A 55,752-nucleotide genomic window follows, 5' to 3' on the forward strand; every position below is an offset into this window, starting at 1 on the left:
TGACACAACTGAAGAATCAAAAGACAAGTGAGTTCTGTGCATCAAGTTTTTCTTGCTGTCATACGACGTTTTTTTAAAGCAAATTTCGAAAAAATCTATAGTGTTGAGTTATGACAAAAACCGTCTCAAGCAATATGCTTGAGACGGTTTTTATATGCAGAAAGTTAGGGGAATTGAAACCTGATTTGACCACTATTGCGCGTTTTGCGATCCAACTGAGCTATTACGCTATGTCAAATCTCCAGCATCCCTTGCAGTCCCGCGCTGGCGGCCTTTTTGTTCTTGTCAAACGCATGGGTGTAGATGTCCAGCGTGGTGGAGGGCTGGCTGTGGCCGAGGATGCCCGCCACCGTTGCGACATCCGTGCCGCCCGCGATCATCAGACTGGCGGCGGTGTGTCGGAGGGAATGGACGTTCAGCTCCTGCGGCAGGCCGTTCTTCTTGAGGATCAGCTTGAAGCGGTAGGTGAAGGTGGTGGGCGTCATGGGGAGCTGCGCTCCCTGACGGCGGAACAGGAAGTCGTCGGCGGTCAGCTCACGGCGGTCATAGGTTTCGGTGATGTATGCACATTCCTGTCGGTACTCCCGCAGAAGACTTTCCATCTCGGCGGAGAAGTACACATAGCGGTCACCTGCGCGGGTCTTGGGTTCCTTAACGAAGATTTCCTCGTCTGTCACCTTGACCGCGTTGCGGCAGATGTGGATGGAACGCTGCTCCCAATCAATGTCGCACCACTTCAGTCCGCAGCACTCACCCCGCCGCATTCCCGTGGCGATGATGAGCTTGAAGTAGGTTTCATACTTGATGCTCTCGCCCTCCAGCGCGGCGATGATCTTCTGCGCTGTTTCCTCGTCCGCGATCTTTTTTTCGCACTTGCGCCCGGCGTAGCGGTAGGTGCGCCAAGCCGGATTATGCGAAAGAAAGCCACCCTCCACGGCATCAGAGAGGATGCTGCACAGCGTAGCGTGCACGCCCTCAATGGTGTACTCGGAGAGTGGCTTTTTCGTTTCAATGCTGGTGACTTTTCGCAGTTCTGCGTAGAAATTCCGGAAGTGCTCCGGCCGCAGCTCGGTGAGCTTGTAGTGACCCAGCGCCGGGAGGATGCGCTCGATGTCCTGCCGGTCACGGCGGATGGTGGACTTCGCCAGCTTGTCGGGAGCGATGTCCGTCAACCACAGGTCGATGTATTTTGCCAGCGTGAGCTGCTGGATGGGCTGCGGCGTGTGGCGGCATTCCCGCTCAAAGAGGACTGCCTGCTCGTTGAGCCACTTTTCCACCTGCCTGGGCGTCAGCTCCTCCGGCGGATGGACGGTTTTCTGCTGGGGCTTGATGCGCTTGCCGTTGTAGTCATAGCCCATGGACACCACGATGAGATAGCTGCTGCCGCGCTTGCGGATGCTTGCCATAAAAATGACCTCGCTTTCATTTGATCTTGGTACAGTTGAGATTTGCTTGGCAAGCACAACATACCGCAAGCGCAGCGGTAAAGCTATCACAATTTTCTTGGAAAAATGAATTTCTACGAAAGCAACAATCATGCGCTGCGCCGCTTCGAGGAACGGGCGGCAAGATTGAAAATCTGTCCGCCGTCTGGACGGAGCATGGTGCGCATGGAGTCAGCCGCCTGCTCCTTCTGCGCCTGCTGCGGGTGGCAGTAGGTGCGCTCTAAGAAACCGGTGTCCACGTGCCCCACGAGGTCTGCCACCGTCTGCTTGTCCACGCCGCAGTGCAGCAGCGAGGTCACGAAGTAGTGCCGCAGGGTGTGGAGGTGGTACTCCCGTGGAAAGCCGATGGCGTCATAGATCTTCCGCAGCCGCTTGGTGAAGGTGTCCGGGTGGATGAGCTGCCCCTGCTCGTCGGTGAAGAGGTAGGGACTGAGCCTGCGGCGCTGCTTGTCCGCCTCCATCTGCTTGCGGCGCTTGTAGGCCAAGAGGATGCCCCGCAGGTCGGAGGATAGATAGACTTCACGGCTCTTGCCGTTTTTGGTGGAGCCCTCCACGATGCCCTTGCCGGGAACGCTGCTGCGGGAGCGGCTGACGGTGAGTAGCAGACCGTTTTGCGTGCCGGTGAAGTCCGACCATTGCAGAGCGCACAGCTCGCCCCGGCGGCAGCCGGTGTACATGGAGAGCAGATAAAACAGACGGTAGTGCCGCGGCTCCTTTGCCAGCGCGTCCAGCAGCTTTTCCACCTCGCCTCGCGTGGGGATGCGCTGCACCGTGCGCTGCGGTGTGGGCAGGTCTAACATCCGCGCGGGATTCTTTTCGATGATCTCATTGCGCTTGGCGTCGCTGAGTACGGCGGAGACCACGGAGAGGTACCGCTGCGCGGTGGATTCGTTGATGCGCTTTCCGTGGTGCTTGCGCTTGCGCAGCTCGGAGAGCATATTTTCCAGTGCCATCGGTCGGAGCTTATTGAGGCGGATGCCGCCGATCATGGGATACACCACCTCCAGCATCCGCCGGTATGCAGCGATGGTGCTGGGGGCATATTTCGTCTGCCGCTTCAGCCAGCGGGAGGCGAATTCCTCAAAGGTCATCTCGCCATCCTCGGCGTAGCCGGTCTTGAAGCTGCGCTCCAGCTCCTCGGCGGCGTGGGCGACATACTGCCCGATGCCGCGCTTGGGGACACCGGGCGGGACTTGGATGGTGGTCTTTGCCTTGCTGATTTTTTTGCCGTTGGGCCGGTAGCCGTTGCTGACGGTGATCTTATATCGCCGCTCATCTAATTTTTTGATGCTTGCCATTTTTAGAGTCCTCCCATCGTTTGCTCATGCTGCTGTTCTTCCCGCGCGGCGTGTTCATCCAATTTTTCTTTCACCGCCAGAGCCGCGCCTGCGGCGAAGCCGACCGCCGCGCCGAAGTTTTCGGCGGCGATTTTCTCCTCCATGCGCCGCCGCTTTTCCTCGGCGTCCTCATCTTCATCCAGTAGTGTCCCTGCGGCAGCCAGCCCAGCCGCAGCGGGGATCAGAGGAACAGGCCGCGGATCGCCGCCGCGCCATACCAACCCGCCAGTGCCGCCGTGCCAAGGATCAGCACCAGCATGATCCACTTGAGGGCCACCAGCAGGCTGAAGTCCGGGAGCCAGTCGATCCACTTGGAGGAATATTTCTCGCTCAGATTCCCAACCCGTTCCAGCAGTTTGTTCATCTCCGTCAGTGATTTCTGGATCTCTGTCAGAGACTTCTGCACCGGCGTCAGGTCGATGCGCGTTTTCAACTCCGGCAGCACATTCCGAATTTCCTCCAGCTCCCAGTTTATTCCGTCTGCCTGCTCTGTCAGCTTGTTCATCGCCTGCGGTAGCAGACATTGGATCACGATGGGGTGCATCGGCTGTGTCGGTGTACTCGGCGGTGCGCTGCTCAGCAGATTTTTCGGCTTCTCCGCATCGGCGCGGTTGCGGGCCTTCAGCTCGTCCGTGGATAATCTCCGCTCGGATTCTGAATTCATGCTCCATGGCCTCCTTGCAATACTTTTCCTCGTGTAGTTTGTTGTCGCGGCATCTCATGCCGTCCGGCGTGGTGTAGGTGATGTACTTGCGGCTGCTCTCCCAGCGGACTGTGTAGCCCTCGGACTCCATCAATGATACGAAAGCGTCCTTGTCGGCGGCGTACTTCATGCACGCATCAATTCCTCTCAAGGCGAAGCTTCCGATTTTTTTCAAATTGTCAAGTGTTTTTTTGATTTTTTTGCAAAAATAATCCAGACCGCCCTATCGGCGGTCTGGATTATTGCTTATCTTAATGAGATTACGGATAAGCCAGAGGTTTTGATTTTAAGCCTTGCCGCCGTTATGCAGTCTTCATATCTTGACTATTACCATTTAACGGCTGGTAAAAAAAGGCTGTGGGCCACCCAGATGGGCTCCGCTTTCTGGATCAGCTCCGTGGTCGGAGGCCACCACAATCTCATGCTCAGACGCCAACAGCCGGGAGAGCACCCGATCATCGACCCGGCGCAGGAAAGTCTCCTTTTCCGCCGAATCGTGGCGATGGGCCGCTTCATCCGCCCCGTTGATATGCAGCAGCACAAAGGGGCAGCGTTCCGCCGCTCGCAGAGCTGCCTCTGTCTTGGCGTCCAGATCCGTATCCACATCGCCAGTAGCCCCCTTTACCGGGAAAAGCTCCATGTGCAGCAGCCGGGCAATCCCCTTTACCAACTCCTTGCCGCAGATCACGGCGCTCTTCTGGGGAAATGGCGGCAGTGCTACCGGAACAGACTGTCCCCACAGAAGCATACATCGTTCTTTCGTCAGCAGTCTTTCAAAGGCATGGCGCAGTACCAGGCTTCCCTGCGGGCACAGTGCCCGCTGCCCGCCGGAAGGAATCTGCGTTACAATGTTATTCACAGTATGCGCCATGTGGGGAAATACCAGCAGTGCCTGATAGCCGCCCAGCCGGTAATAGGTAAATGCAGGATCCTCTACCTTTGCCGGGGCACAGCAAGGCATGGTGCAGCAGCCCTCTCCATCCAGCGTGTAGCAGCTGCCCCGCAGCAGCAGGTCATCGGGCCGGACGGGGATTCCGGCCCCCAGCGCCTCTACATAGCCTCGGAGATGTACCGGCAGATCCGTTACCCCCAACAGGCGCAGTACGCAGTGCAGTGTTTCCGGTGGGAAGCCGCCGCAGGTATCCACATACCGCACAGAACCCATGGACGCCAGATGGCCATATCGCTCCACCTGAAAGTGGGGATCCGTCATGCCGTCAATCACGCATAATATCCTGCTCAACTCTCTCCCTCTTTTTCCATTGGAACTTGTTTCGTTATACTTCCCGGCGCAGCACCCGGTAGACAAAGGACATATCCAGTCCGCCGCGTACCACGTCCGCCAGCAGGTCGTACTGCCGTTCCTTGTAGCCGCAGGCGTCAAAGGTTGCCAGCGCGTCAAAGGACACACCCTTTCTGGCGCACAGTGCTTTCAGGATCGTATCCGTGATGCCCGGCGCGTCAAAAATGCCGTGGACATAGCTGCCGTATACGTTTCTGCTGCCGGTGAGGGCGGGCATCTGCTGCTGACTGCGGCCCATGTGGATCTCGTACCCCTCGTAGGCGAGTCCGTTCAGGCCGGAGAGCATTCCCTCCACACCGTAAAAGACGCCTCGCGTCTGGGTCTGCACCTTTTCACCCCGAAATTCGGTGTCCATCTCCAGCAGACCCAAACCGTTGATCTCCGTGACACCGGCGGCCTCCACATGCTCCGGGTCGGACACGGTGCGCCCCAGCATCTGATAGCCGCCGCAGATGCCGAAAACCAGCGTGCCGGCGTCAGCCGCCTTCAAAATGGCCGCCTCCAGACCGGACTGCCGCAGCCACCGCAGGTCGGCAATGGTGCTCTTGGTACCCGGCAGCAGGATCATGTCCGGCTGGTGCAGGTCACTCACCTGATCCACATAGCGCAGCGACACGTTTCCGTAATGTTCGAAGGGGCTGAAATCCGTGAAATTGGAGATGCGCGGCACACGGATTACCGCGATATCCAAGAGCTTTCGCTCTTTGGAGCGGTCAAACCGCTCGGTCAGGCTGTCTTCATCGTCGATGTCTACGTGGGCGTAGGGGATGACCCCCGCCACCGGGATGCCGCACAGCTGCTCCAGCGTCTTCAGTCCCGGCTCCAGAATGGCCCGGTCACCCCGGAATTTGTTGACCACCACGCCCTTGATGCGGCGGCGCTCGTCCTCCTCCAACAGTGCCACCGTACCGTAGAGCTGGGCGAACACGCCGCCCCGGTCGATGTCGCCTACCAGCAGCACCGGCGCGTCCACCAGCTTGGCAAGGCCCATATTGACGATATCATCCTGCTTGAGGTTGATCTCCGCAGGGCTGCCTGCCCCCTCAATGACGATCACGTCATACTCTGAGTTCAGACTGTTGTAGGCCTCCAGCACAGCGGGGATGTAGTCCCGCTTGCGGTGGAAGTACTCCATGGCCTGCATATTGCCCCGCACCTGTCCGTTGACGATGACCTGACTGCCCACGTCGGTGGTGGGCTTGAGCAGGATGGGATTCATGCGGGTGTCCGGCTCGATCCCGGCGGCTTCTGCCTGCACTACCTGCGCCCGGCCCATCTCGCCGCCGTCCTTGGTGATGAAGGAGTTCAGCGCCATGTTCTGGCTCTTGAACGGTGCCACGCGGTAGCCGTCCTGCTTCAAAACGCGGCAGAGTCCCGCCGCCAGCAGGCTCTTTCCCGCATTGGACATGGTCCCCTGAATCATAATATTCATTGCCATAGTGATTTCTCCTTGCAGAATTGCCGGATGGCCGTTATCAATGCTTCATTTTCCCCGTGAGGCCTCACCGCAATGCGATACCACCCGTCACCCAGCCCGTTGTAATTCCCACAGCCACGGATGGCGATACCCTGCTGCAGCAGGCCCTCCCGCAGCCCCAGCGGCCCACGGAACAGCAGGTAATTGGCATGGGACGGGCATACCCAGAAGCCCAGCGCCGTCAGGTTATCCGTGAGCCACCGCCGCTCCGTGTGGACGAGGGACAGCGTCCTTTGCAGGAAGTCCCGCTCCGCCAGCGCCGCCACACCGGCACTCTGGGCCGGCGAGGACACGTTCCACGGCGGGGACGCGGCCGCCATGCGGCGCAGTAACGCATTGTCGGCGCACAGGCAGTACCCCAGCCGGATGCCCGCCATGCCGTAGCTCTTGGTGAATGCCTTCAGGATCAGCAGCTCCGGGTGCGCTGCCAGAAGGGACTTGGCGCTGACGCCGTCCTCCGTGAGATCGAGAAAGCACTCATCCAGAAACAGCCGCGCCCCTTGTGCCGCGCAGTTTTGCAGGATCTGCTCCAGCAGAGGGAGCGGGATCAGCCGCCCGGTGGGGTTGTTGGGGTTACAGAGGAATACCACCTCCGGTTTTTTTTCCTCTAAGAAGGACAGAAACCTCTCGTCCAAATCGAAATTCTGCGCCTGATGCAGGAAATACCGCTCTACGCGGCAACCCACCTGCGCCAGTCCCGCCCCATATTCCACAAAGGTGGGGGCCAGTTCCACCGCCGTCCGGGGCCGCAGGGCGGCGCAGTATGTGTAGATCAGGTCTGCCGCGCCGTTTCCGCAGAGAATATAGGACGCCGGCACCTGCTCATGGCCCGCGATAGCCTGCACCAGCCGGCGGCAGTAGGGGTCGGGGTAGCGGTGCAGCCGGGGCAGAGCCCGGCACACCGCCTCCAGTACGCCGGGAGGCGTACCCAGGGGGTTGGTGTTGGCGGAAAAATCCAGCGTGATACCGCCGCCGTATACATCGCCGCCGTGTTGATTTTTTGTTTGATACAGCATCTATGTCTCCTTCACAGTGCAAAGGGCAGCTTGACCCCGCAGCTCAAAAGCAGGGTGAGGATCGCTGTGACGGTCATCAGGCGGCACACACGGAGGATGTCCTCGTGGGTGATCTCCCGCGATGCGTCGCCGATATACTCCTTTTTGTGCAGCACGCCGTGGTACCACGCATCCCCGGCCAGACGCAGGCCCAGAAGCCCCGCGCAGACGGATTCCGTCTGCGCCGAGTTGGGACTGGCGTGCTTCCGGCGGTCGCGGCGGAAGATCCGCCAGCCTGCCGCCGTATCCAGCCCCATCAGGCCGCCCGCCGTCAGCATCAGCAGGGCGGACAGCCGCGCCGGGATATAATTCACCACATCGTCCGCCTTGGCGGGTACAAGACCGATGTTCTTATAGGGCGGCTCCACATACCCCAGCATGGAGTCCATGGTGTTCACTGCCTTGTAGAAAAATCCCAGCGGCGCGCCGCCGATGGCCAGAAACAGCAGCGGCGCCACCACGCCGTCGGAGGTGTTCTCCGCCACCGTTTCCACGGCGGCACGGGTCACGGCGGCATCGTCCAGCCGGTCGGTATCCCGCCCCACGATCATGGAAACAGCATGGCGGGAGGCGGCCAAATCCCCGCTTTCCAGCGCGTCATAGACCTTCATGCTCTCGTCCCGCAGGGACTTGACGGCCAAGATCTGCCAGCACATCACGCTTTCCAGCGCCAGACGCAGCCACGGGCTGACCAGACCGCTCAGCCACAGCAGCAGAGCCGGGACGGCGGTGGATACGATGACCACCGCTCCCCACAGGATGGCGCCCGCCGCCCGCTCACCGGAGGGCGTTTTGGGGCATATGCACCGCAGCCCCCGCTCCAACACACTGATACATTTTCCAATCAGAACTACCGGATGGGGAAAGCCGTGGGGGTCGCCCACCAGAAGGTCTATGCAAAAGCCGATAACAAGTGCCGCAAGCGACCACATCATGCCGTTTCTCCTCCGCCCTGCATCGTAAAAATATAAATGGGATTTTGTCCGCTCATCAGGTGGTAGCTTCCGGCTTTTCTGTCCCGCGCTGCTTGCAGGGACACCACCTCCGTCTCCGCAAAGGGGAACGCCGGCAGGCAGTCCGTCAGTTCAGCCACGGACTCCAGCGAAACGGCCGTGGCCACGATGCGGACATGAGGATTTTTTGCCAGCAGCAGCGCCACGATCTCGTGCATATTGCCGGCACTGCCGCCGATGAATGCGTGAGTGGGGGCTGGCAGACCGACGCAGGCCTCCGGCGCGCTGCCGCAGACCACCTGTAAGTTATCCAATGCAAACCGATTACGGTTTTGCCCCAGCAGCGCTGCGGCATCCTCTCGCCGCTCTACGGCGCAGACAAGCCCTTGCTTTGCCTGTAAGGCCATTTCCACCGACACTGAGCCGGTACCGGCGCCGATGTCCCAGCAGACGCTCCGCTCCGTCAGCCGCAGCTTGGAAAGGCACACCGCCCGCACCTCACTTTTGGTCATGGGAACCACGGGCATTCCCTCCGCACTGCGGAGAAAGGCGTCATCCGGCAGACCCGGTGTGACCACCGCGTCGGGATGGGGGTTTTCGATAAGCGCCACGCTCAGAGGGGCATAGACACCATCCGTCAGTTCCGCCGCCGTGCCGCGCACGATGCGCTCATCTGGGTAGCCCAGCCGCTGGCCCACATACACAGAGACATGGCCCAGATCACCCTCTGTCAGCGTACGGCACAGATCGTTGATGCCGCGCTCGCCGCCTACCAGCGCAAAGAGGCGGCTGGTTGCCCGCACCTCCGGCAGAATGTTGTGCTGCCGCCCGTGGAGACTCACCACCCGGACATCCTCATAGGAGGTCCGGAGCCGGGCGCACAGATAGGACAACGAGCTCAAACCCGGCAGCACCGCCGTGTCGCAGCCCTCCAGCAGGGGCAGCAGCTTTTTCGTGCCGCTGAAGAAGCCGGTATCGCCGGACATGACCACCGCGAAGCGGCGGTACTCCCAGTGGGTGCGGATAAAGTCCGCAATATCCTGCGGCGCAATGGCGTCGCAGGTGTGCTGTCCCGGCCGCGCCACAGCCTCCAGCATCCGTTTTGCGCCGATGAGACAGTCCGCCGCCTCAATGGTTTCACTGACCTCACGGGTCATAGCCTCCCGGCTGCCGGGGCCGATGCCGACGATCCGCACCTGCGGCCGGACGGTGCAGCCAAACCGCTTACGCAGCACATCCAGCACCGCCGCAAAGGGAAGCCCCTCCCGCTGAGGCGGGCGGCCAATGACCACCAGACCTGCGCCCGCCTTCCGGGCGGCGGATGCCTTAGCGGGAAAGCCGCCGGCTTCGCCGCCGTCCTTGGTCACCATCCATGCGGCGTCGGCAAACCGCAGTGTGGCCAGATCCATCTCCTCGGAGAAAGGGCCCTGCATGGCGATGATATGGGCGGCCTTCAGCCCTGCTGCGCGGCAGGCCTCCAGCGAGGCATCCATGGGCAGCACCCGGGCGTATACCCGCTGGGTAAAATCGGGGATGCCGCTATACGCCGCCAGCTCCTTACTGCCGGTGGTCAGCAGGATATTGCCTCGCGTACTCTCCAGAAATGCGGCGGCCGCCGCCGCATTCTCCACGCAGACCACATCCTCCGTCTGTTCGGAGGATTGCCGCAGCAGACGCAGATACTCCGTCTCCGTTTCCCGACAGGCTGTGCAGATGCTCTCGGTGATGGAGGTGGCATAGGGGTGGGTAGCGTCGATGACCAGATCGAACCGCATCCTTTGCAGCATCCGGATGATGTCCTCTACCGGGATGCATCCCGCCAGAATCGTAATGTTTTCCGCCTCCGGCAGCAGCGTTTCACCGTACTCCGTGGCCACGCATACCGTAGCCTGCACCGGCTGTCCGGCCAGGAATTCCACCAGCTCCCGGCCCTCCGTGGTGCCGGCAAACACGCAGATATTACACATTGCGGTATCCTCTGGGTGTGACCAGTTGACCGGCCACTGTTTTGACGACGGCGCTGCCGATCAGCACGGTGCAGAACATATCCACCTCCGCCTCCCGCAGCTCTGCCAGCGTCAGGATGCGGCTGCTCTGCCCCTCACGGCCAATATTGCGCACGATGCCGCACAGCCGCTCTCCCGGCAGACGGCGCAACAGGATATCGCAGGCCCGCTTCAGGTGGTCGGGTCTGCCGTGGCTGGCGGGGTTGTACAGGGCGATGGTCAGATCCGCCGCCGCCGCGCAGTCCAGCCGCTTTTCGATGGTTTCCCACGGCGTCAGCCGATCGCTGAGGCTGATGACCGCAAAGTCGTGGGTCAGCGGCGCACCCAGCACCGCTGCGGCGCTGCAAGCCGCCGTCAGACCAGGCACCACCTGAATTTCAGGCTCCTGCGCCTCGCCCCGCAGCTCATAGACCAGCGCCGCCATGCCGTAGATGCCGCTGTCACCGGAGCAGACCATGGCAACGGTCTTACCGCTGCGCGCCAGCTCCAGCGCCAGCTGGCAGCGCTCGGCCTCCCGTGTCATGGGGGTGGAGTGAAGCTCCTTGCCGGGGTAGCGATCCCGCACCAGATCCACATACACCGGATAGCCTACGATGGCGTCACACGCCCGCAGGGCGGTATCCGCCCGAATGGTCATATCCTCATAGCTGCCCGGCCCGATACCTACTACAGTTACCTTACCCAAAGCGCACCTCCCAATGCTCCGCCGCAACGGCGACGGTCACGCCGTCCCGCGCTGTTTTTTGTACGATCAGTTTTTCGGCATCCAGCAGCGCCGCCCGCTCACAGACATTGTCCACGCCGGTAACGGAGCGGACGAAGTCGGAGGGAGTGAAGTCACCCGCCACATCCCGCAGCTGCTGCGCCGTGTAAAAATGCACCGGCCAGTTGTTTTTCTCACAGGCGGCCAGCAGGCCTGCCTCGTCCTGCTTCAGGTCGATGGAACAGACGCCGCAGATGGCCGCCGTGTCCAGCCCATTTTCCGCGAACACTGTCTGCACCGCACGCACCACCGCCTCGGCGGAGATGCCCCGCCGGCAGCCTACACCTACCCGCAGTACGCGAGGGATAAGCCGCAGGGTGCGGGCGAAGTGTGCCTTTGTGCGCCAGCCAATGAAAACGCCCAGCGGGCCACTCTCCCCGGCAAACGTACCCTCCGGCAGGGGGGCGGGCAGAGAAAACTGGCTGCAAAGGGGGATATCCTTCTCTAAGATCGCCGCCGAAACCGCCTTGGCAAGCCCCATGTCGGAGATGGCGCAGCCGTGCCGGGCAGCCCATGCGTCCACGGAAAATTTGCCGCGGACATCGGTGGCGGTGGTGACTACCGCCGTGGCCCCCAGCTTTTCCGCCAGCTCCACCGCCAGCGCGTTGGCGCCGCCGATATGGCCGGAGAGCAGGGGGATCACAAACCGTCCCGCCTCGTCGATGCAAACCACCGCCGGGTCGGTTTTTTTGCTTTTGACATAGGGGGCAATCTCCCGCACGGCGATGCCGCAGGCCCCCACAATGATCAGTGCGTCCATGGCGGAAAAGCTCGCGCCATATACCGCCTTGTCCAGCGGCAGAAAGCCCGGCTCTTCAAAACGCGGCATGGTATAGCACTTCCATGCCTCCTCCGGCAGCGCCGCCAGTATCCGCCGCGCCGTGACGCAGCCGCCCCGGCTGAAGGCGAACAGGGCGGCTCTCATTGCGCCCCCTTGCGGAACTCCGTTGTAAAGTTGGGGTGATACAGCAGCGAGCGCAGATAGGTGTCACCCAGACAGTTGCCCACCACGATCAGCGAGGTCTTGGTCAGACCGTTGCCTGTCACCGTCTCGTGGAGCGTCCCCACCGTGCAGCGGAAGATATGCTCCTCCGGCCAAGTGGCCTTGTAGACCACCGCCGCCGGGGTGTCAGCGGTATAGCCTCCCGCCAGCAGCTGGGCTTGCAGCAGTTCGGTCAGTGAGGTGCTGAGAAACAGCACCATGGTGGCCTGATGGGCCGCCAGCGAGCGGATGGACTCCCGCTCCGGCACCGGGGTGCGGCCCGGGGCGCGGGTGATGATGACGGTCTGGCTCACATCGGGCAGGGTGTACTCCGCCCGCAGCGCGGACGCTGCGCCGCAGAAGGCGCTTACGCCGGGGCAGACATCGTAGACAATGTCCCGCTTTTCCAGCTCGTCGAACTGCTCCCGCACCGCACCATAGATGCTGGAATCCCCCGTGTGCAGACGCACCGTGGTCTTTCCCTCCGCCTCCGCTTTCTCGATGAGGGCGATAACCTCCTCCAGCGTCAGCTTGGCGCTGTCGTGGATCTCGCAGCCCTCCCTGGTGTAGTTCAGCAGCGCCGGATTCACCAATGAGCCGGCGTAGATCACCACGTCGGCCTCGCCCAGCAGCTTGGCGCCTCGGACGGTGATGAGGTCGGCAGCGCCGCTGCCCGCTCCCACAAAATGTACCATTGTCAGTCCTCCTTTATCCGGCGCAGCAGCTTGGATGCGCCCTTCGTCTCACAAAGATAGCCATATTCCTTGGAAAAGAGGATGGCTCCCGTCTCTATATCACTGCATTTATAGTGCATCATGTCGTCAATGCGCCCGGCCAGCCGGTGCAGCACTGCGTCATAAAGTCCCTGCTCCTTCAACAGCCGCAGGGCGTCATCACAGGTGGCGCAGCAGAGCATCTCCTCCGCCGCACCGCCTTGCAGCCCCTCTGCGGCGGCACAGGCCGTCAGGATGTCCATGCGGCAGTCGCCGTAGCGGGAGTGGGTGTTCCACATACCGCCCGCCAGCTTTACCAGCTTGCCGATATGACCGATGAGCAGCGCCCCTCTGAAGCCCAGCTCCCGGCATATCTCCAGCGCGTCACCGATGAAGTTGGAGGTCATCACCGCCGTGGCGGGGTCGATGCCCATGGCACCCTTGATATAGTCTACGCCGTAGTTGCCGGGGGCCAGCAGTACATAATCCGCGCCGCCCGCCCGCCGTTGCCGCAGCTCTACATGGATGGTGTCCACCAGCGCCTGCTCGCTCATAGGCTCTACGATCCCCGTGGTGCCTAAGATAGAGATGCCGCCCTCAATGCCCAACCGGGGATTGAAGGTCTTTTTCGCCAGCGTCTCGCCATCGGGAGCGGAGATTACCACATACAGGCCGCCGGTGTATCCCAGCAGGCCGCAGACCTCCTCCACGGCCTCCTGGATCATCCGGCGGGGTACAGAGTTGATGGCCGCCGCGCCCACCGGCTGGTCAAGACCCGGCTTGGTTACCCGGCCCACGCCCTGTCCGCCGTCGATGACAATGCCAACAGTCTCTGTTTTCCGCACCTCGGCATAGATCAGGGTGTCACGGGTGATATCCGGGTCATCGCCGCTGTCCTTCCGGATGGCGCAGCGCACACAGTCCGGGGACAGATAGATGTCCTCCACCGCCAATGCCAGCTCCATGCCCTTGGGTGTCAGCAGGCGGATGGACTCCTTTTTGCTGCCGCTCAGCAGCATCCATGCGGCGGCCTTGGCCGCCGCCGCGGCACAGGAGCCGGTGGTGTAGCCCAGACGGAGCTTTTTTCCGTCCCGTATGATAAATTCCTTCATAACCTACCGCCTGATCTGGTAGAGCATGGCGTTGCAGATGGCCGCGGCCACGTTGCTGCCGCCCTTGCGGCCCCGGGACACGATGTAGGGTGCGGCAGCGGCCTCGATGATGCGCTCCTTGCTTTCCACCACATTCACAAAGCCCACCGGTACCCCGATGATGAGGGCGGGACGGAGCTTGCCGGCCTCCATCAGCTCCTCCAGCGAAAAAAGTGCCGTAGGGGCGTTGCCGATGGCGAAGATGCAGGGCTTGGGCAGGGCTGCCGCCCGCTCCATGGATACAAAGGCACGGGTCACGCCCCGCTCCTTAGCCTCCGCCGCCACGTCCGCGTCCGACATGAAGCAGTGTACCTCTCCGCCCAGCGAGGCGAGGATCGTCTTATTGATCCCGGCCTTGACCATCTGGGTATCGGTGACGATGTCGCAGCCCGCCCGTAGAGCGGCGATGGCCTTTTGCACCGCGTGGCCGGAAAAGGCCAGATTGTCCACATAGTCAAAATCCGCCGTGGTGTGGATGACCCGTTTGATGACCAGCTCGTTTTCCGGGTCCAGCCGCCGGTCGCCCAGCAGCTCTGTGATGATGGCGAAGCTGCGCTTCTCAATGTCCATAGGCTTCATTTGCTCCATCATAGCGTCTCCTTTCTGCAAGCCGCCAAAAAGCGCTGTGCCATGACCGGCTTGGCGTAAAAATGGAAGTGGGGGAAGCCCGCGTACAGCGTATCGGTGGCGTGTACGCAGGTCCACTGCTTTCCGGAGGGCTTTTCCGCCAGAAAAGCGCCGCCGGGCTGGGGGGTGTCCCAGTGGTGGAATTCATGCATGGGTACCTGCTCTCCGGCGCGGCAGAGGAGATTGTCCTTCCGGGCCGTGGCGGTGATATAGCCGAATCGGGTCAGCCTCCCTGTATCAAAGCAGTCCCCCGGCAGCGCACCCACCATGGCGCGGCCTGCGATGGACTGCGTCAGATACATGAAGCCGCCGCACTCGGCGATACAGGGCATCCCCGCGTATACAACGTCTCGGATTTGCCTGCGCAGGGCGTGGTTTTCCTCCAACTGCGCCGCGTAAAGTTCCGGGTAGCCGCCGCCTAAGTACAGACCCTGTACACCGTCGGGGAGCCGTTCATCCGTCAGGGGGCTGAAGGGCACCAGCTCCGCGCCCAGCTGCCGCAGCAGGTCGAGACTGTCCTCATAGTAAAAGCAGAACGCCCGGTCACGCGCCACGCCGATCCGCACCGGCGCGCCCTTTTCCGGCAATACCGGCGGCGTAAAGCGAAGCGGCGGCGCGGCAGCCGCAATTTCCAGCAGGGCGGCTATGTCCAGCGTTTTTTCTGCCTCGGCCGCCAGCTTGCGCAGCTTCTCCCGCAGATCCGCCACCTCGTCCGCTGTCACCAGCCCCAGATGGCGGCTCTCCAGCGTACACTCTGGCAGCCTGGGCAGATAGCCGCAGGCGCGGACGCCCAGCCGGCTTTCCAGCTCCCGCGCCAGCGCACCGTAGCTCATGGCACTGCACCCGTTGAGAATGACGCCCTGCACGTTGTTGTCCGGCGCGAAGTCCAGAAAGCCCTGCACCGCCGCCACAACGGACAACGCCGCCCCCCGTGCGTTGACCACCAGCACCACGGGGCTTTCCGTTTCCCGCGCCGTCTCATAGGTGCTGGCGCGGGTGGATGTCAGCCCCAGCCCGTCATAGTATCCCATGACGCCCTCAATGACCGTCACATCGCACTCCTCACCATTGTGCGCCAGCAGATAGCGCATGGTGTCGGGGTCAAAAAAGAACGGGTCGAGGTTAGAGCTTTTCGCGCCGATGACCCGGCTGTGGAACATGGGGTCAATGTAATCCGGGCCGCATTTTGCCGCGCCTACCCGCAGGCCCCGCGCTACCAGCGCCTGCAAAACGGCGCAGGTGACGGTGGTTTTGCCGCAGCCGCTGTTGGTACCGGCCAGTACCAAGCGGGGGACTTTTTGCTCCATAGCGACCTCTCAATCCGCCACGATGGTGGCAAAATAGCTGATCTCCTCCGGCAGCTGCCGCAGGTCGGTGTAGACCTGCTCCGTTTCCAGTCCGCAGTCCGCCACCATACCGGCGTTTGCCGCCATACCGCGGCGCTCCAGCGCCGCCGCCGTCTCGTGGATGGCCTTGCCGGACTTCATGATGACCTTCGTTCCCGGCAGCGCCAGCGCACTGTCCAGATCGGCGCTGCCCGGCAGGATGTGGAGGGGCTCATCCATGCGGGTGAGGCTGCGCCCCAGCCGCGCCGCCACGGCGCAGAAGCTGGTGACGCCGGAACACATCACCGTTTTAAACCCGTCAGAGCGGATGCGCTCCAGAATATAGTAGGCCGTGGCGTACACGGACACGTCGCCCAGATTGACCATGGCCACGTCCTGCCCGGCCGCCAGCGCCGTTTCGATGGCGGCAGCCGCCGTGCGGTAGCTGTCCTCCCGTACCGCCGCGTCACGCGCCATGGTGAAATCCAACGGCAATATGGTCTTGCCCTGCATATCCACAGCACCGGCGGCGATGTCCAGCGCCAGCATCCGCCCGGACTTCATCCGGGGAGCGGCCACCACGTCGCAGTCCGTCAAGACCCGGCACGCCTGCCGGGTCAGCAGCTCCGGGTCGCCGGGACCCACGCTGACGGCGTAAAAAACACCTTGTTTTTCCATGATAGCACTCCTTACGGCACAAATTCCAGGCTGTCGAAGCAGGGGTCGTACTTCCCGTGCTCCATCCGGTACAGCTTTGCGATATACTCGCGGGTGAAAATCTCCTCCGGGGTGCCGATGCGGTCGATGCGGTCGCCCGCCACGCACACCACCGTGTCGGAAATGCGCTCCGCCAGCTCCAGCTCGTGGAGGGACAGCAGCACCGCCAGATCGTTCTCCCGCACCATGCGCTTGAGCACCGTCAAAAGCTCCAGCTTGTAGCGAATATCCAGAAAGCTGGTGGGCTCGTCCAGCACGATGATCTCCGGTTCCTGACACAGCGCCCGGGCCAACAGAATGCGCTGGCGCTGTCCGTCACTGATAGCGGAGAAGGGGCGGTCAGCAAACTCCATGCCGCCTACCTGCTCCAGCGAGCGCTCCACGATGGCCTGATCCTCCGGCTGCAAAATGCCCAGCCGCCCGGTATAGGGGTAGCGGCCGCTGCTCACCACGTCCCGGCAGGTCATCAGCTCCGGCTCCATGCGGGCCGTCATCAAAATGGCCATGCGCCGGGCGATCTCATTGCGGCTGCGCTCCTCCATGGCCTTGCCGTCCAGAAACACTGTGCCGGACACCTTGGAGAGCTGGCCGATAATGGTTTTTAAGATGGTGGATTTTCCCGACCCGTTGGGGCCGATGAGCGTCACGATCTTGCCCCGCTGCACATGGAGGGCGACATCTTCAATCAGCGGCTTGCCGTGGTAGCCCACGGCAAGCGCCTTGGTTTCCAGATATGCTGCCATACTCACGCCGCCTTTCTGTGGATCATCATGTAGATGACGATGGGTGCGCCGAATACCGCCGTGACGGAGCTGATGCTCACCTCTGTGGGGGCAAAGGCGGTGCGGGCGATGAGGTCGCAGAACAGGCAGAACACGCCGCCGCCCAGGAAGCAGGCTGGGATCATACACAGCGGCTCCGCCGATTTGAACAGGGACTTCATCAGGTGCGGCACTGCGATGCCAACAAAGGAGATGGGGCCGGCAAAGGCCGTGACGCAGGCGGACAGCACACTGGACAACAGGATCAGCGCCGTCCGGAAGGCCCGCAGGGGGACGCCCATATTCTGGGCATAGACCTCGCCCAACTGGTACGCCCGGATGGGCTTGGAAAGCAGGAAGGTCAGCAGCAGCGTGATGCCGCAGACAACGGCCATAGTCTTTACGTTGTCCCAGCTCATGCCGGAGAAGGAGCCGAGAGACCAGTTGTGCAGATTCACGATGCTGGAATCGTCGGCAAAGGTCACGAGAAAATCCGTCAGTGCCGAGCAGATATAGCCGATCATCACGCCGCAGACCACCAGCAGGCTCATGCGCTTGACCCGCTGGGAGATCAGCAGCACGAAGCCCATGGATACCATGGCTCCCACGAAGGCCGCTGCGATGAGAATGGCGGAGGAGGTGGTCTTGCCACGGCTCAGCAGCACCAGCATGGCCACGCACACCGTCATCTTTGCGCCGGAGGAGATGCCCAGCACGAAGGGGCCTGCGATGGGGTTGTGGAAGAAGGTTTGCAGCAGATAGCCGGACAGGGACAGCGCCCCGCCCAGGATCAGCGCCGACAGGAGCCGGGGCAGACGGATCTTTACGATGATCTGGCTCTGGGTAAAGCCAACATCGCCCCCCCAGCAGGATCCGCCATATCTCAGACGCGGAAAGAGAAACGCTTCCCGCGAAGATATTCCAAATCAAAAATGTGAATAAAAGCAGGAGGAGCAGCAAGAAGCCTCCCCAGATGCGAAGTGTTCGGTTTCTCTTCATGCCGCTCCTCCTTATGATGTAAAAAATGCTCACTTCATCCGTGTCAGAAAGTGAAAAGCCGTATCCGGCGCGTCGTTCAACGCATGGTTCACGTCCAGAATGAGATCGCTCAGCTCCAGCGACTCCTGATAGAAGTTTTTGGTCAGGCACCACACATTACCGCTCTTGACGGCCTTGAAGTCGGCCATCAGTGGATCCAGTGCCACCAATTCGTCCAGCGTGTGCAGCTCGCCATCGATGATGCTGTTGTAGATCAGCACATCGGCGTCCACTGCACCGTGGTAGAAGGATTCCATCTGAATGTTGACGGTGGACTGGGCGTTGTCCTCCGCCGATTCATCGAAGGAGACATAGTCTCCGCCTGCGATGGCAACGCACTTCGCCACATAGTCCGTGGACTTGCGGACGTTTACAGCGCCGCTGCTGGTGATGTAGAAAAACGCCACAGTCTTGCCGGTGGGCTGCTGCTCCAGTACGTCCGCCACGCTGTCCATCTTCTCATTAAACAGCGCCTCGGCCTCGTCCTCCTTGTCCAGCAGCGCCGCGTACAGCTTGATCCACTCCATCCGGCCCATGGGCTGGGTCTCGTAGCTGGATGTCTCCACCAGCACAGGGATGCCCAGCCGCTCCAGTTGCTCCAGCACCGCCGGAGAGTGATAGATCATGGTGTTTTCCACCGCCAGATCGCAACCCTGTGACAAGATCAGCTCATAATCCGGCTCGGAGTACTTGCCGGCGTATACCAGCGCTCCGCTGTCCATGGCGTCCTTGGCACGTTGGATATACCAGTCCGACTGCTTTTTGCCGCTGAGGGTGATGCACCCGACGGCGTCCAGCTTGTCGAAGTAGTCCATGGCGGCGGCCGCCACCAGATAGATCTGATCCAGCGGCTGGTGCAAAACGGTGACGCCGGCGGGTACGCCCTCCGGTACCGCCGCGCCCTCCGCTACCAGCAGGTACACCCGGTCGTTGTTGATGGTAATGCGCTTGTAGCTCTCTCCGGCATACTCTACGGTAAACTGCTGGGCATAGCGCAGGGGCATGGTACGGTCAAAGACCAACTCATCCCACGATACGGAGACAGTTTGTCCATCGGTTTTGGCAGGGGCGTCTGCCGTGCCGCAGCCACAGAGGGACAGCATCAGCAGCAGCGCCAGTACCGCGGCGGTCAGCCGTTTCACTGGGCTGCCTCCACCACCGTGGTGGAATCAAAGGTCAGGGTGTACTCGATCTCGTGGGGGGTGCTCATAGCGGTGGTGTCGCCGATCACCGTCAGCGGGGTATCCAGCGCCCGCACGGGGATCTCGAAGGTGGAGCCGCCCTCGGTGGTGAGAACGTCATAGCGCTGGCCGTCCACCAGCATATAGTCGTACTTCTGGCTGCTCCACACGATGGTGGCGGTGGCAGCGCCGTTCTCCACCTTCAGGGTGCAGGGGGTCAGCACATGGGACTTACCGGAGCCGCCCTCAAAGCCCACCTCAATGGTGTAAGTGCCGTCCGCCAATGCGATGGCGGCAGCGTCATCGCCGTCATCCTCCTTCAGAACAGGGTTGGAGACGGAAACCTTGTGGTCATACCACACGCCCTTCTTGCCGATGAGGGCCACGTCGAACTCCGTGTCCAGTGCGGGCACGGGGATATCAAAGCCGTTGACCGTCTCGGTCAGGCCATCGGGATAGGTGACGGTATCCTTGGTGGGCTGCAGCAGCACGGCGCCGTCCTTCTGTGCGTCCTCCTTCAAACCGGGGAACAGATTCACGATGCTGGTGGAGGCGAGACTGACGTGAATGGTCATCTGGCCGTCCTTCACGGTCAGCACGCCCTTGCCGTCGCAGGTCTCGTTGGCGTGGAACATACTGCTGTCGGTGTTGAAATCCGCGGTGTAGGTGCCGTCCGCCAGCGCGGGCTCGGCGACATCGCCGCCATTGTTGTCATCTGTTTTCTGCTGTCCGCAGCCCGTCAGCAGCGATGCCGTCATCAGCAGTGCCAGCAGACAGGAAAGAAACTTCTTCATTTTTATGTGTCCTCCTTGCTCTGAAAAAGGCTCCGAGGCGATAATATACCGCCCCGGAGCCCGTTCAGTCCTTGTTACGCGATAGCGTCGATAGCCGCCTTGGTGTGGGCGACATACAGCGCGTGGATGGCATCGATACGGCCCAGGCCGGAGATCTGGCAGTTCACGGTGAGACCGGCGGCCTCAAACATGGTCTTCCAGGAATCCTCGTCCGCACCGGCCATGTCGTTGTTGGCGTGGTCGCCCGCCACGACCATCAGGGGACGTAGCACCACGGTGGTGTAACCGGCTTCCTTGACAGCTGCGATCACGGCCTCGCAGGAGGTATTCTCAGGCTCGCCCTCCACGGTGCCGATGAACACGTTCTCATAGCCCAGCTTGTCCATCTGGGTGGCCATCTGGCTGTAAGTGACCTTCGCCACATGCGCCGTACCGTGACCCATCAGCACATAAGCCACACCGGCCTCCTTGGCGGCGGCGGTGGACTCGTAACCGCTCTCGCTCAGAGCAGCGGCGACGACGGCCTTGGCAACGGCTTCCTTATCGGTGTTGATGACGGTGGCGTCGCTTCCCACCTCACCCAGCATGGGCTCGGCGATCTCAACGGACTCGAACTTGTCACGAACCTTGTCAATGGCGGCGCACATCTCGTCGTACTCAGCACCGTGCATCAGATGGGTGGGCTGCACCACCAGCTGCTTCACGCCGTTGGCGACAGCGCGCTCCAGAGCCTGCTCCATGTTGTCGATCTTCTCGCCGTCACGGGCCTGGATGTGGTTGATGATGATCTGAGCGGTGAAGGCGCGGCGCACGGACCAATCGGGGTTGGCCGCCTGCAGGGCGTCCTCAATGCTCTTGATGTCGGCTACGCGGCTGTCGTTGAAGGAGGTGCCGAAGGACACCACCAGCAGCTCCTTCTCGCCGATCTCGTCCTGGTTGCGGGGATCGTCCTTGGACGCGTCACCGGTGTCCAGACCGAAATAGTCGGGGCTGGCTTCCTCACCCTCCACCAGTGCCTTCTGGGCGTCGGTCAGGGCATCCCAAGCGGCCTTGGCGGCCTCGCACTGGGCATCGGTCTCCTCGGTGCGCTCCTGCACGTAGATGGCATCGATGAGGGCGGCGACCTTATCGGCGGCGGCCTTGTCGGTCTTCTCGGTGTTCACGTCGTTGTTGTCCTTGTTGCCGCAGGCGGTCAGCATGCTCATCAGCATCACAGCCGCCATCAGAAAGGCAAGTGCTTTCTTCATGGTTGATCTACCTCTTTCCAAATATTTGTTCTGAAAGAAATATAAAAGCGGCTGTGTTTCACACAGCCGCCCTCAGAGCTTCTTACTACATATACATCCGTGCGGCGCTCCGCGACGGATCATAAGTTTGTAGGAAAACCAACCCGTTGGCAACAGGTTTGAGATTCCACACAGAGGCAGGTCTCCTGACTTCGTTCGTCACGGCATTGCCCTTCCCAGTTTCCCAGTGGATTGCAAGGCCGCTCCCGTACACAGTGACTGCATCGCTCCGGATTCCCACCGGATTCCCTTCTCATCTGCTTTTGAGCAGATACCTCTGTGCTACAACTTTATATTTTTCCAGACAGTGGGATTATATCACATTTTGTCGAATTGTCAATCCGTTCTGATGGTGGGGCTATCTAAAATATTTGAGGTTTTTCTGCGTTGAATTGTGACATTTTCGTAAACGCTGCCTTCTTCCATTACTCACGGAACTTTATGACTTCTTGAATACTTCCCGAAAAAGAAAAGCCGCCGTCGTTTGACAGCAGCCTTTCCGATAGCTTGTTATGCGTAAATCAGATCGCTTGAAATAATCTCCAGAAGTTACCGCCCAGCTCGCTGTCCTTCTCCACCGTGGACTCGATGGTGATCAGGCCGAAGCCGCCCTTGGCCCGGGCCTGGTAATAGGAGAGGGAGCGCTCACTGAGGGAGCCGTCGGTGTTGGCCAGATCGTTGCCCATGGGGGGCACCACAAAGCGGTTGGGAACCGTCACCGTGCCGATCTGCACGGGGGAAAACATGTTGGGGAATTTCATCGTCGCACCTCACTTTCTCGTTGTCAGGAGAGGAACTTCTCCAGGACCTCCTGGGCGGGCATATCCTTGCCGGTGAATAGCCTGAAGGCGGCCACGCCCTGCCACAGCAGCATGCCGATGCCGCCCACGGCGGCCTGGCAGCCTGCGGCCCTGGCTTCCCGGATCATCCGGGTCTCCCGGGGGTTATACACCGTGTCCGCCACCACCAGATCGGCGCGGAACAGGGCGGGATCGACCAACGTCTCGCCGTCCAGGGGCTTCATGCCCACACGGGTGGCGTTTACCAGGATGTCGCAGTGCTGCACCGCATCGGCCAGGGCCGCGCCGTCCTCCAGCGGGGTGATGGATGCCTTGCAGCCGGGCATGGTCTGGGCCAGCTTCTCCACGGTGTGCCGTCCGTTGGCGAAAAATTCGTCATCACGGTTGAAGATGGCGATCTCCGCCGCGCCGTCCAAAGCGGCCTGCACACAGATGGCGGTAGCCGCGCCGCCTGCGTCCAGCACCACCAGACGCTTGCCCCGGACCTCCACGCCGTTTTCGTGGAGATTGCGGACAAAGCCGATGCCGTCGGTGTTGTGACCGGTGAGTCTGCCGTCCTGGCTGACGGTAACGGTGTTGCAGGCGCCGATGAGTCTGGCGGCGGGGGGCAGCTCGTCCACCAGCCCCGCCACGGCGGTCTTGCAGGGCATGGTGACGTTGAAGCCGCCGACGCCCAGGGTTTTCAGCGCAGCCAGGCCCTGCTCCACCTGCTCCAGGGGAATGTCAAAGGCCAGATAGGCGGCGTCCTCGCCGGTGCGGGCGAAGCTGTAGCATCGCAGGGCCATGCTGTCAACTGTCAGCAAAAACGGAGACGGCAACAGCGGGGGCAACTTTTACGCCGCGTGCGGGCGTATCCGAAGGGAGATGATGCAAATGCCTGAAATCAAGATCAAAATTCGGGACAAGCGGGCCGGAGGCACAGGGACCGTGATCTGCGGCAACAGCGACTACACGGTGGTGTGGGCCCTGGACAACGAGTGGACCCCCTATGGCACCAAAACCATGCGGGTAAACCTGGCGGACGGGAGCTATCAGGACGTGGTATTCACCGGTAGTACGGCGGCCCTGCCGGTGCTCAGCACGTCGGGGCGGGCGTCCGTGGGCCTGTACGCCGGGGACCTGCACACCAGCCGGGCGGCGGCCCTGCCGGTGCTGCCGTCTGTCACCACCCCCGGCGGCGCTCCGGCAGACCCGGCGGAGGATGTGTACGATCAGCTCACGGAAAAGCTCAATCGGCTGATTGCGGTGCAGCCGGAGAGCGTCGCCCAGGCGGTGGCGGATTATCTGACGGAGCACCCGGCGGTCTCGTCCATGCGGGTGGAGGGCGGATACATCCAGTTTTCCGGCGATGGGAAAAACTGGGACAATGTGGTGGCTCTGGCCAATCTGAAGGGACCCAAGGGCGATACCGGCCCGCGAGGCCCCGCCGGGTCCGACGCCAGCGTGACGGCTTCCTCCATTGCCGACGCAATGGGGCTGTCGGGGCTGTCCGCAGGCGACCAGATTGCGGTGGATACCGTCGGGGCGGACGGACGCCCTGCCAGCTGGAAGAAAAAAGCCGGAGGCATCCTGAACGTCAGGGACTTCGGGGCCAAGGGCGACGGCAGCACGGATGACACGGCGGCCATTCAGGCGGCCATTGACAGGGCTGTGTCGACGCTGGCCATGGCCGTGTATGTCCCGGCGGGCACCTACATCATCACCGCGCCGCTGGTCATCCAGACCTACAGCGATGCGGTGACCACCATCGACGGCGTCAAATGGTGGGAGGGCCACAGTCCGGCGCTGATCGGCGAGAATCCGTCCACCGCCATCATCAAGAAAACCGGCAATGCCGCCAAAACCATGCCTACAGTGGACAGCTGATCCGGCGGCTGGCGGCAGACGGCAGGCGTGCCCATCATGATGGCCAACCGCGCAACGGTCACCGTGTGCGGGCTCCAGCTCTACGAGCGCAGCGCCGACACCTACACCAACACAGCGCTTGTGGACGTAACCGGCCCCACCGCGCAGATTGCGCTGTCTCTGATCGGGTTTTCCATCATCCGGTCCGCCGGTCGTACCGGGCAGCTGCCCGACCTGCTGGCCACGATCCCCAGCGCAGACAGCAAGATTTTTCTTGCGACAGATGGGCTTAACGGCTACTTCTATCCTACCCCTTCCGGGCTGGTGCCCTACGATGGCTACGCCAGCGGAAACCGGCAGTATCTGGCGGATACCGTTGCCCTGCCCGGTCAGGGCGGAACGCTGGACGCGGATAAGTATTACCCGGGTATGTCCGTCTGGGACAGCAGCTTGGGCAAGCCCAAGTGGTGGACCGGCTCCGGATGGTGGCAGCCTGTCGCCGCGCCCATCACCCCGGCGGATACCTCGTTCGTCCAGGCCGCCGAGGGTGAATACCAGCAGCAGCCGAATTTTACGAATGCATTAAATACGGCTGACCCAGATTTTAAGCCCAACACTAGACTCAATGGCTCCGGCGGAGAAAGCACGGACGTGCGGACCTACACCATGTGGACAAGCAATTACATCGGATGCAAGTCCGGGGACGTGATCCGGGTGCGCTGCCCGGATGGCACCTTTGAGAGCGGCGGCGGCTCCATCTGGCCCATTGCCGTGCAGTACAATGGCATGAAGACTTCTACTGGCGCTGTGACATACAAAGCCACCTCCGGGACCTCCTACGATGCAGTATTCGACAGCGACGGCAAGGGCTTTAGTATTACCATTAACGATCTCAGTGTGGCGTTCATTCGTATCGTGGGCAACGGTGATGCCGCCGGGGCCATCATCACCAAGAACCAGGAGATCGCCTATAAGCAGGTGTGGGTGGGTACCCCCATGCAGTTTGGTGATGAGGTCAAGCAGAACATGGCCAACGTATTTGTGCAGGCCCCCAACGACACCCTGTACACCATCGCCGTGGACAACAGCGGCAATCTGTCGGCCAAGGCATTCACGCAGTAATCACGCCGCCCAAGGCGGCAGGAAAGGAGATTTTACATGAAAGAAAACACGATCAAGGCCGCGCTGGCGGCCGCCCTGGGGGCGCTGTGCGCTTACGGCATTCAGCTGCTGGTGCCGGTGCTGGTGCTGCTGGTGGTGATGGTCCTGGACTACATCACCGGCATGACCAAGGCATGGAACGCCGGGGAGCTGTCCTCCCGGGTGGGCCTGTGGGGCATCCTGAAAAAGGTGGGCTATCTGGTGATTGTCGGGGTGGCCTGCGTGGTGGACTGGCTTCTGCGCTACGGGGCGGACAGCCTGGGCTGGAACTGGCCGGTGGATTTTTTGTTTGCCAGCATCGTCATCATCTGGCTGGTCATCAACGAGCTGCTGTCCATCCTGGAGAATGTGTCGGCCATTGGCGCACCGGTGCCGGGCTTTATGCAGGCCCTGCTGAAAAAGCTGAAGGTACACACTGAGGACACGGCAGAGGAGAATCTGCCGGGAGAGGAGAATAGCGATGAGTAAGAAGGTCTACATCAGCCCCAGCGACCAGGTGAGCAACGCTTACGCCTGGGGCAATACCAACGAGCACGTTCAGTGCCAGAAGATCGCCGAGGCGGAGGCGGCGGCCCTGCGCCGCAGCGGCGTGGAGGTGCAGGTGGCGGCGTTTGGCTCCACCATGGCCCAGCGCTGCGCCCAGTCCAACGCTTTCAGGGCGGACATCCACAACTGCGTCCACACCAACGCCTGCAACGGCAAGGTCATGGGCACCCGGCTGTTCTGCTACGCCATCCCCGGCAAGGGGTACGACGCCTGCAAGGCGGTGTTTGCGGAGCTGGCCCCGCTGACGCCGGGAACGTCCGAGAACGTGCAGAAGAACCCCAACCTTTACGAGGTGCGGACTCCGGCGGCTCCCACGGTATACTGTGAGTGCGAATTCCACGACACGGTGGAGGGTGCCAAGTGGATCGTGGAGCACACCACGGAGATCGGCGAGGCCATCGCCAAGGGCCTGTGCAAGTACCTGGGCGTGGCCTTCGTCCCGGCTCAGACGCAGAAGCCTGCCGAAGAACCCAAGGCCGACGCCGAACAGGTGCTGTACCGGGTCCAGGTGGGAGCCTTCGCCGTCCGCGCCAACGCCGACAGGATGCTGGAAAAGCTGAAAGCGGCGGGGTTTGCCGGGTTTGTGGTGAAGGGGAAGAAGTAAGACTATAATTGCCCCTAAATTTAAAAAGTTTAGGTGAGGAAGGTGAGTAATCGGGTACATTTCCCTATAACTATTTCTATATACGCGCGTACTAAGAAGAAGTTATAGGGATTTTAGCCCGATTACTCACCTAACTCACCTAAGTGCCTTAGATACAAAGAAAACACTCCCTACCATTACGGTAAGGAGTGTCTTTTTGTTTGGACAAATACCGTTCCCCACGCAATGTAGGGTTCGGATATACGTCCAATGGTGGAGCTGAGGGGAGTCGAACCCCTGTCCGAAAGCACTTTGACAGGACCTTCTCCGGGCGCAGGACAGTTTCAGCATTCCCTCCCTGGGCAGGCACTGGCCAGACTGCACAGTTCAGTAGAGTCATGATGCATGGGCGGGGCAACTCTTACCCGCCGCACGTCCGCCACATCAACGACGCCTTCCCCGGCCTGTGGCCTCTCCGGTTCAGACGGCTGCCTTTAGTTAGGCAGCGACAGCAATACGATTGTTGTCAGTTAATTTTAAAGTTGCCCGTTTTAAGGCGGTCAGGCGCCGCCGCCCGCTTATCCTGCCTCCACACCCCCGTCGAAACCGGTACAGCCCCGTATATGGGATAGGAGGCGTCCGGGCCGGGAAACCGGCCCGGATACCTTGAAAACATTTTTACTTGTGGAAGGGGTCCGGCAGCTTGTCAGGCTCCGGGTACTCCACGCCCTGGGTGTCCACGGTGACGGACTTCATCACCTGGGGCTTCTTGGGCTTGTTGGTGATCATGTTTCTGGGCTGGGAGACGATCTCGTCCACCACGTCCATGCCGTCGATGACCATTCCGAAAGCAGCATACTGCCCGTCCAGATGGGGCGCGTCCTTGTGCATGATGAAGAACTGGCTGCCGGCGGAGTCCATAGCCTGGGCCCGGGCCATGCTGAGAACGCCCCGGGTGTGGCGCAGGTCGTTGGGCACGCCGTTGGCGGCGAACTCGCCCTTGATGCAGTAGCCGGGGCCGCCCATGCCGGTGCCGTCGGGGCAGCCGCCCTGGATCATGAAGCCATAGATGCAGCGGTGGAAAATCAGCCCGTTATAGAAGCCGGAGTTGGCCAGGGAGATGAAATTCCGCACGGACTGCGGCGCAATATCGGGATACAGCTCGGCGGTGATCTTCTTGCCGTTCTCCATTTCGATGGTAACAATGGGATTGCTCATGGATACGCTCCTTTTTTACCGGTTTTTCTCGCGGACGGCCCGCTCCATTTCGCGCTTGGCGTCGCGCTTGGCGATGGCGTCCCGCTTGTCATAGGTCTTTTTGCCCTTGCACAGGCCCAGCTCCACCTTTACCCGGCTGTCCTTGAAATACAGGCTCAGGGGGATCAGGGCATAGCCGTCCTGCTTCTGCAGGTCGTGGAGCTTGCGGATCTCCCGCTTGTGCATCAGCAGCCGCTTGGGCCGGTCCGGGTCCTTGTTGAAGATGTTGCCCTGCTCATAGGGAGAGATGTGCATGCTGTGGGCGTAGATCTCGCCGTCCTTGGCCACGCAGTAGGAATCCTTCAGGTTCACCCGGCCCTGCCGGATGGACTTGACCTCCGTTCCGGCCAGCTCGATGCCCGCCTCGTATCGGTCCTCCACGAAATAGTCGTGGTGGGCCTTGCGGTTCTGGGCCGCGATCTTGATACCCCGCTTTTCCATGGCGGACCTCCTCTCTTTTGGTTGGTAGATCAGTATACCACACTTTTCCGGAAATTGCAACCCCCCGGCAGCCCTCACAGCAGCAGGCCGTATTTTTCCTTGATGCGGTCCAGCTTCTCCAGCATAGGCTCCGCGGCGATCCACAGGAAGAACACCGTGGCCGCGGCGTGGACGCAGTCCACCGGGAAGCCGGTGACGTAATAGGTCAGCAGGGTTTTCCAGGTCAGGGTCTCCGCCCCGGCCCACATCAGCACCGACGCCGGGTTCATGATGCCGCCGTAGATCACGATGGCGCAGAACGCGCCGAAGGTGCACAGGCTCCCCCGGGTCCGCCGCAGCAGGCCCTTCCGGAACAGGACACCCGCCAGAAAGCCGATGATCCCCATGGAGAACATCTGCCAGGGGGTCCACACCCCCTGGGAAAACAGCATATTGGACACCAGCATGGACAAGGCCCCCACCAGGAAGCCGCTTTCGCCGCCCAGGGCCACGCCGGAAATGATAGTCATGGCCATAACGGGCTTGAACTGGGGCAGCATGAAAAACGCCGCCCGGCCCGCCACGGAGATGGCGCACAGCACCGCGATGACCACCAGCTCCCGGGCCTGGGGCCGCCGCCCCTCGAACACCAGGAAAAACGGGGCCATGCACTCCAGCAGCACCAGCATCGACACCAGGCCGTATCGCTGGTTATTCAGGTAATACACCCCCACGAACAGGGTCACGGGGATCAGCAGCAGGATGGACGCCGCAGCCGCCGTCGTCCGGCGGGACAGCTTCCGCTTTTCCACCGGAAGCTGCACCTGCGCCGGGGGCCTGGACCGCCGCCCGATGGCCAGGGCCAGGATCAGCAGCAGTCCGCAGAACACCAGATACAGCGCCAGCTGCTTCTGCCCCAGAGCCGTCAGCCCGCCCTTGTCCACCACGGCGGACAGGTCCGTGACATTGGCGGCATACAGGAAGATGGCCATGGCTCCCGCCCCGGACACGGCGGCCAGGGCCTTGCGCCACAGGGGCAGGCGCGGCGGCTTCCAGTCCGGCGTCTCCTCCCGGGCCTCCGGCAGAGGAGGGATATCCTCCGGCAGAGGCGGCTCCGGCGTCACCGTGCCGCCGCAGGCGGCCATCACGTCCTCCGGCGTCACCGCCCGGGGCTCCAGACTGCGGGCCATGCGGTTGGCGGCGGTGGTATAGAAGCTGTTGCCGCTGAAGAAGTCCCGGGGCGCCGCCTCCGTCACCACGCCGCCATCGAAAAACAGGGCGCAGCGGTGGGCGTACCGGGCGCAGAACTCCACGTCGTGGCTGACCATCAGCAGGGACACCCCCTGCCGCAGCAGAGTCCGCAGGATCAGGGCGAAGGTCTGCTTGAACTCCGCGTCCAGGCCCTTGGTGGGCTCGTCCAGCAGCAGGATCTCCGGCTCCAGCAGCAGCACCTTGGCCAGGGCCGCCCGCTGCTGCTCGCCGCCGGACAGGTCGTAGGGGTGCCGGTCCAGCAGGTCCTCCAGGCGGCACAGGGCCGTCATCCGGGCCACCCGCTCCTCCTGCCGGGGGCGGGGTGTTTTCGTGCCGGAGAATATCTCAAACAGGTCCTCCCGGACCGTTTTCTTCACAAACAGGGTCTGGGGATTCTGGGGCAGCATCCCCATGCGTCCCCGAAGGGAAATTTCGCCCCGCTGGGGCTTTTTCATGCCGGACAGCAGCCGCAGGGTGGTGCTTTTTCCCGCGCCGTTGCCGCCCAGCAGGGCCAGGAACTCCCCCCGGCCCAGGGTCAGGTCCAGCCCCTTTACAACGTCCGGGCTGTCCGGCTCATACCGGAACCACACCCCCCTGGCCGTTATCACCGGCTCCCGCCGGGGGTGCGCCTCCTCCCGGGGCAGGGGGCCCAGCGGACGCTCCGCGGCATATCGGCGCAGAAAGTCCCGCCCCTCCCGGACGGTGACGGGGCAGGGGGCCTCCGTGTCCACCGAGGCCCAGATGCGCATGGCGGCGGGCATGGCCAGGAACATCCCGTGACCCAGGGTTTTCAGCAGACGGCCCACCTGCTGGGGGGTGCCGGTGCACAGGAGCCTGCCCCGGTCCATCACCGCCACGGCGGTGGCCAGGGGAAAGGCCTCCTCCAGCCGGTGCTCCGTCAGCACCACGGCGGTGCCCAGCTCCCTGTTGATCTTCCCCAGCACCGCCAGGAAGTCCGAGGCGGCGATGGGGTCCAGCTGGCTGGTGGGCTCGTCCAGAATCAGCACGTCCGGCTGCATGGCCATCACCGAGGCCAGGTTCAGCAGCTGCTTCTGTCCGCCGGACAGCTCCGCCACGTCCCGATAAAACCAGTCCTCGATGCCGAAGAAGGCCGCCATCTCCGCCACCCGGCGGCGGATGGTGGGGGTGTCCGTCCCCAGGCTCTCCAGCCCGAAGGCCAGCTCGTGCCACACCTTGTCGGTGACGATCTGGTTTTCCGGCGACTGCTGGACAAAGCCGATGCGGGCCGCCTGGGTCCGCTGGTCCGCCTGCTCCAGGGGGGCGTCCCGGAATAGGATGCGCCCCTGCCGGACCCCGTGGGGGGCCAGGGTGGGCTTCAGCTGCCGCAGCAGGGTGGACTTGCCGCAGCCTGACGGGCCGCACAGCACCAGAAAGGCCCCCTCCGGCACCGTCAGGGTCAGGCGGTCAATGGCCGGGGCGGTCTGCCCCGGATAGGTAAAGCTCAGGTTTTCGACGGTGAACAGCGCCATGCGCGGGCCTCCCTTCGGTCCAGGATCACCGGCGTCAGGCACAGGGCCAGATACGCCAGATAAAAGCTGATGGAAAACGGCTGGGTCATGACCCCCTGCAGCAGGGGGAAATACCACCACTTTAGCCCTCCGGCCAGGCATCCGCACAGCAGATACAGCCCCCAGAAGCCCAGCCACGCCAGGGCGTACCGGTCCCGGCTCTCCATGCGATAGATGGAGAAGGCCGTCCGGCCCCGCAGGCCGTAGCCCCGGCTTTTCATGCTGTCGGCGGTTTCGATGGCGTTTTCCAGGGCCCAGGTGACCATGATGGAAAAGATGGTCACGGCCCTTCTGGCCCGCTGCCATACGCTGCCGCAGGAGGCGTCCCGGCCGATGCAGAACTGGGCCTGGCGCACCACCTCCAGCTGCCGCCGGAACAGGGGCACGAACCGCAATGTCATGCTCAGCACCAGGGACAGGGCCGGGATGACCCGGCCGAACAGATACACGAACTTGTCCGATGTGATCACGGCGTTGAAGCACACGAACCACAGCACCACGGCGCACAGCATGGCCCCCGCCGCCAGGCCGTAGAGGATGCTCTCCAGGGTCAGGGGATTGCCGGAGGGCAGATACGTCAGGATGGTGATTCCGGCGTGGTTGAAGGCCGGGTTCACGATGGCCGCCAGCAGCAGCACCGGCAGGGCGAATTTCAGGTGCCCCGCCAGGGCCCGGCGGCCTCCCAGCTCACCGGCGTACACCAGCGCCCCCGTCAGGGACACCGCCAGGCACACCGGGTGCATCAGCACCATGGAATAGGCCAGCACCAGGGCGAAAAAAAGGAAATTCACCAGGGGATGATAGCGGGAAAAGGCGTCGCCCACGGCTCCGGCCTCCTTTCGTCATACGGTTCTGCGCAGGGCGAGGCGCACAGGCCCCGCCCTGCGGGATTTTTGCGGTTTTCGGGGCCTTACCCGGCGGCGTAGCCGCCGCCTACGTCATAGCCCAGGTCGCAGGTATAGACCCAGCAGATCACGTCCCCCTGCTGCACCTGATACCGGGAGCAGCCGTAGTTGGGGAACCAGTCGTTGACCTTGTACATCCAGCCGGAGCCGTCGCCTACGTCGAACTCATACAGGTTATAGATCCCCTCGATATAGGCGGAGTTATAGATGGGCGTGAAGCTGAACTCCATGGGGATCTTCCGCTCCCGGCACACCCGCTGCAGCACGTCGAACACGCTCTCCCCCGGGGAGAACGTCACCGTGGAAGCCGCCAGAATGGTGCCGTCGGCTGGGATCAGCGCCCGCTTGGCCTCCTCGCATTTGTCCATATTGTTCAGGATGGTGGCGCAGGAGATGGAGATGGTGCAGGTGGCTTGCTGAGAGGTGTCGGGCTTGGTCTCCTCCGGCTCCACCGGCTGGGGCTTCCCCTGGGGCACCGGGTCCGTGTGGTATTGATCCTGGCCGGACGGCTCTGACGTGTCCGGGGTGTCCGGCTCGTCGGGGGTATCCGGGGTATCCGGCGTCTCGGGCTTGTCCTGGGGATCCGTCTGCTCCGTGCCGGGGTTCACCGGCGTTACCGGCGTGTCCGGGGTCTGGCTGCCGCACCCCGCCATCAGCAATGTCAGGGCCAGCACCAGGGCCAGCAGGAATTTTCCGTATCTTTTCCGCATAGGGGAACACCTCCATTTATAGCACCATGTGCAGGGACGTCCGAAAACGCCCCTGCGCGGGTGTATTTGCGGCGGTTTACGCGCGCTTTTTCTTCTTCTGCATCAGCAGCACGGCCGCACCGGCCAGAGCCGCCATGCCCATCCACACCAGCACCGGGCTTTCATCGCCGGTACGGGGAACATCGGGCTTTGCGGGCTGATCGGGAGTCACAGGCTGATCGGGCATCACGGTGATGGTGACGTCGCTCATGTCATACAGGCTGGTCTTGCCGGCAGTCAGGCGATAGTAGGCCGCCAGGGCATAGTAGCCCTGCTCGGTGGCCATGCCGTCCACGGTCTTGTCGGCCATCAGGTGGCGGAAGCCGCCGCCGGTGACATAGAAGCCGCACAGTGCGTCCACGACGCTGACGCCGCTCTTTACGAACCGGCTGTCGGCGGTGGGATCAATGCCCAGGGCCGTCAGGGCCACGATGACCTGGGCCGTGGACTCGGCGGAGGCATCGGTGCCGGGGATCTCGCTGAAGGTGCCGTCGGCGTTCTGCACACCGGCCAGGAAGGTCAGGGCCGCGTCCACAGCCGCCTTCACCTGGGCGTTTTCATAGTAGGGAGCCAGGGCCTGGATGGCCATGGCGGTCATATCCACATCGGGGACCTGGGAGGAGGCGATGACAGGCCAGCTGCCGTCCTCCCGCTGGGTATCCAGGATGGCCCGGACCAGCTTTTCCCGGGTCACGTCGCCGGAGACGGGATAGTCATGGCTGTCCAGAGCCAGCAGAGCCCACACGGGACCGTTGACGCTCTGCTTGGTGATGAAGCTCATGGAATCCAGGCCGTCCAGCAGGTTCCGCCCGGCCACATGGGTCACGTCCTTACCCATAGCCGTCAGGGCCAGGATCAGACGGGAATTCTCGGTGGAGCGGGAGCGGTTCAGGCGGCCGTCCTCGTCCATGGCCTTGCGCACATACTCCTCCACGGAGGCGTAGTAGTCGTCAGTGCCGGGGATGTCCCGGCCGGAACGGGCCAGGCCCAGAACCGCCCACTCGCCGCCGATGGAGCCGGTGACGGGGGCGCCCTTGGCGGCGATATAGTCGCCGGTGGTCTTATAGATGTTCTCGGCGTTCAGCTCCGCCAGCCGGGCCTCGGCGGCCAGGAGCACGTCATAGTTGCCCACCCGGGCCTGGAGCTTCTGGGCCAGGGCGTCATAAGCGGCCCGGGCGGCCTCCACGGCGGCGCGGGAGGCGGGGGTCACAGGCTGGCCGATGGCGTTGATGAGGGTCTCCACGTTGGCCACGGCCTCGTCCTGAAGCTCCGCCAGCCGGGCCTCGGCGGCCACCAGCACGTCATAATTGCTGACCTGCTCCTTGCGCTCCTGGCGCAGGGCGTCATAGGCGGTCCGGGCGGCCTGGATGGCCTCCTCGGAGTCCAGGGTCACTTCGCCGATGGCGGCGATCTTCTGCTCCACATCGTGGACGTACCAGCCGGTCAGAGGCAGCACCAGCTCAGGCAGACGGGTCAGGACTGCGGCGGTGGTGGTGCCGTACTGGCGGTCCATGCCGGAGCGGTAGGACACGCCGCGGTGGGTGGGAATGCCGCCAAAGCCGCCCACCCGGATGGTGCCGGTCAGGTCATAGCTGTAGCCTTCGGCGGTCTCGGGGATGGTGACGCTCAGCAGCTGACGGGCCGGATTGCTGCTGAAGTCATACTGGCCGAAGGGGGTGCCGGGGTTGGTCTGATACTTGCTGCCCTGGGCATCCAGGTACACCAGGGAGAAATTGAAGTTGTAAACGCCGGAGATCTTCTCCTTGGGGCTTACCAGGTCGTGGAACTGGACCTTTACGGCCTGGCCGGGAACCAGCTCCGCATCCTGGGGCAGGACGTTGCCGTCGGCGTCGATGATGTCATAGCTGACGCCCCGGGCGGTGATGACCTGGTAGGCGGCCATGCCGTCCTTCTCGATGCGGAGAATGTGGCGGCCGGTGGTCAGGCCCGTAACGGTGACCTGGCCGTTTTTATCCACGGAAACGCCCTGGCTGGTGAAGCCGTTGAAGGTCATCTTATCGGTGACGGTGGAGCGGGCCACGGTAACAGTGCAGCCCTCCCAGGGCGTGAAGCTGTAGCTGGCGCCCTGGGTACCCACATAGAACAGGATGTCGTGCTCGGCGTCCAGATACTTCTGCTCGTCCTTGGTGACGTTCACGGTGGGACGGTCGATGAAGGTGTTGGTCTGAATAGAGGAGCCATCAGCGCCCACGGACACCACGAACACGCCGGTGAACTCCGGCCAGATGGCGCTGAAGTCCTTGCCGCCCATACCCTGAGCGAAGGTCATGGCATCATAGGTCACCTGGACGATGGCGGTGCCCGGGCGGTTGGCGGTCATGGTGGCCAGGCAGGAGTTGTTGGCATCGGGGGTGATGGTCACCACGTCGCTGTCGCCGCCGTCCAGGCTCAGCACCCGATAGTGCGCGTCGGGCAGGGCGATCTGGCCGTTCATGAAGCTCTCGATGGCCTGCCAGTTACGCAGCACGTTCAGCTCGTAGGTCTGGCCGGCATCCATGTTCAGGTAGCCCTGGCGGTTGATGTTCAGGTAGATGTTGCCCAGGTCATACACATTCTTGTCGAAGCGGTTGACGGAGGCGGCGGTGACATCGTCATCCAGGTGCAGGTCGTCCCGGGTCACAGCCAGCTCCTGGCCGCCGGTGAATTTGCCGAAGGTCCAGTAGGTGACGCCGTCGGGATTCTGGGCCCGCAGGAACTGCTGACTGCCGGTCTCCGGCAGGCGGAAGGAGGCGGTCATGGTGTCGCCCTTGGTCTCCTGGGAAACGGGCTCCAGGAAGGTATAGCTATAGTAGCTGCCGAAGGTGCCCATCCGCAGGGTAGAGCCGGCGGGGGCGGTGACGGTCAGGTCCAGGGCCTTGGGGATGGACAGGCCGAAGCTCTTGGCGCCGCAGTCCACGGTCTGCTTGCTGGACATGGCGGTGGTGATGGGCAGATAGGTCTCGGCCTTCTCGCCCAGGGGGGTCAGGGTGATGCTGAGACTGCCGCCCTCCAGGAACAGGCAGGAGGTGCGGGTATTGCCATAGGTGGTGGACACGCCGGTCTTGGCCTGCAGGTCCGTACCGTCGGCGGCGGTAACGGTGACGTCGATGGTGTAATCCTTGCCCTCCACCCAGCTGTAGCTGTCGTTGGTGGCATAGATCTCATAGACGCGGTTCAGGGTGAACACGTTGTCCTGATTGGCCTTCACGGTCAGCACCAGGGTGCCGTTGAGCTGACCCTCGGCGTTGTAGCCCTCCACCAGATAGTCGCCGGCCGGCAGCTTGGTGTTCATCATCAGCTTATAGCCGTCGGCCTCGGGGGTCACATTGGCCAACAGGTCGCGGTCTCCCTTGACGCCATCGGCGAAGTCATACAGCTTCAGGGACGCCAGCTGGGCATTGTGCAGGCCCTTGAAGGAGACGTCCATGTCGCCCTGGGGCGCGTCACCCTCCTGGGACACGGTGACGGTGTAGGTGGTGGGGGTGATGGCGGGGGACCACTCGGTGGCCGCCGCCTTGTCGCCGCAGCGGATGGTCAGGACGGTGCCGTTATGGACGGGCACGGTCTCCACCCGGCGATAGTCGGTGCCGTCGGCAGAGAGATAGACCTGATTGTTCTTGTTGGAGGCGGTGGCCGTCATCCGGATGCCGGTGACGCCCTGGGGCAGGGTCAGGGTGTAGGCGGTCTTGTCGGAGGCGAAGTCGGGAGTCAGGACGCCTTCGCTGAAGGACAGGGCCGCCAGGCTGGTGTCGCTCTGGGTGTTCCAGTCGCCGCCGATGTCCGCGCCATAGCCGTTAACGGTGTACATGACCCGGATGACATCCCCGGCGAACAGCTTGTCCCCGGCCTTGATGTCGGCAAAGCCCACATTGGTGAACCAGTCGTTCAGGGTTCCCATCCAGCCGGAGGCTTCGCCGCCGTCACCGGCGGACAGGCCGTTGATCTCGCTGATGTAGCCGGACTCCGCGCCGGTCTGGGAATAGGTACCCAGGGCGCTGACGATGCAGTCCATCATGGAGGACCCGGGGGCCAGGTCCACCCACTTGTCCACCAGCGTGCCATCCCAGGCAGCGCCGTTGGCCTTTGCGTAGGTCGTGTTTTCCACAACGACCCGAACCTGGCCGTCGTGGTTCTCTGCTGCCCAGACAGTGGTGGGTACCAGGCTCAGTACCATCACCAATGCCAGCAGCAGAGAAGCGATGCGTTTCTTCATATGCATTTTCCTCCTGTGAAAAATTTATGCCCAGCCGTTTCCGGCAAGTCAACGAAGTGCGCACCGGGGCATTCCCATAAACGGGCGCACTTCCGCCGCAAAAACCGCCGGTCTCCCCCAAGGGATCACCAGCGGCGCATGCTTTCACCCGCGCACAACGAAGAGAACGCCCGCCGCGCTTTTGTCCTCCGCCGTGCAATTCTCCTGCCTCGCGCCGTGGAGCCGATGGCTCCTCGTTTGCATCCTACCTTCTCAGGGGACTGCCCCCAATGGCGGACTTTCGTCCCGGCGGCCAAGGCCGCTTCGGTGCATTCTTGCGCCCACAGTGCCGTTCGCGTGGGGTTTCCGACCCCGTTTCTTTTAGGCAGGCACCTGACCGTTTTCCGGCCTTTGCGGTACCCGCCGCACAGCATCCTCGGACATGATTCACTTTCCGGCCCCGTGTCCCCACAGAGCCATTCTTATCATACACGATTCCCCCGGAAAAGTCAACGGTCCGCCCCATGCAAAACGGCTCTGTATTGCAGGACTGCAAAAAACCGCCGCAGCGGCGCGGAGTCCCCTTGTTTTGCCGGAAAAAAGGATGTATAATCAAGGCCAGTGGGACAGGGCGAGAAAACCGCGGGATGCTCCCCAGGAAAGCCTGTCCGCATCCGTCAAAGAAGCAAAGGAAGAGCACTGTCATGGAAATTTTGCACGAGATCAACCCGGCGCTGGAGGCTCTGGCGTACTTAGGCTCCCGGGCCAACGGCCATACCCTGGACCGGCTGGAGGAGCGCTTACAGGCCCGGGGCGTCCGGAAGGCGGAGCCCTTCCATCGGGCCAGCGCCGCCCTGCGGGAGCTGCTGCAGGACCTGGACACGGAGGTTTCCGTCCCGGCAGAGACCCTGCAGCGTCTGTTCGGCGACATCAAGGGCTTTTCCTACAGCACCATCGGATCCTATAGTCCGGCTTTTCTGTTCTTCTATCCCATGCTGTCCCGCCGGCAGGACTTTGAGACCCTGATGCAGCAGATGGAGCGCCTGACGCCGGACGAGACGGCGCGAAACATGATGATCTCGCTGAGCCTGGAGGAGCAGTCCGGCCCTGCCGCCGGGGCTGCCGCAAAGCTGGTTTCCCGGGTGCTGGCGCTGACGATCCCCACGGAGAGCCGCCTGGCTCTGCTGGAGATCCACCAGAATTACCGGACTCTGCTGCCGGAGATCGCAGCCTGTCTGCGCCCGGCCATAGCGGCGCTGGAGACGGAGTCCGGCCGCATTCAGGAGATCATAGAGGCCTTCTGCCGGGAGGTGGAGGGCCTGGGGACGGAGAGCTATCTCCGGGAGACCTCCAGCCTGGCCATCACGCCGGAGGTGCATTATCACCTGATTCCCTTTCTGATGGGACCGGATACCAACCTCTCCATGGAGCAGGAGGACGGCAGCGTGCTGATCTGCTGCGGAGTTATGCGGCTGTCGCTGCGGCGCACCCTGGCGGAAAACAGCAGCGCCTCCCAGGTATATGACGCCATCCGGATCATCGGGGACAAGACCCGGTTTGACATTCTCTGTTATCTGAGGGATCATCCGGCGGTCTACGGTCAGCAGCTGTGCAACCATTTCGGCCTGGCCCGCAACACCATTCACCACCATATGAGCAAGCTGGTGAATGCGGGGCTTGTTACCTGCCTGGTGGAGGGAAACCGTATTTATTACACCACGGACCGGGAGCACCTCTCCTATTTGCTGAACCAGCAGCGGCAGCTGCTGATCGGCGGAGAGGATACGGAGCAGCAGGAAAAATAAAATCGGCAGGAATGCCGCCGACGCAGGGTTTGCCGCGCCGGCGGCATTTTTTTTGCAGGGTAAACACATGGCCGCACCTGTAGGCGCGGCCATGTGTTTACCAGCGCCGCTTTTTCTTTTCGCCCTCCCGGCGCTGGAAGGGCTTGTCGATGAGGATGATGTCCTCTCCGAACCGCTGGACGCAGTCCCAGGGAATGTAATAATCCTCGCCCCGGCCGAACAGACCGAAGAACCGGCAGCGCACCCCCGCCTTGGTGATCTCCTTTCAGGAGACGGCCCAGGCCCTGGCGGCGGAGGCTCTGTTCACCCGGCTGTCCCTGCCGGGGCGCATCATTCCCCTGCCCTCCCGGATCTCCGCCGGGTGCGGCCTGGCCTGGAAGGCGGCCCCCGGCGACCAAGCCGTCCTGACGGCGGCTTTAGAGGAAAACGGCATCGGCCACGGCCCCTGCTGCGTATTGGAGATGTTCTGATGACGGAAATTTATCTGGACAGCGCCGCCACCTCCCTGCACAAGCCGCCCCAGGTGGCCCGGGCGGTGGCGGAGGCCATCTGCACGGCGGGCAACGCCGCCCGGGGAGCCCACGGGGCCTCCATGGCCGCCTCCCGAACGGTGTACGATACCCGCTGCCTGGCGGCCCGGCTGCTGGGCTGTCCCCGGCCGGACCATGTGGCCTTCACCGCCAACTCCACCATGGCCCTGAATATGGCCATCTGCGGCCTGCTGTCCCCGGGGGACCACGCCATTTCCACGGACCTGGAGCACAACTCGGTGCTGCGGCCTCTGTATGCCCTGCAGCAGCAGGGCATGGGCCTGAGCTTCCTTCCGGCGGACGGAAACGGCCGCCTGGACTATGACGCCCTGGAGGGGCTGTTCCGGCCCAACACCCGGGCCGTGGTGTGTACCCACGCCTCCAACGTCACCGGCGATATGCCGGATATCCCCCGCATCGCCGCCCTGGCCCATGCCCACGGGGCCCTCCTGATCCTGGACGCCTCCCAGACGGCGGGGGCCGTCCCCCTGGACATGACGGCCCTGGGGGCGGACGTTCTGTGCTTTACCGGCCACAAGAGCCTGCTGGGGCCCCAGGGCACCGGCGGCCTGTGCATCCGCCCGGGGGTGGAACTGCGGCCCCTGCTGCGGGGCGGCAGCGGCGTCCACTCCTTCGACCCGGACCAGCCCGCCGCCTACCCCACCCGGCTGGAGGCCGGGACCCTCAACAGCCACGGGCTGGCGGGGCTTCACGCCGCCCTGGAGTATCTCCTGGCAGAGGGGGTGGAGAATCTGTACGCCCGGGAGCACGCCCTGATGCGGCGGTTTTACCTGGGGGTCCGGGCCATTCCCGGCGTACGGGTATACGGCGATTTTTCCGCCCCTTGCCGGGCGGCCATCGTGTCCCTGAACATCCGGGACCTGGACTCCGGCGAGGTGTCCGACGCCCTCTTACAGGGCTGGGGCATCGCCACCCGCCCCGGGGCCCACTGCGCTCCCCGGCTCCACCGTGCCCTGGGCACAGAGCGCCAGGGCATCGTGCGCTTCAGCTTCTCCCCCTTCAACACCCCTCAGGAGATCGACACCGCCGTCCGGGCGGTGGCCGACCTGGCCCGATAAAATTTCAGCACCCCCCGGCGCGTCTGCGCCGAGGGGTGCACTGTATTTTTGTCTCGCTTTATCCCGGGCCTGTCCCGGGGGTGTCCCGCCCTGTTCCGGGGTGCCGCTGCCTATAGTCAGCCCTATTCCTCGTTGTCCCGCAGGTACTGGAGCCGTCGGAAGCTGCGGCGGGCCAGCAGAAAGCCCACCACTGCCAGCAGCAGGCAGGCCGCCCCCAGCAGGAAGGTCCGGGCGTCCAGGGCCGCGTTTTCGCACAGGTAGGAGAAAATGCGGTAGGCCCCCATCACCAGCAGAATGCCCACCACCAGCAGGGCCACCAGCACCGCCATGCTGTCGCACTCGTCGATCCGTTTCATGCCGCCCTCCTCAGTCCGTTACCGCCACGTTCAGGCCGAACTCCTCCGGCAGGAACCGGGGACACACGTTGCCGCTGGTGCAGATGGTGGAGGCCGCCAGGCGGGTGCCGATCTCGCAGGACTCGGCCAGGGTCTTGCCATAGGTCAGGCCGATGGTAGCTCCGGCGAAGAAGGCGTCTCCCGCGCCGGTGGTGTCCTTCACGTCCACCTTCCGGCCGGGGCAGACGCCCCGCTCCCCGGTGCAGTCGGCGTACACCGCTCCCTGGCTTCCCATGGTGACGATCATCCGGGGGATCCGGGCGCTGCGGATTTTCAGGGCCAGGATCTCCTTCAGCTCCTCGGGAGTCTTTTCCGAGTAGTCGTCGGAGAACAGGATGCCCATCTCCTGCTGGTTGCAGACAAAGCAGCTGGTCTGCTGCAAAAAGTCCCGGCGCTCCACGGCGATGCTCATGTTGGACACCACCGCATACACGTCCTTGCCGTATTTTTTGGCGTACTGAAACACCCGCTTGACGATCTCCTTGTCCATGTCGATCTCCAGGGCGATGCTGTCGGCATCCCGGAAGATCTCGTCCCCCTTTTCGTCCAGCAGGGCGATCAGAGGCCGCAGATCCGGGCGCTTGCTGATGGCGGCGCACACGTCCCCCTGGTTGTCGAACACCGCCAGCCAGGTGCCCATGCCATCAGGGGTGGGCAGGACATAATCGGTGTTGACCTTGTGATTTTTCAGCTGGCGCACCGCGTCGGCCCCCAGGCCGGTGTCGTCCACCAGGCTCACAAAGGTGGGCCGCAGCTCCACGTTGGCGATGTCCTCCACCACGTTGCGGCTGACGCCGCCGGGGACCTGCTCCACCCGGCCCACATTGCGCCCGCCGGGGATATAGGTGGACGTGGGATATCCCTTGATATCCACGAAAACGGCGCCCAGCACCACGATTCCCATATTATTTGCCCTCCTGTGACTGTTTTCTCCATTATACAGCCGGGGGGGCGTTTGGGCAAGCCTTTTTCGGCGCATTTGTCTTGACGGACCCCGGCCCCGGCGGCATAATAGAGGCAGCATAAAAAATTTTTTCCCCTTTTCCGCGAAATCGCCGGGATTTTTTGACGGGATGACAGGCAGAAGCAACACGAAAGGAGAATGTCACCATGGAGGACCGCGACATCGTGACCCTGTACTGGCAGCGGGATGAGGAGGCCATCCGCCAGACGGACCGGCAGTATGGCCGGTATCTGTCGGCCATCGCCTTCCACATCCTGGCGGACCGGGAGGACAGCCGGGAGACCGTCAACGACACCTATCTGCGGGCATGGGGCTCCATGCCGCCCCACCGGCCCCAGGTGCTGGCCACCTATCTGGGCCGCATCACCCGGCAGCTGTCCATCGACCGGTGGCGGGCCCGGGGCCGGGCCAAGCGGGGCGGGTCCCAATACGCCCTGTCCCTGGAGGAGCTGGGGGACTGCGTGTCCGGCGCTGCCACCCCGGAGGAGGCCCTGGACCTGGCGGAGCTGGGCCGGGCCATAGGGGACTATCTCCGGACGCTGCCGCTTCCCGCCCGCCGGGCGTTTCTCTGCCGCTATTACTATGCCGACTCCCTGGCGGAGACGGCCCGGGTCTGCGGCATCAGCGTACCGGCGGTCAAGAGTCAGCTGTACCGCACCCGTCAGGGGCTGCAGACGTATCTGGAAAAGGAGGGCTTTGACGTATGAACCGCTATCAACTCAGCCAGTCGCTGAACCATCTGCCCGACGACCTGCTGGAGGAGACCCAGGCCGCCCGGTCCCGGCGGAGGCCGCGATGGAAGCCGCTGGCCGCGGCGGCGGCGTGTCTGCTGCTGGCGGCGGGAGCCTGGGCGCTGGCAGGCCGCCCGGCGGAACCCACCCCGGACCCGGACCTGCCGGTGCTGACCATCGACAGGGACTACGGCGGCATGGGAGATTACCCGCTGTCGGCGGAGGAATTTGCCGCCTATGACGGCGGACCGTGGCAGGAGGGCATGGAGCTTGCCGCCCTGCCGGTGTTCCGCAACACCACTCGCATGGACGTGGCCAACGGCTTCCGCACCGGCGGCGGAGACTATGCACAGCTGCGGCGGACCATGGAGCGGCTGGCGGCAGCGGCGGGGGCGGACGTGGCCCAGGCCGCCGTGGAGGCCCGGGTGCCGGACGAGACGGTGCAGGCCGCCATGGAGGACGCCTGGGCCGGGGAGACCTGGCAGTGCGGCGTGACGTTTGCCGTCAGAGGGGGTCCCACGGAGCTGGCGCTGACGTGGGAGGATGTCACCGTGACCGTGGGGGAGAGTGGAGAGCTGTGGGTGAAGCTTTCCCGGCCGGAGCTGGCATCTCTGACCCCTGACGCTGCGGCGGCGTGGCTGCTGGAGCAGTATGGGGCCGTTTTCGGGGAACAGACCCGGTACTTTATGGCCGCCCAGGACAGCGGCGGCTATTCCCTGTATTTCTACCGGCCGGAGGAGGACCTGACCCAGGGCATCCTTCAGCGCAGCATCCTGAAAACGTGGGTCCGGCTGTCCGGCGGCAGCTGTGAGCTCCGGCTGTATCGGCCGGAGCTGTCCGACGCCAACACGGTGGGAGATTATCCGCTGGTGACTGTGGACCAGGCCCGGCAGCGGCTGGCGGCGGGGCAGCACCTGTCCGCCTGGGAGCCCTTCCCGGGGGAGGACCGGGTCAAGCGGGTGGACCTGCAATACCTGGCCCGGCAGACGGACCGGTACTTCATGCCCTACTATGTGTTCTGGGCGGAATGTGACGACGGGGAGCAGGGCGTGTGCTATCGCCCCTATTACGTTCCGGCGGTGGCGGATGCCTACATTGCCGGCATGCCCCAAAGCCCCACCGGGGCGGCATAAGCGCATATAAGGTGCGGGACTTACATCCCGCACCTTATATTTTACTCTCCCTTATACTTCCGCCGGGTGGCCAGGCCGCCCCGTATGTGCCGCTGGGCCTTGTTTTCCTCCAGCACCTCCTTCACCTGCAGATACAGCGCCCGGTTATAGGCCGGCAGCCGCTCGGACAGGTCCTTATGCACCGTGGACTTGCTGACGCCGAATTTCCCCGCCGCCGCACGCACCGTTGCCCGGTTTTCTATCAGGTAAAGGGCCAGCTGACAGGCCCGCTCCTCCATGTTCCCTTTGATAGCGCACCACTCCTAAGCCATACTATGCACCATCACTATATGCCCGGCTTCCCGGCGGCAGAACACCGGCTTTTCCCTTGTCACGGAAACCATTTTCTGGTATAATCATCCCCAGAAATCCACAGGAGGACATCCTTATGAAGAAAATTGCCGTCATCACCGGCGCATCCAGCGGCATGGGCCGCCGGTTCGCCGAAACCGTGGACAGCTTCGGCCGCTTCGATGAGGTATGGGTCATCGCCCGCCATGAAAAGGCGCTGGAGGAGCTGCGGGATCAGGTTCCCTATCCCATCCGCCCCCTGGCCCTGGACCTGACGGACCGGCGCAGCTTCCAGACCTATGCCGATGCCCTGGCGGAGGAGCCGGTGGAGGTGGGCCTTTTGGTAAACGCCAGCGGCTTCGGCAAGTTCCGGGCCGTGGTGGACACGCCGCTGGAGGTAAACCTGAACATGGTGGACCTGAACTGTCAGGCGGTGATGGCCCTGTGCCAGCTGACGGCTCCCTATATGCCCCGGGGCGGACAGATCATCAATATTGCCTCGGTGGCGGCGTTCCAGCCCATCCCCTATATCAACGTGTACGGAGCCAGCAAGGCATTTGTGCTGAGCTTCAGCCGGGCCCTGAACCGGGAGCTGCGGAGCCAGGGCGTTCGGGTCATGGCCCTGTGCCCCTTCTGGACCCGGACGGCCTTCTTTGACCGGGCCACCGTCAACGGCGGCGAATCCGTGGTGAAAAAGTATGTGGCCATGTACGAGCCGGAGGACATGGTCCGCCGGGCCTGGCGGGACGCCAAGCGGGGCAAGGATGTGTCCCAGTACGGCTTTGTGGCCCGGTTCCAGGCGGGGCTGACGAAGCTGCTGCCCCACAGCCTGGTGATGGACATCTGGATGCGGCAGCAAAAGCTGCAATAAAGCCTTGCAAAGCCCGGGGAAACGGCATATAATAATAAATTATCTGTACTACAAGGAGAGATCAAGATGGATCGCATGAAAATCGCAGCCATCTTTGCCGACCAGGAGCAACTGGGCGGCAAGGAGATCACCGTGTGCGGCTGGGCCCGCACCATCCGGGATATGAAGACCTTCGGCTTCATCGAGCTCAACGACGGCTCCTGCTTCCGCAATTTGCAGGTGGTCATGAGCGCCGATGAACTGCATAATTATAAGGAAATCGCGGGACAGAACGTGGGCGCGGCCCTGATCGTCCGGGGCACCGTGGTGCTGACGCCGGAGGCCAAGCAGCCCCTGGAGCTGCGGGCTGCCGAGATCGCCGTGGAGGGCCGGTCCACCCCCGACTATCCCCTGCAAAAAAAGCGCCACAGCGTGGAATTCCTGCGGACCATCCAGCATCTGCGTCCCCGGACCAATCTGTTTTCCGCTACCTTCCGGGTTCGCAGCGCGGCGGCCTATGCCGTGCATGAGTTCTTCCAGAGCCGGGGCTTTGTGTATGTCCACACCCCCATCATCACCGGGTCCGACTGCGAGGGCGCAGGCGAGATGTTCCAGGTGACCACCCTGGACCTGAACAATGTGCCCAAGACCCCGGAGGGCCAGGTGGACTACAGCCAGGATTTCTTCGGCAAGAAAACCAGCCTCACCGTGTCCGGCCAGCTGAACGCCGAGAACTTCGCCATGGCCTTCGGCGATGTGTATACCTTCGGCCCCACCTTCCGGGCCGAGAACTCCAACACCCAGCGCCACGCCGCCGAGTTCTGGATGATCGAGCCGGAGATGGCCTTCTGCGACCTGGCCGGTGATATGGACGTTGCCGAGGCCATGATCAAGCACATCATCACCCGGGTGCTGGAGCGCTGCCCGGATGAGATCAACTTCTTCAACAGCTTCGTGGATAAGGGCCTCAAGGCCCGGCTGGAGCACGTGGCCACCTCCGATTTCGCCCGGGTCAGCTACACCGAGGCGGTGGAGATCCTGAAAAAGCACAACGACAGGTTCGAGTACCGGGTGGACTGGGGCACGGACCTGCAGACGGAGCATGAGCGGTATCTGACGGAGCAGATCTATCAGCGGCCGGTGTTCGTCACCGACTATCCCAAGGAGATCAAGGCGTTTTATATGCGCCTGAACGACGACGGCAAAACCGTGGCCGCGGCGGACTGCCTGGTGCCCGGCATCGGCGAGATCATCGGCGGCAGCCAGCGCGAGGAGCGGCTGGAGGTGCTGGAGGCCCGCATCCGGGAGCTGGGCATGAAGCCCGAGGACTACTGGTGGTACTGCGACCTGCGGCGCTACGGCAGCTGCCGCCATGCGGGCTTCGGCCTGGGCTTTGAACGCATGGTCATGTACCTGACGGGCGTCAGCAACATCCGGGATGTGGAGCTTCACCCCCGCACCGTGGGCAACGCCGAATTCTGAGAAATACACAAAAATAGAGGCTCCCCCAGCCGGGGGAGCCTCTATTTTAAACTGTCCAAAAAGGGTGAAACCCTTTTTGGACAAAAGGCTTGCAGTCTGCTGCGCGCATAATTGGTTCGCCGATGGCGAACCAATTCCACACTTGCAGCCTGAGCAGAATTTTCGGCCAGGTACACGCCCCGGCCGAAAATGATTTCATTTGCTTTGCCGCCTGCGGGCGGCAAACTCTGCGAGGCTTCTTTGGATTCTGTGAGGGCAGGTCACTGCTCCTCGGAGATGTCCATGCCGAAATACTTCACGGACAGCCGGGACAGGGTGCCGTCGGCGTCCATCTGGGCCAGGGCGTCGTTGATGGCGGAATAGTCCCGCTGCTCCGCCGGGGCCTCCAAAAAGCCCAGCACCTGCCGCAGCTGCTGCCGGTCTCCGCCGCCGACGACGGAGGAGCCCATGCCAATGACGCTGATCCTCTCCCCGCCGTGGGGCAGCGCGCGATATTCCGTGTGTATTCTCCTCGTTTTGTTATATTTCTCAGTCCAGGGCGTCCCGGCTTTCGAACACGTCCCGGATGGAGCCATTGCGGTCGATCTCCGGCTCCGGGGCCGGGGCCTTGGCCATCTTCAGCTCCTGCCATTTGGCCTTGTCGATCAGCAGCTGCCGGGGCTTGGAGCCCTCGAAGGGGCCCACATAGCCCCGCTCCTCCATCTGGTCCACCAGCCGGGCCGCCCGGGCATAGCCCAGCTTCAGCCGCCGCTGGAGCATGGACACAGAGGCCTGTCCCGTCTCCAGCACCACATCCACGGCGGCGGTGAGCAGTTCGTCGTCGGGATTGTCCCCGGCGGGCTCGGGCGCGCCGGCGGACTTGCCGCCCTTTTCCTTCTCCTTCACCGCCTGCTCGATCTTGTCCATGACGTCCTGGGAATACTCCGCCTCGCCGCTCTGCTTCACATAGTCCACCACCCGCTCGATCTCCTCCGGGGTGATGAAGCAGCCCTGGACCCGGGTGGGCTTTCCGGCCCCCAGAGGGGCATACAGCATGTCGCCCTTGCCCACCAGCTTCTCCGCGCCGGTGGTGTCCAGGATGATGCGGGACTCCAGAGACGAGGCCACGGCGAAGGCAATGCGGCTGGGGATATTGGCCTTCATCAGGCCGGTGATCACGTCGGAGGAGGGCCGCTGGGTGGCGATGACCAGGTGCATCCCGGCGGCGCGGCCCATCTGGGCCACCCGGCAGATGGATTCCTCCACCTCCTTGGCCGCCACCAGCATCAGGTCCGCCAGCTCGTCGATGACCACCACCACGGTGGGCATTTTCTTCAGCTCCTCATTGCGCTGGGCCAGGGCGTTGAACCCGGCCAGGTCCTTTACCCCGTTTTCCGAGAACAGCTTATAGCGCTTCATCATCTCATACACCGCCCACTGCAGGGCTCCGGCGGCCTTTTTGGGGTCCGTCACCACGGGGATCAGCAGGTGCGGGATGCCGTTGTAGGGGGCCAGCTCCACCATCTTCGGGTCCACCATGATGAAGCGGACCTCCTCCGGAGTGGACTTGTACAGCAGACTCACGATCAGCGAGTTGGTGCACACGGACTTACCGGAGCCGGTGGTGCCGGCGATCAGCACATGGGGCAGTCTGGCGATGTCCCCCACGATGCAGTTGCCGCCGATGTCCTTGCCCACGGCGAAGGCCACCCGGGACTTATGCTCGGCAAAGGCCCGGGAGTCGATGACGTCCCGGATGCGCACCGCCGTCACCACCCGGTTGGGCACCTCGATGCCCACCACGGAGCTTTTGTTGGGGATGGGCGCAATGCGCACGCCGCCGCTGCCCAGGGCCAGGGCAATATCGTCGGCCAGGTTGGTGAGCTTGGACAGCTTCACCCCCTGGTCCAGGGTAAATTCGTACCGGGTGACGCTGGGCCCGTGGACCACGTCCCCGGGCTTGGCGTCCACGCCGAAGCTGGTGATGGTCTGGGCCAGGCGGCGGGAGTTGTTCCGCAGCTCCGCCCCCACCTCGGTATAGTTGTCGTCGCTGTTCTGGTCCAGCAGGGTCACCGGGGGATACTGATACGCCTCCTCCGGCTCCGCCAGCTCCTCCTCGATGGCCTGGCTCACCTCCTGGGCGTGCTGCTCCACCTCCCGGGCGGCGGATTCCTGGCCCCGGCGGGACTTTTTCTCCGGCTGGGGGGCAGGCTCCGGTTCCGGCTGGGCCGCAGGCGGCACCTCCGGCGCAGGCTCCGGCTCCTGGGGCCGCAGCACCTGGTCCGGGGTCATCACGTCCTCCCCTCTGCGAGAGAAGAAGCCCTTCCCCTTCTTCCGGGGCAGAGGTTCATCGGGAATCTCCTGGGGCTCAGGTTTGGGCTCCGGCTTGGGTTCGGGCTTGGGCCGCACCGGCTCATCGTCCAGGGGCACGTCCACAGGCACACGCTGCCGCCGGGGCTTTTCCGGCCGGGCCGGGCGCTCCGGCTCCGGCTCATAGGGGACCCGGTCACGGGCCCGCTGCACCAGCTCCCGGGGGGATACCCGCAGCACCGCGAATACCGCCGCCGCCAGCAGCAGAAGCAGCACGATCACGGACACCACCGTGCCCACCAGCCGCTTCATGCCCATGGCCAGTCCACCGGCCAGTGCGCCGCCGCTTTGCAGCAGCAGGCCACTGGCCCACAGGCTCTTCATGGCCGGGGCCAGGCCGGTGACGGCCTCTCCCCTATACAAGAACAGGTGCAGGATGGCCCCCAGCAGCACCGGCAGCACCAGGGCGCAGACCGTCCGCAGCACCACCGGACGCCCCCGGTGGGCCAGCAGGTTCACCCCCGCCAGGGCCAGGGCCGGGGCCGCCAGCCAATAGCCGTAGCCCGCCAGGCCCTTCAGCAGGTTCCCCAGCAGGTTCAGCACAATGGCGTCCGCCTGGAAATAGCTGACCACCACGCACAAGGCCAGCAGCAGGCACACGCCGCCGCCTACCTCCCGCCGGATCGGCGGGAGGGCGGATTTCTGCGGAGCCGTCTTTTTGGTTGTGGTTTTTTTCTTCTGTCCGGACGCCATAGCGGTTCCTTTCTCTTATTTAATGAGCTGCACCACGATGGTCAGCAGACCCACGGCCCAGCAGTAATAGGCAAACGCGCCGAATTTTCCCTTGTTGGCAATGCGCCGCAGCAGGCCGATGCACAGATACCCGGACACCGCCGCCGTGGCCACGCCGATCAGATACACCGGCACCTGGCTCCAGTCGACTCCTGCCTCCACGGCGTCCTTCAGGCTCAGGATGTTGGCCCCCAGCACCGCCGGAATGGACAGCAGGAAGGAAAACCGCACCGCGAACTTCCGATCGAAGCCCACAAAGCACCCGGAGGTGATGGTCATGCCGGACCGGGAGATGCCCGGCACCGTGGCGACGGCCTGGCTCACGCCCACCGCCACCGCATCCAGCAGCGATGCCGTTCGCTCGTTCTTCCTCCCCTTCTTCACCCGGTCGCTGGCGAATAACAGGAAGCCCGTGACGATCAGGGCCCCGCCGATGAACAGCATGTTATTGCTCAGGCCCAGAACCTTGTCCTTGATGGGCAACACCGCAAACAGCGGCAGGGTGCCCAGGATGATCAGCAGGATCAGTCTCCGGGCCGGCGGCAGGGGCTTGGGGGTGGACCGGTGGGCCAGGTCACCGATGCCCCGGAAGAACTCGGCGATCATGTCCTTGATGTCCTTCCAATAGGCCACGAACACCGCCCCTAAGGTGCCCAGATGCAGCAGCACGTCAAAGAATTCCGGCACCTCCGCGTCGATGTGCAGCAGATTCTGCGCGATGGCCAGATGTCCGGAGCTGGAAATGGGCAAAAACTCCGCCACGCCCTGCACCAGGCCCAGCAGGAAGGAAGAAAAAGCGTTCATATTTCATATTCTCCTGTCTTTTCAGATTACAAGTTGTTTATTTTTGTCGGATTATTCCGATTTGTATTCGTTTCAAAAATACGGATACATTTGTACTATAGCACACTCCGGGGGAAATTACCAGTGTAATTTGCGCCCCGGGGAAAAGATTTCCCCGGGGCGCAAAAAAAGGGCGGACGCCGGCGCCCGCCCCGATCTTTATCCGAACAATAGGATGCACCACCAGATGGCGCCGATGACAGATACGACCAGCCCCAGCAGGAGCATGATGCCCCGGGCCAGGTCCGTGGCCTGGAGCTTTTCCGAGTTGTCATAGAAAAAGCCCAGCAGGAATTTGTCCAGGGCGATGGCGGGCTTCAGCAGCAGGGGGAGCACCAGGCCCAGCAGCAGGAACAGCCCCGCCGTGAGAAATTCCCCGGACCGCCCGGCAATGCGGGTCTGGTGATTGCCCAGGGCCATGCTGTACAGCGCGTTATCGGTCAGGCCCGGGCTGAACCCGGCCTTCTCCTGGACCAGGGTGCTGATGGACCAGCTGTCGCCCGCTGTCATGAACGTTCCGGTGGCGGTGTTGTAGGTGATGTTGCGGACCACGCCGTCCATGGCCATTTCCGCCGCCCGATAGGAGCCGTTTTCCGCCAGGGACAGGGTAAACTCCGCCGTCTGCCCCGTGGGGGACTGAATGCGCAGGCGGTTGTCCTCCGTCACCTCCACCGTGGAGCAGCCCGGGCGGGTATAGGTCCTGCTCTGTTCCCCGGCGGTCATGCGGTAAAAGCCGCCGTAGTTCCACACGCCGGGGCGCAGGCCCCACACCAGGGCCGAGACCGCCAGGAGCACTGCGGCGGCCAGTTCGATTTTCCAGATGATGCTTTTCATGATGGATTCCCTCACCTTTCCAGCGAATTTCCGTCTGTTGCAGCTGTGGTTTTCTGTACAGTTATGTTACTATATTTATGCAGAATTGTCAATGAGAAAAAGTGTTTTCGATTTAATATTCATTATTCTTTATGGCCGCCGATCTCCCGGTGAATGGCTTCCCGGGACAGTCTGCCGGGGTTGAAATAAACCTTGGAGGCGATTACGACCTTACCCCGGCTGACATTCTTTTTAGGGCCTTGCCAAAGCTCATGCAGCCCACGCAGACCTTGGAAATTTCCATATCGGTCTTGCCTAATTTCGTGTATTCCATGCGTCAGCGCTCCTCATTCTCACTTTCCGCTGAACACCGGGAAGAAGCTGAACTCGCCGCAGTCCTTGATGGGCGCGGTATGCATCAATTGCATTACGTCAGCGTCAACACCTTTTTCCGAAAAAATTACGGTGTCACCCTTTACCGGGCGGCACCGTGTTTTTTTCTCCGTTGCGATTTTTCAGGAGGCGTGGTAAAATGTATTTTGCAGGGCTGTGAGCATTTATTTTTCCTTGCAGTCAATGCCGCCTTGCTGGACACCACGCCGCTTATTACCCACCCCTTCCCGCTGAGCGAGATTGAGGAGGCCTACCGCATCTTTGAAAACCGTCTGGACGGCGTCATCAAGGTGGCCATCACGGCGCATCCCTCAAAAACATAACACGGAGAGAAAACCATGGCTTTTGATTTCAAGAAAGAATACAAGGAATTTTATATGCCGAAGAACCGGCCGGAGATCATCCAAGTCCCGAAGGCAAACTATATTGCTGTCAGAGGAAGCGGCGACCCCAACGAGGCGGGCGGCGCCTATCAGCAGGCCATCGGCGTGCTGTATGCGGTTGCGTACACACTGAAAATGAGCTGCAAGACCGATTACAAAATGGAGGGCTTCTTTGAATATGTTGTTCCGCCATTGGAGGGCTTCTGGTGGCAGGCCGGGAAAGACGGCATTGATTATGCCGACAAATCGGAATTTGTTTTATGGAAAGTGAATTTGAATTGACTCAACTATGGGAAACTGATATGATCGTCCAGTTTCCAAAGATATCAGCAATCTATTACGGGTTACTACAGGCTGGGTATGACTTTTATATCCCGGAACGTTCTGCTGAACACATCCGGCATATTATGAAGTATAGGAACCGGAAACATCAGGATACTTTCTTTTCCGGAGCCAAGCAGGACACCTGCGACGTATATCCTTACTGGCCACGTGCGTTCATGATGGAATCGGCGTCTTTTTTTCTCAACGACAACAATACCGGCTTTCAGGATTTTGAAACGCTACGCCGGAAGATCCTGACTGCGGGAAACATCTCGGAAAGCGAACGTGGCGAATCCCTTTGGTGCTGGCTGGAAGGTTTTCCCCGGGCGATTGTTGCGGTTCTATCAGGCAACTCTTTTGCAGGATACCTGGAATGGGAGGGAGAATGGATCGCTGGACAGGAAAAGATTTACCGGGAAGAGATGCACTTGATTCAGGAATGTCTAGAAATCTGTACCAGCCGGTATCATTCCCCGGTACGGGAGATCCGGATCTGCCTCAATCCTGTTAAATGCGTTTATGCATCGGACTACCATCTGACGGAAGACTGCTTTGTTTTCTCCTCCGGGGCATTCCGGACAGATTCCGTTATCCATGAATTCCTGCATCATGTGGTACATCCGACTGTGGCGGAACAGAAGGATATGATTCTAAAGCATCGGCAGGTCAACGACCAACTGGATCAATCGTACTATTTGGCAGGAAGCGATTCCGGAGTACTCAATGCTTTTGAGGAAACAGTTGTCAGATCACTGACTAAAGAGATTATGAATCATAAATTCCCCGACGATCTCTCCGTTTATATCGAACACTTTTTGAAACAGCAATGAACCGAAAAAACGGAAGTTAATCAGACAAATTCCAGTTTAACGAACAGGAGATGATGAACACATGAGAATCCTATATGAACTATCTTGGCTATGGGAAACGCTGGGCATTGCACTTGTGGCTGCGGCTGTCTGCATGGCTTGCGCCGCGCTGATTGGCAAGGCAGCGAAGAAGAAACTCAGCATAAGGGTGTTGGCAATCATAGGGGCTGCGGCATTTGTGGGCGCGATTCTGGCGGTTATTCTGATCGCCCAAACGCCGATGCCGCTTTGATAGGACGGAGCGTTTGCAGGAAGCGTATGCGTTTGGGAAAAGAATTTACTAAACAAATCGGGATTTATGGAGGTATGAATATATGGCAGATGCGTATTACAAACCTTGCAAGGAATTTGACATTTGCAATGAGCTGATTGAAAAATATTGGGAATCAAAACAATATGACAAATGCTTTGAAGGTCATTTGGTATTGGCAGAGCAGGGCTATCCCCTTGCTGAATGTCAAATAGGCTATTTCTATTACGAGGGACTTGGTGTTGAAAAGGACTTGGAAAAAGCACTATATTGGACTCGCCGTGCCGCAGAGCATGGTGATAGAGATGGACAATACAATTTGGCAGAGTTTTATGAAGATGCAATCGGAGTGGAACGAGATATCGAACAGGCTAAGCATTGGTATCGACTTGCTGCATTGCAAAACAATGATCTGGCAATCGAGAAATGCGAAGAACTTGGAATTGCATTGTAATTACGCATCGCAATATAATCAGCAGTTCGTCAACTTCCAGTTTGGCGGAGGAAAGATGGAAAATATCAAAACCCGATGCCGGTGGTGCAGGCTGGGTGGCACAGCTTCCGTTGCAAATACACCATGTCCACCAGCTGCACTCCGGCCTCGTAGATGGGGTGGTCATAGTGGTCGGTGAAGAAATTGGGAATGCGGTGCCAGCGGACAAAGCCGCACTTCTCATAAAACGGCACGGTCAGCGGACTGTCGCCGGTGCCCACCTGTAAAAGGGCATAGCAACCAGCATATTGACGCACAAGAAAGTCAATCAGCGCCTTGCCGTAGCCCTTTCTCTGCGCCTCCGGTTCCACGGCGAGGTTCTTGAGCTCCAGAATCCCGCCGCCCTCGTCGGTGACGACGCATTCCGCTTTCACGCCGCCGTCCTCCAGCACATACATGGTGCCCCGCTCCAGATAGCGGTCGATCATGTTCTCCTGCTCATCCGCCAACAGCAGAAGCGGGAGGAATTGCTTTTTATTTTCGTAGATTTCTCGAATATTCATAAGCTGCTCCGATAAGCCGGAAGTTACAAAAGTGATATCTTGATTCCGACTACACCATATTTATTTTGTTTTTCTCTGGAATAATACATTTCCATATCTTCAGGCGAGGCGGTATTTATGTTATCCTCATTATAACCGCAGTTCAATAATGGCAAATTATCATATAACTCGGCAAATGAAGAAAACAAAAATAAATCTACAACTTTCACACGCAGGGTATCATTTGAATCCTCCGTATTTATAAACTTTATAGTATCTCCGACAGAAATTTGTTTTCTTTTTTCATCATTCAGACGTAATTCTATTGTTTTATTTCCGGTTCTTATTTCCTGCATCGGTGCAGGAGTTAAATTCATGACGTGTTCTTTCATTCAAGAATTTCCCTTTCAAATTGCAATTTTTCAGTGCTTCTTCACCTTTCGCTTTCCCCCTGCGGCGCAAAATAATGCGTCTGGGCATAGGCAAACTGCTCGTTAAACCGCCGGGCGGCTTCCCGGCTCAGGGGTGTGTCCGGCTGCATCATGTCAAAGGCGTGCATATCGGAGTGGTACACGTCCACGCTGGCGGGAATCCCGCATTTCTTCAGGTTCTCGATATACCGCACCGTCTCGGCATAGAACGGCTCCCCGTCCCCCACGATCTGATCGACCCGAATGCCCAGCCCGGCGGCGTGGGACTTCATGTACAGCAGCGCCGCATAACAGTCGTCCAGCGCCGCCGGATAGGGCGCGGCCAAGGCCAGCCGATACCCCGGCGACACCACCGCTTAGACAGGTGCTCTGATAATTCTCGCATAGGCATATTTTCATCTTAACAGATAACCGGCGCCTAATCAATAGAAAAAGTCCACCGCAGCTTATGGGTGAGGAAATGTGCCATATTCATCTGTCATAGCCGACAGACTTAATGCCTTTGGGAGACGCAGAAATGGAACGACAGGCGATGAAACAGTGGAATTGTAAAAATGCCTGCTTCAAGCTGTAATTGCGTAAAAAGCTATATTCGGCGGACCTCCTTTGCTTGCGCGAAGGAGGTCCTTTCGCATTATTAGACGAGGCGGCTCTCTGTTTTTGAGAACAGACAAGGCAGGCACTCACATTGAATAAGCGAATATTCGCCGAAAATTCACAAGCTCCGGTTGACAGAGCGAATTTTATGAGTATAATATAATTACAATTCGTATGAGGAGGCGTCTCCATGAACTTTGAAACCGAAAATATAGAATTCAAGGCTCAGTTTACTGAGGTAATTTATAAAGAAGTGATCGCTTTCGCAAATACGGACGGCGGCGTGGTGTTCGTCGGCATTGACAACAATGGAAATGCCGTCGGACTGGCAGATGTGGATCAGGAGTATACCCGCATCACCAACGGCATCCGCGATGCTATTGTGCCGGACGTTACAATGTTCGTGCGCTTTTCGATCCAGGATAACAGGGTGGTGCGTATTGCCGTCAGTGAGGGAAGCAACAAGCCCTACTACCTCAAAGGAAAAGGTCTGAAGCCCAACGGTGTTTATGTACGCCAGGGCACCTCCAGCGTGCCAGCATCCCCTGCGCAGATTCGCCAGATGATTAAGGAAAGCGATGGCGATGCGTTCGAAGAAATGCGCTCCATGGAGCAGAACCTGTCCTTTGAGGCTGCGGC

General features: G+C 61.6%; 56 protein-coding genes, 1 other RNA gene, 1 pseudogene and 1 riboswitch (1 of these 59 only partly in view). Of the genes and pseudogenes, 17 read left to right on the plus strand and 41 right to left on the minus strand.

All coding sequences use genetic code 11. The features are described 5' to 3' along the window. Window positions 1-233: 233 nt before the first annotated feature. The 23 genes from LKD37_RS06980 to LKD37_RS07090 form a co-directional block, all read right to left on the minus strand. The gene (locus LKD37_RS06980) at window positions 234-1,406 is read right to left on the minus strand and encodes a tyrosine-type recombinase/integrase (protein ID WP_302928540.1); all 1,173 of its coding nucleotides are present in this window, start codon (window positions 1,404-1,406) and stop codon (window positions 234-236) included. Between the two features lie 128 nt (window positions 1,407-1,534). Continuing rightward, entirely contained in the window at window positions 1,535-2,743 is a 1,209-nt protein-coding gene (locus LKD37_RS06985) for a tyrosine-type recombinase/integrase (protein WP_302928541.1), read from the minus strand. A 2-nt stretch (window positions 2,744-2,745) separates the two neighbouring features. After that, a complete protein-coding gene (locus LKD37_RS06990; protein WP_302928542.1) occupies window positions 2,746-3,003 on the minus strand; it encodes a hypothetical protein in 258 nt (85 codons plus the stop codon). Then, on the minus strand, window positions 2,964-3,446 hold the full coding sequence (locus tag LKD37_RS06995) for a hypothetical protein (protein ID WP_302928543.1): 483 nt from the start codon (window positions 3,444-3,446) through the stop codon (window positions 2,964-2,966). The genes LKD37_RS06990 and LKD37_RS06995 overlap by 40 nt, the downstream gene beginning before the upstream one ends. A gap of 373 nt (window positions 3,447-3,819) precedes the next feature. Next, window positions 3,820-4,728: an alkaline phosphatase family protein gene (locus tag LKD37_RS07000; protein ID WP_302928544.1), complete on the minus strand. Its 909-nt coding sequence runs from the start codon at window positions 4,726-4,728 to the stop codon at window positions 3,820-3,822. A 34-nt stretch (window positions 4,729-4,762) separates the two neighbouring features. Next, window positions 4,763-6,226 carry a cobyric acid synthase gene (locus tag LKD37_RS07005; RefSeq protein WP_302928545.1) on the minus strand — a complete coding sequence of 488 codons (1,464 nt, stop codon included), beginning with the start codon at window positions 6,224-6,226 and terminating at the stop codon, window positions 4,763-4,765. Next, window positions 6,217-7,281, minus strand: coding sequence for a pyridoxal phosphate-dependent aminotransferase (locus LKD37_RS07010; protein ID WP_302928546.1), 1,065 nt, complete (start codon window positions 7,279-7,281; stop codon window positions 6,217-6,219). Before LKD37_RS07010 ends, LKD37_RS07005 begins: the two co-directional genes overlap by 10 nt. 11 nt (window positions 7,282-7,292) lie before the next feature. Next, window positions 7,293-8,255 (minus strand): adenosylcobinamide-phosphate synthase CbiB, encoded by a 963-nt coding sequence (cbiB, locus tag LKD37_RS07015; protein ID WP_349048821.1) that lies wholly within the window; start codon window positions 8,253-8,255, stop codon window positions 7,293-7,295. Continuing rightward, window positions 8,252-10,240, minus strand: coding sequence for a precorrin-6A reductase (gene cobK, locus LKD37_RS07020; RefSeq protein WP_302928547.1), 1,989 nt, complete (start codon window positions 10,238-10,240; stop codon window positions 8,252-8,254). Before cobK ends, cbiB begins: the two co-directional genes overlap by 4 nt. Continuing rightward, window positions 10,233-10,964: a precorrin-3B C(17)-methyltransferase gene (gene cobJ, locus LKD37_RS07025; protein WP_302928548.1), complete on the minus strand. Its 732-nt coding sequence runs from the start codon at window positions 10,962-10,964 to the stop codon at window positions 10,233-10,235. The genes cobK and cobJ overlap by 8 nt, the downstream gene beginning before the upstream one ends. After that, window positions 10,957-11,967, minus strand: a complete 1,011-nt coding sequence (locus LKD37_RS07030) for a cobalt-precorrin 5A hydrolase (RefSeq protein WP_302928549.1) — start codon at window positions 11,965-11,967, stop codon at window positions 10,957-10,959. Before LKD37_RS07030 ends, cobJ begins: the two co-directional genes overlap by 8 nt. Then, window positions 11,964-12,719: a precorrin-4 C(11)-methyltransferase gene (cobM, locus tag LKD37_RS07035; RefSeq protein WP_302928550.1), complete on the minus strand. Its 756-nt coding sequence runs from the start codon at window positions 12,717-12,719 to the stop codon at window positions 11,964-11,966. The genes LKD37_RS07030 and cobM overlap by 4 nt, the downstream gene beginning before the upstream one ends. A 2-nt stretch (window positions 12,720-12,721) precedes the next feature. Then, window positions 12,722-13,849: a cobalt-precorrin-5B (C(1))-methyltransferase CbiD gene (gene cbiD, locus LKD37_RS07040; RefSeq protein WP_302928551.1), complete on the minus strand. Its 1,128-nt coding sequence runs from the start codon at window positions 13,847-13,849 to the stop codon at window positions 12,722-12,724. Between the two features lie 3 nt (window positions 13,850-13,852). Next, the gene (locus tag LKD37_RS07045) at window positions 13,853-14,476 is read right to left on the minus strand and encodes a precorrin-8X methylmutase (RefSeq protein ID WP_370686859.1); all 624 of its coding nucleotides are present in this window, start codon (window positions 14,474-14,476) and stop codon (window positions 13,853-13,855) included. Then, window positions 14,476-15,822 (minus strand): cobyrinic acid a,c-diamide synthase CobB, encoded by a 1,347-nt coding sequence (locus tag LKD37_RS07050; RefSeq protein WP_302928553.1) that lies wholly within the window; start codon window positions 15,820-15,822, stop codon window positions 14,476-14,478. Before LKD37_RS07050 ends, LKD37_RS07045 begins: the two co-directional genes overlap by 1 nt. 9 nt (window positions 15,823-15,831) lie before the next feature. Further along, on the minus strand, window positions 15,832-16,518 hold the full coding sequence (cobI, locus tag LKD37_RS07055; protein ID WP_302928554.1) for a precorrin-2 C(20)-methyltransferase: 687 nt from the start codon (window positions 16,516-16,518) through the stop codon (window positions 15,832-15,834). 11 nt (window positions 16,519-16,529) lie between these two features. Then, complete coding sequence (locus LKD37_RS07060) at window positions 16,530-17,300, minus strand: ABC transporter ATP-binding protein (protein WP_349048822.1); 771 nt, start codon at window positions 17,298-17,300, stop codon at window positions 16,530-16,532. Between the two features lie 2 nt (window positions 17,301-17,302). After that, a complete protein-coding gene (locus LKD37_RS07065; protein ID WP_431833259.1) occupies window positions 17,303-18,238 on the minus strand; it encodes a FecCD family ABC transporter permease in 936 nt (311 codons plus the stop codon). 108 nt (window positions 18,239-18,346) lie between these two features. Further along, window positions 18,347-19,498, minus strand: a complete 1,152-nt coding sequence (locus LKD37_RS07070) for an ABC transporter substrate-binding protein (RefSeq protein WP_302928555.1) — start codon at window positions 19,496-19,498, stop codon at window positions 18,347-18,349. Further along, the gene (locus tag LKD37_RS07075; RefSeq protein WP_302928556.1) at window positions 19,495-20,331 is read right to left on the minus strand and encodes an iron transporter; all 837 of its coding nucleotides are present in this window, start codon (window positions 20,329-20,331) and stop codon (window positions 19,495-19,497) included. The genes LKD37_RS07070 and LKD37_RS07075 overlap by 4 nt, the downstream gene beginning before the upstream one ends. A 74-nt stretch (window positions 20,332-20,405) precedes the next feature. Continuing rightward, on the minus strand, window positions 20,406-21,536 hold the full coding sequence (locus tag LKD37_RS07080) for a sirohydrochlorin cobaltochelatase (protein WP_349048827.1): 1,131 nt from the start codon (window positions 21,534-21,536) through the stop codon (window positions 20,406-20,408). A 200-nt stretch (window positions 21,537-21,736) separates the two neighbouring features. Continuing rightward, window positions 21,737-21,911: riboswitch (cobalamin riboswitch) on the minus strand. A gap of 227 nt (window positions 21,912-22,138) precedes the next feature. Then, window positions 22,139-22,378 (minus strand): oxidoreductase, encoded by a 240-nt coding sequence (locus LKD37_RS07085; RefSeq protein WP_370686858.1) that lies wholly within the window; start codon window positions 22,376-22,378, stop codon window positions 22,139-22,141. 23 nt (window positions 22,379-22,401) lie between these two features. After that, the gene (locus LKD37_RS07090) at window positions 22,402-23,220 is read right to left on the minus strand and encodes a shikimate dehydrogenase (RefSeq protein WP_302928558.1); all 819 of its coding nucleotides are present in this window, start codon (window positions 23,218-23,220) and stop codon (window positions 22,402-22,404) included. Window positions 23,221-23,290: 70 nt separating this feature from the next. Between LKD37_RS07090 and LKD37_RS07095 the strand changes: the two genes are divergently transcribed. From LKD37_RS07095 to LKD37_RS07110, 4 genes are read left to right on the plus strand one after another with little or no spacing between them, the layout of a single operon-like run. Then, on the plus strand, window positions 23,291-24,283 hold the full coding sequence (locus LKD37_RS07095; RefSeq protein WP_302928559.1) for a glycosyl hydrolase family 28-related protein: 993 nt from the start codon (window positions 23,291-23,293) through the stop codon (window positions 24,281-24,283). 36 nt (window positions 24,284-24,319) lie between these two features. Further along, entirely contained in the window at window positions 24,320-25,384 is a 1,065-nt protein-coding gene (locus LKD37_RS07100; RefSeq protein WP_302928560.1) for a hypothetical protein, read from the plus strand. 36 nt (window positions 25,385-25,420) lie between these two features. Continuing rightward, window positions 25,421-25,891 carry a phage holin family protein gene (locus LKD37_RS07105; protein ID WP_302928561.1) on the plus strand — a complete coding sequence of 157 codons (471 nt, stop codon included), beginning with the start codon at window positions 25,421-25,423 and terminating at the stop codon, window positions 25,889-25,891. Further along, entirely contained in the window at window positions 25,884-26,573 is a 690-nt protein-coding gene (locus LKD37_RS07110; RefSeq protein WP_302928562.1) for an N-acetylmuramoyl-L-alanine amidase, read from the plus strand. Before LKD37_RS07105 ends, LKD37_RS07110 begins: the two co-directional genes overlap by 8 nt. A 250-nt stretch (window positions 26,574-26,823) precedes the next feature. On the opposite strand, the gene ssrA is transcribed toward LKD37_RS07110, so the two are convergent. From ssrA to LKD37_RS07145, 7 genes are all read right to left on the minus strand, one after another. Continuing rightward, window positions 26,824-27,171: a transfer-messenger RNA gene (gene ssrA, locus LKD37_RS07115) on the minus strand. 59 nt (window positions 27,172-27,230) lie between these two features. After that, complete coding sequence (locus tag LKD37_RS07120) at window positions 27,231-27,770, minus strand: peptidylprolyl isomerase (protein ID WP_302928563.1); 540 nt, start codon at window positions 27,768-27,770, stop codon at window positions 27,231-27,233. 15 nt (window positions 27,771-27,785) lie between these two features. Next, a complete protein-coding gene (gene smpB, locus LKD37_RS07125; RefSeq protein WP_022176505.1) occupies window positions 27,786-28,250 on the minus strand; it encodes an SsrA-binding protein SmpB in 465 nt (154 codons plus the stop codon). Window positions 28,251-28,324: 74 nt separating this feature from the next. After that, window positions 28,325-30,970, minus strand: coding sequence for an ATP-binding cassette domain-containing protein (locus LKD37_RS07130; RefSeq protein WP_302928564.1), 2,646 nt, complete (start codon window positions 30,968-30,970; stop codon window positions 28,325-28,327). Then, on the minus strand, window positions 30,943-31,833 hold the full coding sequence (locus LKD37_RS07135; RefSeq protein WP_302928565.1) for an energy-coupling factor transporter transmembrane component T: 891 nt from the start codon (window positions 31,831-31,833) through the stop codon (window positions 30,943-30,945). The genes LKD37_RS07130 and LKD37_RS07135 overlap by 28 nt, the downstream gene beginning before the upstream one ends. 86 nt (window positions 31,834-31,919) lie before the next feature. Continuing rightward, on the minus strand, window positions 31,920-32,624 hold the full coding sequence (locus LKD37_RS07140; protein ID WP_306414423.1) for a DUF4430 domain-containing protein: 705 nt from the start codon (window positions 32,622-32,624) through the stop codon (window positions 31,920-31,922). A 76-nt stretch (window positions 32,625-32,700) separates the two neighbouring features. Next, entirely contained in the window at window positions 32,701-36,876 is a 4,176-nt protein-coding gene (locus tag LKD37_RS07145; RefSeq protein WP_302928566.1) for a prenyltransferase/squalene oxidase repeat-containing protein, read from the minus strand. A gap of 683 nt (window positions 36,877-37,559) precedes the next feature. Here LKD37_RS07145 and LKD37_RS07150 point away from each other — a divergent pair. After that, window positions 37,560-38,660 (plus strand): ArsR/SmtB family transcription factor, encoded by a 1,101-nt coding sequence (locus tag LKD37_RS07150; protein ID WP_302928567.1) that lies wholly within the window; start codon window positions 37,560-37,562, stop codon window positions 38,658-38,660. 97 nt (window positions 38,661-38,757) lie between these two features. Here the strand turns inward: LKD37_RS07150 and LKD37_RS07155 are convergent, their stop codons facing one another. Next, window positions 38,758-38,904 carry a YlmC/YmxH family sporulation protein gene (locus tag LKD37_RS07155; RefSeq protein WP_302928568.1) on the minus strand — a complete coding sequence of 49 codons (147 nt, stop codon included), beginning with the start codon at window positions 38,902-38,904 and terminating at the stop codon, window positions 38,758-38,760. A gap of 10 nt (window positions 38,905-38,914) precedes the next feature. On the opposite strand from LKD37_RS07155, the gene LKD37_RS07160 reads away from it, so the two are divergent. Together LKD37_RS07160 and LKD37_RS07165 are read left to right on the plus strand one after the other, a co-directional pair. Next, a complete protein-coding gene (locus LKD37_RS07160; RefSeq protein WP_302928591.1) occupies window positions 38,915-39,130 on the plus strand; it encodes a putative Se/S carrier protein in 216 nt (71 codons plus the stop codon). Continuing rightward, window positions 39,130-40,269, plus strand: a complete 1,140-nt coding sequence (locus tag LKD37_RS07165) for an aminotransferase class V-fold PLP-dependent enzyme (RefSeq protein WP_302928569.1) — start codon at window positions 39,130-39,132, stop codon at window positions 40,267-40,269. Before LKD37_RS07160 ends, LKD37_RS07165 begins: the two co-directional genes overlap by 1 nt. Window positions 40,270-40,391: 122 nt before the next feature. On the opposite strand, the gene LKD37_RS07170 is transcribed toward LKD37_RS07165, so the two are convergent. After that, window positions 40,392-40,625, minus strand: coding sequence for a hypothetical protein (locus LKD37_RS07170; RefSeq protein WP_302928570.1), 234 nt, complete (start codon window positions 40,623-40,625; stop codon window positions 40,392-40,394). A 10-nt stretch (window positions 40,626-40,635) separates the two neighbouring features. Next, the gene (locus LKD37_RS07175; RefSeq protein ID WP_302928571.1) at window positions 40,636-41,568 is read right to left on the minus strand and encodes a carbohydrate kinase family protein; all 933 of its coding nucleotides are present in this window, start codon (window positions 41,566-41,568) and stop codon (window positions 40,636-40,638) included. A gap of 206 nt (window positions 41,569-41,774) precedes the next feature. On the opposite strand from LKD37_RS07175, the gene LKD37_RS07180 reads away from it, so the two are divergent. Then, window positions 41,775-42,335, plus strand: coding sequence for an RNA polymerase sigma factor (locus tag LKD37_RS07180; protein ID WP_302928572.1), 561 nt, complete (start codon window positions 41,775-41,777; stop codon window positions 42,333-42,335). Beyond that, complete coding sequence (locus LKD37_RS07185) at window positions 42,332-43,492, plus strand: hypothetical protein (RefSeq protein ID WP_302928573.1); 1,161 nt, start codon at window positions 42,332-42,334, stop codon at window positions 43,490-43,492. The genes LKD37_RS07180 and LKD37_RS07185 overlap by 4 nt, the downstream gene beginning before the upstream one ends. A gap of 41 nt (window positions 43,493-43,533) precedes the next feature. On the opposite strand, the gene LKD37_RS07190 is transcribed toward LKD37_RS07185, so the two are convergent. Continuing rightward, complete coding sequence (locus LKD37_RS07190; protein WP_302928592.1) at window positions 43,534-43,782, minus strand: sporulation transcriptional regulator SpoIIID; 249 nt, start codon at window positions 43,780-43,782, stop codon at window positions 43,534-43,536. Between the two features lie 137 nt (window positions 43,783-43,919). On the opposite strand from LKD37_RS07190, the gene LKD37_RS07195 reads away from it, so the two are divergent. Both LKD37_RS07195 and asnS read left to right on the plus strand, forming a co-directional pair. Then, complete coding sequence (locus LKD37_RS07195) at window positions 43,920-44,693, plus strand: SDR family NAD(P)-dependent oxidoreductase (protein ID WP_302928574.1); 774 nt, start codon at window positions 43,920-43,922, stop codon at window positions 44,691-44,693. A 66-nt stretch (window positions 44,694-44,759) separates the two neighbouring features. After that, window positions 44,760-46,154, plus strand: coding sequence for an asparagine--tRNA ligase (gene asnS, locus LKD37_RS07200; RefSeq protein WP_302928575.1), 1,395 nt, complete (start codon window positions 44,760-44,762; stop codon window positions 46,152-46,154). Window positions 46,155-46,414: 260 nt separating this feature from the next. On the opposite strand, the gene LKD37_RS07205 is transcribed toward asnS, so the two are convergent. From LKD37_RS07205 to LKD37_RS07220, 4 genes are all read right to left on the minus strand, one after another. Next, window positions 46,415-46,603: a hypothetical protein gene (locus LKD37_RS07205; RefSeq protein ID WP_302928576.1), complete on the minus strand. Its 189-nt coding sequence runs from the start codon at window positions 46,601-46,603 to the stop codon at window positions 46,415-46,417. Between the two features lie 79 nt (window positions 46,604-46,682). After that, window positions 46,683-49,196, minus strand: coding sequence for a DNA translocase FtsK (locus LKD37_RS07210; protein ID WP_302928577.1), 2,514 nt, complete (start codon window positions 49,194-49,196; stop codon window positions 46,683-46,685). Window positions 49,197-49,211: 15 nt separating this feature from the next. Continuing rightward, window positions 49,212-50,039, minus strand: a complete 828-nt coding sequence (locus LKD37_RS07215; protein WP_302928578.1) for an undecaprenyl-diphosphate phosphatase — start codon at window positions 50,037-50,039, stop codon at window positions 49,212-49,214. A gap of 198 nt (window positions 50,040-50,237) precedes the next feature. Beyond that, the gene (locus LKD37_RS07220; RefSeq protein WP_302928579.1) at window positions 50,238-50,912 is read right to left on the minus strand and encodes a hypothetical protein; all 675 of its coding nucleotides are present in this window, start codon (window positions 50,910-50,912) and stop codon (window positions 50,238-50,240) included. 131 nt (window positions 50,913-51,043) lie between these two features. Between LKD37_RS07220 and LKD37_RS07225 the strand changes: the two genes are divergently transcribed. The 5 genes and pseudogenes from LKD37_RS07225 to LKD37_RS07245 all read left to right on the plus strand — a co-directional run bounded on the left by LKD37_RS07225 (window position 51,044) and on the right by LKD37_RS07245 (window position 53,564). Then, on the plus strand, window positions 51,044-51,607 hold the full coding sequence (locus LKD37_RS07225; protein WP_302928593.1) for a hypothetical protein: 564 nt from the start codon (window positions 51,044-51,046) through the stop codon (window positions 51,605-51,607). A gap of 15 nt (window positions 51,608-51,622) precedes the next feature. Continuing rightward, window positions 51,623-51,922 (plus strand): annotated as a pseudogene (locus LKD37_RS07230) (GyrI-like domain-containing protein); the annotation flags it as partial. 5 nt (window positions 51,923-51,927) lie between these two features. Further along, window positions 51,928-52,821, plus strand: a complete 894-nt coding sequence (locus LKD37_RS07235) for a hypothetical protein (protein WP_302928581.1) — start codon at window positions 51,928-51,930, stop codon at window positions 52,819-52,821. Between the two features lie 61 nt (window positions 52,822-52,882). Then, window positions 52,883-53,092, plus strand: coding sequence for a hypothetical protein (locus LKD37_RS07240; RefSeq protein WP_302928582.1), 210 nt, complete (start codon window positions 52,883-52,885; stop codon window positions 53,090-53,092). Between the two features lie 82 nt (window positions 53,093-53,174). Next, entirely contained in the window at window positions 53,175-53,564 is a 390-nt protein-coding gene (locus LKD37_RS07245; RefSeq protein ID WP_302928583.1) for a tetratricopeptide repeat protein, read from the plus strand. A 65-nt stretch (window positions 53,565-53,629) separates the two neighbouring features. Here the strand turns inward: LKD37_RS07245 and LKD37_RS07250 are convergent, their stop codons facing one another. From LKD37_RS07250 to LKD37_RS07260, 3 genes are read right to left on the minus strand one after another with little or no spacing between them, the layout of a single operon-like run. Further along, window positions 53,630-54,106 (minus strand): GNAT family N-acetyltransferase, encoded by a 477-nt coding sequence (locus LKD37_RS07250; protein WP_302928584.1) that lies wholly within the window; start codon window positions 54,104-54,106, stop codon window positions 53,630-53,632. A 23-nt stretch (window positions 54,107-54,129) separates the two neighbouring features. Then, on the minus strand, window positions 54,130-54,477 hold the full coding sequence (locus LKD37_RS07255) for an ASCH domain-containing protein (RefSeq protein ID WP_302928586.1): 348 nt from the start codon (window positions 54,475-54,477) through the stop codon (window positions 54,130-54,132). A gap of 41 nt (window positions 54,478-54,518) precedes the next feature. Further along, window positions 54,519-54,866 carry an alpha/beta hydrolase fold domain-containing protein gene (locus tag LKD37_RS07260; protein ID WP_302928587.1) on the minus strand — a complete coding sequence of 116 codons (348 nt, stop codon included), beginning with the start codon at window positions 54,864-54,866 and terminating at the stop codon, window positions 54,519-54,521. Between the two features lie 437 nt (window positions 54,867-55,303). Between LKD37_RS07260 and LKD37_RS07265 the strand changes: the two genes are divergently transcribed. Beyond that, window positions 55,304-55,752: the start of an RNA/DNA-binding domain-containing protein gene (locus LKD37_RS07265; protein ID WP_302928588.1), read on the plus strand. 847 nt of this gene lie beyond the right edge of the window; 449 of the gene's 1,296 nt are visible here — the first part of the coding sequence; it begins with the start codon at window positions 55,304-55,306; its stop codon lies off the right edge, out of view.

This window comes from Brotocaccenecus cirricatena, assembly GCF_020687045.1.
GTDB lineage: Bacteria > Bacillota > Clostridia > Oscillospirales > Oscillospiraceae > Vescimonas > Vescimonas cirricatena.

What these genes read in the sequence shown, in the direction of transcription:
- LKD37_RS07060 (WP_349048822.1), bottom strand. Translation starts at nt 17,300, where the DNA reads ATGGCAGCATATCTGGAAACCAAGGCGCTTGCCGTGGGCTACCACGGC.
- LKD37_RS07150 (WP_302928567.1), top strand. Translation starts at nt 37,560, where the DNA reads ATGGAAATTTTGCACGAGATCAACCCGGCGCTGGAGGCTCTGGCGTAC.
- LKD37_RS07050 (WP_302928553.1), bottom strand. Translation starts at nt 15,822, where the DNA reads ATGGAGCAAAAAGTCCCCCGCTTGGTACTGGCCGGTACCAACAGCGGC.
- LKD37_RS06985 (WP_302928541.1), bottom strand. Translation starts at nt 2,743, where the DNA reads ATGGCAAGCATCAAAAAATTAGATGAGCGGCGATATAAGATCACCGTC.
- LKD37_RS07185 (WP_302928573.1), top strand. Translation starts at nt 42,332, where the DNA reads ATGAACCGCTATCAACTCAGCCAGTCGCTGAACCATCTGCCCGACGAC.
- LKD37_RS07180 (WP_302928572.1), top strand. Translation starts at nt 41,775, where the DNA reads ATGGAGGACCGCGACATCGTGACCCTGTACTGGCAGCGGGATGAGGAG.
- LKD37_RS07220 (WP_302928579.1), bottom strand. Translation starts at nt 50,912, where the DNA reads ATGAAAAGCATCATCTGGAAAATCGAACTGGCCGCCGCAGTGCTCCTG.
- LKD37_RS07175 (WP_302928571.1), bottom strand. Translation starts at nt 41,568, where the DNA reads ATGGGAATCGTGGTGCTGGGCGCCGTTTTCGTGGATATCAAGGGATAT.
- cobK (WP_302928547.1), bottom strand. Translation starts at nt 10,240, where the DNA reads ATGTGTAATATCTGCGTGTTTGCCGGCACCACGGAGGGCCGGGAGCTG.
- cbiD (WP_302928551.1), bottom strand. Translation starts at nt 13,849, where the DNA reads ATGAAGGAATTTATCATACGGGACGGAAAAAAGCTCCGTCTGGGCTAC.
- LKD37_RS07100 (WP_302928560.1), top strand. Translation starts at nt 24,320, where the DNA reads ATGATGGCCAACCGCGCAACGGTCACCGTGTGCGGGCTCCAGCTCTAC.
- LKD37_RS07110 (WP_302928562.1), top strand. Translation starts at nt 25,884, where the DNA reads ATGAGTAAGAAGGTCTACATCAGCCCCAGCGACCAGGTGAGCAACGCT.
- LKD37_RS06980 (WP_302928540.1), bottom strand. Translation starts at nt 1,406, where the DNA reads ATGGCAAGCATCCGCAAGCGCGGCAGCAGCTATCTCATCGTGGTGTCC.
- LKD37_RS07250 (WP_302928584.1), bottom strand. Translation starts at nt 54,106, where the DNA reads ATGAATATTCGAGAAATCTACGAAAATAAAAAGCAATTCCTCCCGCTT.
- LKD37_RS07075 (WP_302928556.1), bottom strand. Translation starts at nt 20,331, where the DNA reads ATGAAGAAGTTTCTTTCCTGTCTGCTGGCACTGCTGATGACGGCATCG.
- LKD37_RS07105 (WP_302928561.1), top strand. Translation starts at nt 25,421, where the DNA reads ATGAAAGAAAACACGATCAAGGCCGCGCTGGCGGCCGCCCTGGGGGCG.
- cobM (WP_302928550.1), bottom strand. Translation starts at nt 12,719, where the DNA reads ATGGTACATTTTGTGGGAGCGGGCAGCGGCGCTGCCGACCTCATCACC.
- LKD37_RS07205 (WP_302928576.1), bottom strand. Translation starts at nt 46,603, where the DNA reads ATGGGCTCCTCCGTCGTCGGCGGCGGAGACCGGCAGCAGCTGCGGCAG.
- LKD37_RS07170 (WP_302928570.1), bottom strand. Translation starts at nt 40,625, where the DNA reads ATGAAACGGATCGACGAGTGCGACAGCATGGCGGTGCTGGTGGCCCTG.
- LKD37_RS07095 (WP_302928559.1), top strand. Translation starts at nt 23,291, where the DNA reads ATGCCTGAAATCAAGATCAAAATTCGGGACAAGCGGGCCGGAGGCACA.
- LKD37_RS07080 (WP_349048827.1), bottom strand. Translation starts at nt 21,536, where the DNA reads ATGAGCATGCTGACCGCCTGCGGCAACAAGGACAACAACGACGTGAAC.
- LKD37_RS07165 (WP_302928569.1), top strand. Translation starts at nt 39,130, where the DNA reads ATGACGGAAATTTATCTGGACAGCGCCGCCACCTCCCTGCACAAGCCG.
- LKD37_RS07195 (WP_302928574.1), top strand. Translation starts at nt 43,920, where the DNA reads ATGAAGAAAATTGCCGTCATCACCGGCGCATCCAGCGGCATGGGCCGC.
- LKD37_RS07255 (WP_302928586.1), bottom strand. Translation starts at nt 54,477, where the DNA reads ATGAAAGAACACGTCATGAATTTAACTCCTGCACCGATGCAGGAAATA.
- asnS (WP_302928575.1), top strand. Translation starts at nt 44,760, where the DNA reads ATGGATCGCATGAAAATCGCAGCCATCTTTGCCGACCAGGAGCAACTG.
- LKD37_RS07120 (WP_302928563.1), bottom strand. Translation starts at nt 27,770, where the DNA reads ATGAGCAATCCCATTGTTACCATCGAAATGGAGAACGGCAAGAAGATC.
- LKD37_RS07215 (WP_302928578.1), bottom strand. Translation starts at nt 50,039, where the DNA reads ATGAACGCTTTTTCTTCCTTCCTGCTGGGCCTGGTGCAGGGCGTGGCG.
- LKD37_RS07010 (WP_302928546.1), bottom strand. Translation starts at nt 7,281, where the DNA reads ATGCTGTATCAAACAAAAAATCAACACGGCGGCGATGTATACGGCGGC.
- LKD37_RS07145 (WP_302928566.1), bottom strand. Translation starts at nt 36,876, where the DNA reads ATGAAGAAACGCATCGCTTCTCTGCTGCTGGCATTGGTGATGGTACTG.
- LKD37_RS07225 (WP_302928593.1), top strand. Translation starts at nt 51,044, where the DNA reads ATGGCCGCCGATCTCCCGGTGAATGGCTTCCCGGGACAGTCTGCCGGG.
- LKD37_RS06995 (WP_302928543.1), bottom strand. Translation starts at nt 3,446, where the DNA reads ATGAATTCAGAATCCGAGCGGAGATTATCCACGGACGAGCTGAAGGCC.
- LKD37_RS07245 (WP_302928583.1), top strand. Translation starts at nt 53,175, where the DNA reads ATGGCAGATGCGTATTACAAACCTTGCAAGGAATTTGACATTTGCAAT.
- LKD37_RS07140 (WP_306414423.1), bottom strand. Translation starts at nt 32,624, where the DNA reads ATGCGGAAAAGATACGGAAAATTCCTGCTGGCCCTGGTGCTGGCCCTG.
- LKD37_RS07045 (WP_370686859.1), bottom strand. Translation starts at nt 14,476, where the DNA reads ATGGAGCAAATGAAGCCTATGGACATTGAGAAGCGCAGCTTCGCCATC.
- cbiB (WP_349048821.1), bottom strand. Translation starts at nt 8,255, where the DNA reads ATGATGTGGTCGCTTGCGGCACTTGTTATCGGCTTTTGCATAGACCTT.
- LKD37_RS07030 (WP_302928549.1), bottom strand. Translation starts at nt 11,967, where the DNA reads ATGAGAGCCGCCCTGTTCGCCTTCAGCCGGGGCGGCTGCGTCACGGCG.
- LKD37_RS07005 (WP_302928545.1), bottom strand. Translation starts at nt 6,226, where the DNA reads ATGGCAATGAATATTATGATTCAGGGGACCATGTCCAATGCGGGAAAG.
- smpB (WP_022176505.1), bottom strand. Translation starts at nt 28,250, where the DNA reads ATGGAAAAGCGGGGTATCAAGATCGCGGCCCAGAACCGCAAGGCCCAC.
- LKD37_RS07235 (WP_302928581.1), top strand. Translation starts at nt 51,928, where the DNA reads ATGGAAAGTGAATTTGAATTGACTCAACTATGGGAAACTGATATGATC.
- cobI (WP_302928554.1), bottom strand. Translation starts at nt 16,518, where the DNA reads ATGGAAAAACAAGGTGTTTTTTACGCCGTCAGCGTGGGTCCCGGCGAC.
- LKD37_RS07210 (WP_302928577.1), bottom strand. Translation starts at nt 49,196, where the DNA reads ATGGCGTCCGGACAGAAGAAAAAAACCACAACCAAAAAGACGGCTCCG.
- LKD37_RS07240 (WP_302928582.1), top strand. Translation starts at nt 52,883, where the DNA reads ATGAGAATCCTATATGAACTATCTTGGCTATGGGAAACGCTGGGCATT.
- LKD37_RS07130 (WP_302928564.1), bottom strand. Translation starts at nt 30,970, where the DNA reads ATGGCGCTGTTCACCGTCGAAAACCTGAGCTTTACCTATCCGGGGCAG.
- LKD37_RS07085 (WP_370686858.1), bottom strand. Translation starts at nt 22,378, where the DNA reads ATGAAATTCCCCAACATGTTTTCCCCCGTGCAGATCGGCACGGTGACG.